The sequence below is a fragment of the Empedobacter sp. UBA7620 genome, from assembly GCF_002484185.1.
Lineage (GTDB): Bacteria > Bacteroidota > Bacteroidia > Flavobacteriales > Weeksellaceae > Empedobacter > Empedobacter falsenii_C.
In genome coordinates, this window is sequence record NZ_DLJI01000066.1 from 1,219 (window position 1) to 51,061 (window position 49,843).

The 49,843-nt window shown below is 32.0% G+C and carries 45 protein-coding genes, 1 tRNA gene and 1 pseudogene; 32 read left to right on the plus strand and 15 right to left on the minus strand.

Annotated elements, in window-relative coordinates; translation table 11 throughout:
• The 15 genes and pseudogenes from tuf to B2217_RS16765 all read left to right on the plus strand — a co-directional run.
• Nucleotides 1–236, plus strand: a pseudogene (tuf, locus tag B2217_RS16695) (elongation factor Tu); the annotation flags it as partial.
• 61 nt (nt 237–297) lie between these two features.
• A tRNA-Trp gene (locus B2217_RS16700) sits at nt 298–368 on the plus strand.
• 15 nt (nt 369–383) lie between these two features.
• On the plus strand, nt 384–572 hold the full coding sequence (gene secE / locus B2217_RS16705) for a preprotein translocase subunit SecE (RefSeq protein WP_038331172.1): 189 nt from the start codon (nt 384–386) through the stop codon (nt 570–572).
• A 32-nt stretch (nt 573–604) separates the two neighbouring features.
• Entirely contained in the window at nt 605–1,153 is a 549-nt protein-coding gene (gene nusG, locus B2217_RS16710) for a transcription termination/antitermination protein NusG (RefSeq protein ID WP_038331068.1), read from the plus strand.
• Between the two features lie 75 nt (nt 1,154–1,228).
• The gene (gene rplK, locus B2217_RS16715; protein WP_038331069.1) at nt 1,229–1,669 is read left to right on the plus strand and encodes a 50S ribosomal protein L11; all 441 of its coding nucleotides are present in this window, start codon (nt 1,229–1,231) and stop codon (nt 1,667–1,669) included.
• A 17-nt stretch (nt 1,670–1,686) separates the two neighbouring features.
• Nucleotides 1,687–2,382: a 50S ribosomal protein L1 gene (rplA, locus tag B2217_RS16720; RefSeq protein WP_038331070.1), complete on the plus strand. Its 696-nt coding sequence runs from the start codon at nt 1,687–1,689 to the stop codon at nt 2,380–2,382.
• Nucleotides 2,383–2,400: 18 nt separating this feature from the next.
• Nucleotides 2,401–2,913: a 50S ribosomal protein L10 gene (gene rplJ / locus B2217_RS16725; protein ID WP_180906777.1), complete on the plus strand. Its 513-nt coding sequence runs from the start codon at nt 2,401–2,403 to the stop codon at nt 2,911–2,913.
• 47 nt (nt 2,914–2,960) lie between these two features.
• Nucleotides 2,961–3,329, plus strand: coding sequence for a 50S ribosomal protein L7/L12 (gene rplL / locus B2217_RS16730; RefSeq protein ID WP_019974307.1), 369 nt, complete (start codon nt 2,961–2,963; stop codon nt 3,327–3,329).
• A gap of 102 nt (nt 3,330–3,431) precedes the next feature.
• Nucleotides 3,432–7,274, plus strand: coding sequence for a DNA-directed RNA polymerase subunit beta (gene rpoB, locus B2217_RS16735; protein WP_125349434.1), 3,843 nt, complete (start codon nt 3,432–3,434; stop codon nt 7,272–7,274).
• 62 nt (nt 7,275–7,336) lie between these two features.
• A complete protein-coding gene (gene rpoC, locus B2217_RS16740) occupies nt 7,337–11,614 on the plus strand; it encodes a DNA-directed RNA polymerase subunit beta' (RefSeq protein ID WP_291123308.1) in 4,278 nt (1,425 codons plus the stop codon).
• Complete coding sequence (locus B2217_RS16745) at nt 11,614–11,907, plus strand: DUF3467 domain-containing protein (RefSeq protein WP_038331074.1); 294 nt, start codon at nt 11,614–11,616, stop codon at nt 11,905–11,907. Before rpoC ends, B2217_RS16745 begins: the two co-directional genes overlap by 1 nt.
• A gap of 235 nt (nt 11,908–12,142) precedes the next feature.
• Entirely contained in the window at nt 12,143–13,462 is a 1,320-nt protein-coding gene (locus B2217_RS16750) for a dihydrolipoamide acetyltransferase family protein (protein WP_291123312.1), read from the plus strand.
• Between the two features lie 95 nt (nt 13,463–13,557).
• Nucleotides 13,558–14,754: a helix-turn-helix domain-containing protein gene (locus tag B2217_RS16755; RefSeq protein WP_291123315.1), complete on the plus strand. Its 1,197-nt coding sequence runs from the start codon at nt 13,558–13,560 to the stop codon at nt 14,752–14,754.
• Nucleotides 14,747–15,841: a hypothetical protein gene (locus tag B2217_RS16760; protein ID WP_180905821.1), complete on the plus strand. Its 1,095-nt coding sequence runs from the start codon at nt 14,747–14,749 to the stop codon at nt 15,839–15,841. The genes B2217_RS16755 and B2217_RS16760 overlap by 8 nt, the downstream gene beginning before the upstream one ends.
• Before the next feature lie 136 nt (nt 15,842–15,977).
• Nucleotides 15,978–17,999, plus strand: a complete 2,022-nt coding sequence (locus B2217_RS16765) for a T9SS type A sorting domain-containing protein (protein ID WP_291123319.1) — start codon at nt 15,978–15,980, stop codon at nt 17,997–17,999.
• 47 nt (nt 18,000–18,046) lie between these two features.
• Here the strand turns inward: B2217_RS16765 and B2217_RS16770 are convergent, their stop codons facing one another.
• Together B2217_RS16770 and B2217_RS16775 are read right to left on the minus strand one after the other, a co-directional pair.
• The gene (locus B2217_RS16770) at nt 18,047–19,252 is read right to left on the minus strand and encodes an IS256 family transposase (RefSeq protein WP_291123322.1); all 1,206 of its coding nucleotides are present in this window, start codon (nt 19,250–19,252) and stop codon (nt 18,047–18,049) included.
• A 150-nt stretch (nt 19,253–19,402) separates the two neighbouring features.
• The gene (locus tag B2217_RS16775; RefSeq protein ID WP_038331077.1) at nt 19,403–19,978 is read right to left on the minus strand and encodes a DUF3575 domain-containing protein; all 576 of its coding nucleotides are present in this window, start codon (nt 19,976–19,978) and stop codon (nt 19,403–19,405) included.
• A 100-nt stretch (nt 19,979–20,078) separates the two neighbouring features.
• Here B2217_RS16775 and B2217_RS16780 point away from each other — a divergent pair, with 100 nt between their 5' ends.
• Nucleotides 20,079–20,594, plus strand: coding sequence for a hypothetical protein (locus tag B2217_RS16780; RefSeq protein ID WP_052217481.1), 516 nt, complete (start codon nt 20,079–20,081; stop codon nt 20,592–20,594).
• Here B2217_RS16780 and B2217_RS16785 read toward each other — a convergent pair.
• Nucleotides 20,566–21,048 carry a hypothetical protein gene (locus B2217_RS16785; protein ID WP_291123325.1) on the minus strand — a complete coding sequence of 161 codons (483 nt, stop codon included), beginning with the start codon at nt 21,046–21,048 and terminating at the stop codon, nt 20,566–20,568. The genes B2217_RS16780 and B2217_RS16785 overlap by 29 nt on opposite strands.
• Nucleotides 21,049–21,679: 631 nt before the next feature.
• A complete protein-coding gene (locus tag B2217_RS16790; protein WP_221853974.1) occupies nt 21,680–23,197 on the minus strand; it encodes a Do family serine endopeptidase in 1,518 nt (505 codons plus the stop codon).
• Nucleotides 23,198–23,358: 161 nt separating this feature from the next.
• On the opposite strand from B2217_RS16790, the gene dapF reads away from it, so the two are divergent.
• Genes dapF through B2217_RS16810 form a run of 4 tightly spaced genes read left to right on the plus strand, consistent with a single transcriptional unit; the run spans nt 23,359 to nt 26,597 of the window.
• Complete coding sequence (gene dapF / locus B2217_RS16795; RefSeq protein ID WP_125349427.1) at nt 23,359–24,135, plus strand: diaminopimelate epimerase; 777 nt, start codon at nt 23,359–23,361, stop codon at nt 24,133–24,135.
• A 9-nt stretch (nt 24,136–24,144) separates the two neighbouring features.
• Nucleotides 24,145–25,167, plus strand: coding sequence for an endolytic transglycosylase MltG (gene mltG, locus B2217_RS16800; protein ID WP_114998867.1), 1,023 nt, complete (start codon nt 24,145–24,147; stop codon nt 25,165–25,167).
• A 29-nt stretch (nt 25,168–25,196) separates the two neighbouring features.
• Nucleotides 25,197–25,493 carry a hypothetical protein gene (locus tag B2217_RS16805; protein ID WP_291123328.1) on the plus strand — a complete coding sequence of 99 codons (297 nt, stop codon included), beginning with the start codon at nt 25,197–25,199 and terminating at the stop codon, nt 25,491–25,493.
• A gap of 24 nt (nt 25,494–25,517) precedes the next feature.
• Nucleotides 25,518–26,597, plus strand: coding sequence for a BBE domain-containing protein (locus B2217_RS16810; RefSeq protein ID WP_291123331.1), 1,080 nt, complete (start codon nt 25,518–25,520; stop codon nt 26,595–26,597).
• 40 nt (nt 26,598–26,637) lie between these two features.
• On the opposite strand, the gene B2217_RS16815 is transcribed toward B2217_RS16810, so the two are convergent.
• The 11 genes from B2217_RS16815 to panB all read right to left on the minus strand — a co-directional run bounded on the left by B2217_RS16815 (nt 26,638) and on the right by panB (nt 38,858).
• Nucleotides 26,638–28,659 carry a hypothetical protein gene (locus B2217_RS16815; RefSeq protein WP_038331085.1) on the minus strand — a complete coding sequence of 674 codons (2,022 nt, stop codon included), beginning with the start codon at nt 28,657–28,659 and terminating at the stop codon, nt 26,638–26,640.
• A gap of 93 nt (nt 28,660–28,752) precedes the next feature.
• Entirely contained in the window at nt 28,753–31,500 is a 2,748-nt protein-coding gene (locus B2217_RS16820; RefSeq protein ID WP_291123334.1) for a TonB-dependent receptor, read from the minus strand.
• A 96-nt stretch (nt 31,501–31,596) separates the two neighbouring features.
• A complete protein-coding gene (locus tag B2217_RS16825; RefSeq protein WP_180905825.1) occupies nt 31,597–32,373 on the minus strand; it encodes a GLPGLI family protein in 777 nt (258 codons plus the stop codon).
• 140 nt (nt 32,374–32,513) lie between these two features.
• Nucleotides 32,514–33,116: a bifunctional nicotinamidase/pyrazinamidase gene (gene pncA / locus B2217_RS16830; protein ID WP_180905826.1), complete on the minus strand. Its 603-nt coding sequence runs from the start codon at nt 33,114–33,116 to the stop codon at nt 32,514–32,516.
• A gap of 98 nt (nt 33,117–33,214) precedes the next feature.
• Nucleotides 33,215–34,000, minus strand: a complete 786-nt coding sequence (locus B2217_RS16835; RefSeq protein ID WP_291123337.1) for a GLPGLI family protein — start codon at nt 33,998–34,000, stop codon at nt 33,215–33,217.
• A gap of 70 nt (nt 34,001–34,070) precedes the next feature.
• Nucleotides 34,071–34,853, minus strand: coding sequence for a GLPGLI family protein (locus B2217_RS16840; RefSeq protein ID WP_291123340.1), 783 nt, complete (start codon nt 34,851–34,853; stop codon nt 34,071–34,073).
• 106 nt (nt 34,854–34,959) lie between these two features.
• The gene (locus B2217_RS16845) at nt 34,960–35,952 is read right to left on the minus strand and encodes a glycosyltransferase family 2 protein (RefSeq protein ID WP_291123343.1); all 993 of its coding nucleotides are present in this window, start codon (nt 35,950–35,952) and stop codon (nt 34,960–34,962) included.
• A 12-nt stretch (nt 35,953–35,964) separates the two neighbouring features.
• Nucleotides 35,965–36,825 (minus strand): lysophospholipid acyltransferase family protein, encoded by an 861-nt coding sequence (locus tag B2217_RS16850; protein ID WP_219033748.1) that lies wholly within the window; start codon nt 36,823–36,825, stop codon nt 35,965–35,967.
• Between the two features lie 24 nt (nt 36,826–36,849).
• A complete protein-coding gene (locus tag B2217_RS16855) occupies nt 36,850–37,533 on the minus strand; it encodes an RluA family pseudouridine synthase (protein ID WP_114998884.1) in 684 nt (227 codons plus the stop codon).
• Nucleotides 37,534–37,586: 53 nt separating this feature from the next.
• Complete coding sequence (locus B2217_RS16860) at nt 37,587–37,949, minus strand: four helix bundle protein (protein ID WP_180905832.1); 363 nt, start codon at nt 37,947–37,949, stop codon at nt 37,587–37,589.
• Between the two features lie 93 nt (nt 37,950–38,042).
• Nucleotides 38,043–38,858, minus strand: coding sequence for a 3-methyl-2-oxobutanoate hydroxymethyltransferase (gene panB, locus B2217_RS16865; protein ID WP_125349417.1), 816 nt, complete (start codon nt 38,856–38,858; stop codon nt 38,043–38,045).
• Nucleotides 38,859–39,105: 247 nt separating this feature from the next.
• On the opposite strand from panB, the gene B2217_RS16870 reads away from it, so the two are divergent.
• Genes B2217_RS16870 through B2217_RS16925 form a run of 12 tightly spaced genes read left to right on the plus strand, consistent with a single transcriptional unit; the run spans nt 39,106 to nt 49,829 of the window.
• Nucleotides 39,106–40,272, plus strand: coding sequence for a nucleotide sugar dehydrogenase (locus tag B2217_RS16870; RefSeq protein ID WP_291123348.1), 1,167 nt, complete (start codon nt 39,106–39,108; stop codon nt 40,270–40,272).
• A gap of 21 nt (nt 40,273–40,293) precedes the next feature.
• A complete protein-coding gene (gene rfbB / locus B2217_RS16875; protein ID WP_221853962.1) occupies nt 40,294–41,340 on the plus strand; it encodes a dTDP-glucose 4,6-dehydratase in 1,047 nt (348 codons plus the stop codon).
• Between the two features lie 60 nt (nt 41,341–41,400).
• Nucleotides 41,401–42,261: an ABC transporter permease gene (locus tag B2217_RS16880; protein WP_280045514.1), complete on the plus strand. Its 861-nt coding sequence runs from the start codon at nt 41,401–41,403 to the stop codon at nt 42,259–42,261.
• Nucleotides 42,262–42,279: 18 nt separating this feature from the next.
• On the plus strand, nt 42,280–43,548 hold the full coding sequence (locus tag B2217_RS16885) for an ABC transporter ATP-binding protein (RefSeq protein WP_291123352.1): 1,269 nt from the start codon (nt 42,280–42,282) through the stop codon (nt 43,546–43,548).
• Complete coding sequence (locus tag B2217_RS16890) at nt 43,545–43,943, plus strand: sugar 3,4-ketoisomerase (protein WP_291123355.1); 399 nt, start codon at nt 43,545–43,547, stop codon at nt 43,941–43,943. Before B2217_RS16885 ends, B2217_RS16890 begins: the two co-directional genes overlap by 4 nt.
• Nucleotides 43,940–44,893, plus strand: coding sequence for an ATP-grasp domain-containing protein (locus tag B2217_RS16895; RefSeq protein ID WP_180905838.1), 954 nt, complete (start codon nt 43,940–43,942; stop codon nt 44,891–44,893). Before B2217_RS16890 ends, B2217_RS16895 begins: the two co-directional genes overlap by 4 nt.
• A complete protein-coding gene (locus tag B2217_RS16900; RefSeq protein WP_180905839.1) occupies nt 44,865–45,482 on the plus strand; it encodes an HAD family hydrolase in 618 nt (205 codons plus the stop codon). The genes B2217_RS16895 and B2217_RS16900 overlap by 29 nt, the downstream gene beginning before the upstream one ends.
• Before the next feature lie 7 nt (nt 45,483–45,489).
• Nucleotides 45,490–46,200, plus strand: coding sequence for a class I SAM-dependent methyltransferase (locus B2217_RS16905; RefSeq protein WP_180905840.1), 711 nt, complete (start codon nt 45,490–45,492; stop codon nt 46,198–46,200).
• 6 nt (nt 46,201–46,206) lie between these two features.
• The gene (locus B2217_RS16910; protein WP_180905841.1) at nt 46,207–46,938 is read left to right on the plus strand and encodes a TylF/MycF/NovP-related O-methyltransferase; all 732 of its coding nucleotides are present in this window, start codon (nt 46,207–46,209) and stop codon (nt 46,936–46,938) included.
• Nucleotides 46,931–48,031, plus strand: coding sequence for a DegT/DnrJ/EryC1/StrS family aminotransferase (locus B2217_RS16915; RefSeq protein ID WP_180905842.1), 1,101 nt, complete (start codon nt 46,931–46,933; stop codon nt 48,029–48,031). Before B2217_RS16910 ends, B2217_RS16915 begins: the two co-directional genes overlap by 8 nt.
• Nucleotides 48,032–48,038: 7 nt before the next feature.
• Entirely contained in the window at nt 48,039–49,565 is a 1,527-nt protein-coding gene (locus B2217_RS16920) for a glycosyltransferase (RefSeq protein ID WP_180905843.1), read from the plus strand.
• Nucleotides 49,566–49,577: 12 nt separating this feature from the next.
• Complete coding sequence (locus tag B2217_RS16925; protein WP_291123364.1) at nt 49,578–49,829, plus strand: acyltransferase family protein; 252 nt, start codon at nt 49,578–49,580, stop codon at nt 49,827–49,829.
• Nucleotides 49,830–49,843: the final 14 nt, after the last annotated feature.

The window sequence follows — 49,843 nt, forward strand, 5'->3', positions numbered from 1 at the left end:
GTGGTCGTCACACTCCATTCCACAACCGTTACCGTCCACAGTTCTACGTACGTACAACTGACGTAACAGGGGAAATCAACTTACCAGAAGGAGTTGAGATGGTTTTACCAGGAGATAACTTAACTATTACAGTTGAATTATTACAACCAATCGCATTAAACGAAGGTTTACGTTTCGCAATCCGCGAAGGTGGACGTACAGTAGGTGCTGGTCAGGTAACTGAAATTTTAGACTAATTAGTCAAAATATAATATAGAAGATGTGGTAATCTTCAATGATTACCACTCTTTTTATTCTACGGGCATAGTTCAATGGTAGAATAGCGGTCTCCAAAACCGTTGATCAGGGTTCGAATCCTTGTGCCCGTGCTAAATGAAAACGATATGAAAGTCGTACAATATTTTAAAGATTCCTTTGTAGAATTTAAAGATCATGTAACATGGCCATCATTCTCAGATCTACAAAGAGACACAATTATTGTTGCAATAGCTACAGTTTTGTTAGCTATATTTTTATATGCGGTAGATACATTATTCACACAAGTGCTTAACTTTATCTACGGCGCTTTTTAGTTTGTAAAATATCCCGTTTAGTAATTAGAATCATGAGTGAAAAGAAATGGTATGTAATCAAGACTGTAGCTGGACAAGAGCTAAAAGTTAAGGATTATATTGAAAGAGAAATTCAGTACCAAAATTTGAATGATTATGTAGGACAAATTGTTGTTCCTATGGAAAAAGTGATTCAAATCCGTAACGGTAAAAAATATCAAAAGGAAAAAGTACACTTTCCTGGTTACATCATGATAGAAGCTGAACTTGTAGGGGAAATTCCTCACATGGTAAAGAATACATCGGGTGTAATTAGCTTTTTGAGTGCAACGAAAGGAGGTGATCCTGTACCAATGAGACAATCGGAAGTTAACCGAATGTTAGGTAAAGTTGACGAATTAGCAGAAAACATCGATACAAATTTAGGAATATCTTACATCGTAGGAGAAACGGTAAAAGTAATCGACGGACCATTCAATGGCTTCAACGGAACAGTTGAGAAAATCATTGAAGATAAACGTAAACTTGAAGTGATGGTTTTAATCTTCGGACGTAAAACACCACTAGAGTTAAGTTTTAACCAAGTTGAAAAGATTGCATAATCAAAATCTATCAACAAATTAAAAGTAGAAATTTAGGCTGCTTCCACATAACGCTTAATTTTAAGAATTAAAAAAATGGCAAAAAAAATTGAAAAAGTTGTAAAACTTCAAGTTAAAGGAGGACAAGCAAATCCTTCGCCACCAGTAGGGCCAGCTTTAGGTGCTGCAGGTGTTAACATCATGGAGTTTTGTAAACAATTTAATGGACGTACACAAGAAAAACAAGGTGCAGTGTTACCAGTTGTTATTACTGTGTATCAAGACAAATCATTCGATTTCGTAATTAAAACTCCACCAGCTGCTATTCAGTTAATGGAAGCTGCGAAATTGAAAAAAGCATCAGGTGTACCAAACCGTCAAAAAGTTGGTACTGTTACTTGGGATCAAGTTAGAGCTATTGCTGAAGACAAATTAGCGGACATGAACTGTTTTACTGTTGAATCTGCTATGAAAATGGTTGCTGGAACTGCACGTTCTATGGGTATAACTGTAAAAGGTGGGCAAGCTCCAGAATAATTAAAACATTTTAGGAAATGGCAAAGTTAACAAAAAGACAAAAAGAGGTATTAGCTAAAGTAGAAAAAAACAAACTTTACTCTATTGATGAAGCATCATCATTGGTAAAGGAAGTTAACTACGCTAAGTTTGATGCTTCTGTAGATATAGCAGTTCGTTTAGGTGTAGATCCTAAGAAAGCTAACCAAATGGTTCGTGGTGTAGTTTCATTACCACACGGAACAGGTAAAGATGTAAAAGTATTAGCATTAGTTACTCCAGATAAAGAAGCAGAAGCTAAAGCAGCAGGTGCAGACTATGTAGGATTAGACGAATACTTACAAAAAATTAAAGAAGGTTGGACAGATGTTGACGTTATCGTTACTATGCCAGCAGTTATGGGTAAATTAGGACCATTAGGACGTGTTTTAGGACCTCGTGGATTAATGCCTAACCCAAAATCAGGTACTGTAACTTTAGAAGTTGGTAAAGCCGTTTCTGAAGTAAAAGCAGGTAAAATCGACTTCAAAGTAGACCGTTACGGAATCATCCACGCTGCAGTTGGTAAAGTATCTTTCGATGCTGATAAAATTAAAGAAAATGCGAATGAACTAATTCAAACTTTAATTAAATTAAAACCAACAGCTGCTAAAGGAACATATGTAAAAAGCATTACGCTTTCTACAACTCAATCTGTAGGTGTATCAGTAGATCCAAAAAGTGTAAACGCTTAAAATTAGTAGATTATGGCAATGACAAAACAAGATAAAGCAAATATGATAGATGAATTGCAAGCTGTATTAGCAGAAGCAAAAATCATCTACTTAGCAGATATCGAAGGATTAAACGCTGTTAATACTACTGAATTAAGAAGAGCTTGCTACAAAAGCAATGTATCTTTACGCGTAGTAAAAAACACTTTATTAAAGAAAGCTATGGAGCAAATCGAAGACAAAAACTTCGAAGAGCTTTACGGATCTTTAAAAGGAAATACAGCATTAATGACTGCTGAAGTTGGTAACGCACCAGCTAAAGTAATCGATACTTTCAGAAAGAAATCTGAAAAACCTATTTTAAAAGGAGCTTGGATTGAAGATAATACATTCGTAGGTGATGACAAATTACCACAATTAGTAGCATTGAAATCTCGCGAAGAATTAATCGCAGACATCATCATGTTACTTCAATCTCCAATCAAAACTGTTGTTTCTCAATTAGAGAACAAAGACGCTGCAAAAGCAGAAGAAGGAGCTTCAGAAGAATAAGACACACTCATATCAAATAAAAGTTTAAAAAAACAAAAAGCATTAAAATGGCAGATTTAAAAAAATTAGCTGAAGAGTTAGTAAACTTAACAGTTTTAGAAGTTAATGAATTATCTACAATCTTAAAAGATGAGTACGGAATCGAACCAGCTGCTGCTGCTGTAGTTGTTGCTGCAGGTGGAGCAGGTGAAGCTGCTGAAGAGCAATCAGAATTCGACGTAATCTTAAAAGAAGCAGGTGCATCTAAATTAGCAGTTGTTAAATTAGTTAAAGAATTAACTGGTAAAGGATTAAAAGAAGCTAAAGATTTAGTAGATTCAACTCCAGCAACAGTTAAAGAAGCAGTTTCTAAAGACGAAGCTGAAGCTTTAAAGAAACAGCTAGAAGAAGCTGGTGCAGTAGTAGAATTGAAGTAATTTTTATTACTCAAAAATATAGGTTTGGACCTAACACAGGACGTGTTAGGTCTAAACCTTTTTACGCATAAAGTCATTATATAAACCAAAATTCATTCGAAATTGGCCACTAAAGCAACATTAAGCAACTCGACTGAGAAAAAAGAAAGATTGAACTTCTCTTCTGCAAAAGCAGTCGCTCAGTTCCCAGATTTCCTTGACATTCAGATCAAATCGTTTGAAGATTTTTTCCAGTTGGAAACAAGACCTGACCAACGAAAAAATGAAGGTCTTTACCGAACATTTGCTGAGAATTTTCCAATTACGGATACTCGCAATCAGTTTGTTTTAGAATTCTTAGATTATTTCGTAGATCCACCACGTTACACAATTGATGAGTGTATCGAAAGAGGATTAACGTACAGCGTACCATTGAAAGCTCGTCTTAAATTGTACTGTACGGACGAAGAACACGAAGATTTCGAAACTGTAGTGCAAGACGTATACTTAGGAACAATTCCTTACATGTCTCCTTCAGGATCATTCATTATTAATGGTGCAGAGCGTGTTATTGTATCTCAATTACACCGTTCTCCTGGGGTATTCTTCGGACAATCTTTCCACGCGAATGGTACAAAATTGTACTCATCTCGTATCATTCCTTTCAAAGGATCTTGGATTGAGTTCGCAACAGACATCAACAGCGTAATGTACGCTTACATCGATCGTAAGAAAAAGTTACCATTAACTACTTTATTACGTGCTATCGGATACGAAAGAGATAAAGATATCTTAGAAATTTTCGACTTAGCTGAAGAAGTAAAAGTTAATAAAGCTAATTTAAAGAAAGTTGTAGGTCGTAAACTTGCTGCGCGTGTATTAAATACATGGCACGAGGATTTCGTAGATGAAGATACAGGAGAAGTTGTATCTATCGAGCGTAATGAAATTATTTTAGACCGTGAAACAATCTTAGAGAAAGATCACATCGATCAAATCGTAGATTCTGGTGTTAAGACGATCTTATTACACAAAGAAGATATCAATTCTGCTGATTATGGAATTATCCATAATACTTTACAAAAAGACCCTACTAACACTGAAAAAGAGGCAGTAGAGTACATCTATAGACAATTACGTAACGCTGAGCCACCAGATGAGGAAACAGCAAGAGGAATTATTGACAAATTATTCTTCTCTGATCAACGTTATTCATTAGGTGAAGTAGGTCGTTACAGATTAAATAAAAAATTAGGCTTAAGCATTAGCGAGGACGTACAAGTATTGACTCGTGAAGATATCATTTCGATTATTAAATACTTAATCGAATTAATCAACTCTAAAGCAGAGGTGGATGATATTGACCACTTATCTAACCGTCGTGTAAGAACGGTAGGTGAGCAAATGGCTAGCCAATTCGGAGTAGGTTTAGCTCGTATGGCTAGAACTATCCGCGAAAGAATGAATGTTCGTGACAACGAGGTGTTTACACCAATCGATTTGATTAATGCTAAAACATTATCATCTGTTATCAACTCATTCTTCGGAACGAACCAGTTATCTCAGTTCATGGACCAAACAAATCCATTATCAGAGATTACACACAAACGTCGTTTATCAGCATTAGGACCTGGAGGTTTATCAAGAGAAAGAGCGGGATTCGAGGTACGTGACGTACACCACACTCATTACGGACGTTTATGTCCAATTGAAACTCCTGAGGGACCAAACATTGGTTTGATTTCGTCATTATGTGTATTCGCTAAAGTTAATAACTTAGGGTTTATCGAAACACCGTACAGAAAAGTAGAAGATGGAAAAGTGGACGTCGAATCAGCACCAATCTATTTAACTGCGGAAGAGGAGGAATCAAAAGTAATTGCTCAAGCCAATATCGACATGACAGACGATGGTACTATTGCTACTGAACGTGTAACTGCTCGTGAAGATGGGGATTTCCCTGTTGTAACACCAGCAGAAGTTGATTTAATCGACGTTGCACCTAACCAGATTGCTTCTATCTCAGCATCATTAATTCCTTTCTTGGAGCATGATGACGCCAACCGTGCGTTAATGGGATCGAACATGATGCGTCAGGCAGTTCCATTATTAAAACCTCAAGCACCAATTGTAGGTACTGGATTAGAAAAACAAGTTGCAAAAGATTCAAGAATCTTAGTAAATGCAGAACGTGAAGGTACAGTAACTTATGTTGATGCTGACATTATAACAATTAAATATGATCGTTCAGAAGACGAAGAATTAGTAAGCTTCGATACTGCTGAGAAAACATATAATTTAACAAAATTCAGAAAAACCAATCAAGGAACTACAATTACGTTGAAACCAATTGTAAAAGTTGGTGATCGTGTAGAGAAAGGACAAGTTTTATCTGAAGGTTATGCAACAGAAGGAGGAGAATTAGCAATTGGTCGTAATATGGTTGTTGCCTTCATGCCTTGGCAGGGGTACAACTTCGAGGATGCCATTGTAATCTCTGAGAAAGCTGTTCGCGAAGACTGGTTTACATCTATCCACATCGATGAGTATTCATTAGATGTACGTGATACAAAATTAGGTATGGAAGAATTAACTTCAGACATTCCTAACGTTTCGGAAGAGGCTACAAAAGACTTAGACGAAAACGGTATGATCCGTATCGGAGCAGAAGTAAAACCTGGTGATATCTTGATTGGTAAGATTACTCCAAAAGGAGAATCTGATCCAACTCCAGAAGAAAAATTATTACGTGCGATCTTTGGTGACAAAGCAGGTGATGTAAAAGATGCTTCTCTTAAAGCTTCTCCGTCATTACGCGGTGTTGTTATCGATAAAAAATTATTCTCACGTAGTATTAAGGATAAACGTAAACGTTCTCAAGACAAAGCTATCATTGATAGTGTAGAAGCTGAGTACGACGTTAAATTCAATGAATTAAGAGAGATTTTATTAGAGAAATTATACGTTTTATTAAACGGAAAAACTTCTCAAGGTATTTACAACGACTTGAACGAAGAAGTGATCAAGAAAGGTGTAAAATACACACAAAAAATCTTATCTAATGTTGAAGATTTCTTAAACTTAACTGGTGCAGAATCTCTTTGGACAACAGACGAGGATAAGAACGAATTAGTAAAAGAATTGTTACATAATTACAAAATTAAGTACAACGATTTACAAGGAGCACTTAACCGCGAAAGATTTACAATCTCTGTTGGAGACGAGTTACCTGCAGGTATCGTTAAATTAGCGAAAATCTACATTGCGAAAAAACGTAAACTAAGAGTAGGGGATAAAATGGCAGGACGTCACGGTAACAAAGGTATTGTTGCACGTATCGTTCGCGACGAAGATATGCCTTTCTTAGAAGACGGAACGCCAGTAAATATCGTACTTAATCCACTTGGGGTACCATCTCGTATGAATATCGGTCAGATTTATGAAACGGTATTAGGATGGGCTGGACTTAAAATGGGTCAAAAATTTGCTACACCTATCTTCGATGGTGCTGAAATCGCTGATATCGATCGCATCACAGAAGAAGCAGGTATTCCAAAACACGGTACAACATATTTATATGACGGTAATACTGGAGAACGTTTTGATCAAAAAGCTACTGTAGGGGTGATTTACATGTTGAAATTAGGACACATGGTTGACGACAAAATGCACGCGCGTTCTATCGGACCATACTCATTAATTACTCAACAACCATTAGGAGGTAAAGCACAATTCGGTGGACAACGTTTCGGAGAGATGGAGGTTTGGGCATTAGAAGCATTCGGTGCATCTAATATCTTACGCGAAATCTTAACAGTTAAGTCGGATGACGTAATTGGACGTGCGAAAACTTACGAAGCAATCGTAAAAGGAGAGCCAATGCCAGAACCTGGTATTCCAGAATCATTTAACGTATTGTTACATGAATTACAAGGTCTTGGATTAGACATAAACTTGGAAGAATAATAGGGCAACCTATTATTCTACCTTTTTCGTTATAATAATATAATTGTTAGATACATTTCTATATGTCAACAAAAAATAAAACAAGTCAATTCTCAAAAATCCGTATCGGGTTAGCTTCTCCAGAATCGATTCTTCAAGAATCTAAAGGTGAAGTTTTAAAACCTGAAACGATTAACTATAGAACGCACAAACCAGAGCGTGACGGGTTATTCTGTGAGCGTATCTTTGGACCTGTAAAAGATTACGAATGTGCCTGCGGAAAATATAAAAGAATCCGTTATAAAGGTATCGTTTGTGACCGTTGTGGGGTTGAAGTTACTGAAAAGAAAGTTCGTCGTGAGCGTATTGGACACATCAATCTTGTTGTGCCAATTGCACATATTTGGTATTTCCGTTCATTACCAAACAAAATTGGTTACATCTTAGGATTACCATCTAAGAAATTAGACATGGTAATTTACTATGAAAGATATGTAGTGATTCAACCAGGTATCGCAAAAGGACCAGAAGGTGAAGAATTAAATAGATTAGATTTCTTATCAGAAGAAGAGTATTTAGATATCTTAGAAACTCTTCCAATCGAGAATCAATATCTAGAAGATACAGATCCTAATAAATTCGTTGCGAAAATGGGTGCTGAAGCATTAGAAGACCTATTATCTCGTATCAATTTAGATGAGTTATCTTACGAATTAAGACACAAAGCACACAACGAAACTTCTAAACAACGTCGTACAGAAGCGTTAAAACGTTTACAAGTTGTTGAGTCGTTACGTGAGTCAAATATGCACCACGTAAACCGTCCAGAATGGATGGTAATGCGCGTTATTCCGGTTATTCCACCAGAATTACGTCCGTTAGTTCCATTAGATGGTGGTCGTTTTGCAACATCAGATTTAAATGATTTATATCGTCGTGTAATTATCCGTAACAATCGTTTGAAACGATTAATGGAAATCAAAGCGCCAGAAGTAATCTTACGTAATGAAAAACGTATGTTACAAGAAGCGGTTGATTCATTATTTGATAACACGCGTAAAGCATCTGCTGTAAAAGCTGATGGTAACCGTCCGTTAAAATCATTATCTGATTCATTAAAAGGTAAACAAGGTCGTTTCCGTCAAAACTTATTAGGTAAACGTGTAGATTATTCTGCTCGTTCTGTAATTGTTGTTGGACCAACACTTAAATTACACGAATGTGGTTTACCAAAAGATATGGCAGCTGAATTATACAAACCATTCGTAGTTCGTAAATTAATCGAGCGTGGAATTGTAAAAACAGTTAAATCGGCTAAGAAAATTATCGATAGAAAAGAGCCAGTTGTTTGGGATATTTTAGAAAATGTAATCAAAGGTCATCCAGTTTTATTAAACCGTGCCCCTACGTTACACCGTTTAGGTATCCAAGCATTCCAACCGAAATTAATCGAAGGTAAAGCAATTCGTTTACACCCATTAGTGTGTACTGCCTTCAATGCCGATTTCGATGGTGACCAGATGGCTGTTCACTTACCATTAGGACCAGAAGCTGTTTTAGAAGCACAATTATTAATGTTGGCTTCTCAAAATATTTTGAATCCTGCAAATGGTTCTCCAATTACTGTACCTTCTCAGGATATGGTTTTAGGTCTTTACTACATGACGAAAATTCGTCGTACAGACCACCAATTTACAGTAAAAGGAGAAGGATTAACTTTCTATTCAGATGAAGAAGTTCAAATTGCATACAACGAAGGAGCTGTTGACTTAAACGCGCCAATTCGTGTAAAAGGAACAATTCGTGTAGGAGAGGAGTTGATAGAAAATCAATTAATCGAAACTTCTGTAGGACGTGTGTTATTCAACCAAATCGTTCCGAAACAAGTAGGTTATATTAATGAAGTATTAACGAAAAAATCGTTACGTACAATTATTAATAAAATTATCAAGATTACAGATTTCCCTACAACGGCTGCTTTCTTAGATGATATGAAACAATTAGGATACCGTAATGCCTTCGAGGGTGGTTTATCATTCTCATTAGGAGATATCTTAATCCCAGAACAAAAGAAAGACCTTATCTCAGGTGCGATCAACCAAGTTGAGAACATTAAGATGAACTATAACATGGGTCTTATTACAAATAACGAACGTTACAACCAAGTTATTGATGTTTGGACAACAACAAACGCGACATTAACAGAAATTGTAATGAAACGTATGACAGAAGATCAACAAGGATTTAACTCTGTATTCATGATGCTTGATTCTGGAGCACGTGGATCTAAAGAGCAAATTCGTCAGTTATCAGGTATGCGTGGATTGATGGCTAAACCTCAAAAAGCTGGTTCTACTGGTGGGGATATCATCGAAAACCCAATTATCTCTAACTTCCGTGAAGGTCTGTCTATCTTAGAGTACTTTATTTCTTCGCACGGTGCGCGTAAAGGTCTTGCCGATACTGCCTTAAAAACTGCCGATGCTGGATACTTGACTCGTCGTTTAGTTGACGTTGCACAAGACGTTATCGTAATGCACGAAGATTGTGGTACATTAAGAGGTTTAGAAGTATCTGCACTTAAGAAAAAAGAGGAAATCATCGAAAGTTTATCTTCTCGTGTATTAGGTCGTACTTCATTAAATGATATTTACAACCCAGATAATGGTGAATTAATCATTTCTGCTGGTAACATTATTACAGAAGATATTGGTGATGCTTTAGAAGCAGCTGGTATTGAAAATGTAGAAGTTCGTTCTCCATTAACATGTGAAGCGAAAACTGGAATTTGTGCTAAATGTTACGGACGTAACTTAGCTACAGGTAAAGGTGTTCAGAAAGGTGAATCAGTTGGTGTAGTTGCTGCACAATCTATTGGTGAGCCTGGTACACAGTTAACATTACGTACTTTCCACGTTGGGGGTACTGCGGGTAACGTTTCTGAGCAAAATACAATTAATGCTAAAGTTGATGGTACAGTTGAGTTTGACGACTTACGTACTGTTGAATCGACAGATGATGCAGGTAACAAAGTAGATACAGTTGTTTCTCGTTCTACAGAGATGAAAGTAATTGATGAATTAGGAAACGTTCGTCAACAAACTAACATCGCTTATGGTACTATCTTATCTGTTAAAAACGGAGCTAAAGTTCAAAAAGGTCAAGAGATTGCAAGTTGGGATCCTTATAATGGGGTTATCATCGCGGAATCTACTGGTAAAATCGAGTACGAACAATTAGAGCAAGGGGTAACTTTCCAAATTGAAATCGATGAGCAAACAGGATTCCAAGAAAAAGTTATTTCTGAATCACGTAATAAAAAATTAGTTCCAGCGTTAAGAGTTATCACGATTGATGGTGAAGAAAAAACATACAACTTACCAGTAGGTGCACACTTAATGGTAAATGATGGAGAAAAAATTAATGCAGGTAAAATCTTAGTTAAGATTCCTCGTAAGTCAGCTAAATCTGGCGATATTACAGGAGGTTTACCTCGTATTACAGAGTTGTTAGAAGCTCGTAATCCATCTAACCCATCAGTTGTTTGTGAAATGGATGGAGTTGTATCTTTCGGTAAAATAAAACGTGGTAACCGTGAAATCATCGTTGAATCTAAAAATGGTGAAATCCGTCGTTACTTAGTTAAATTATCAGCACAAATCTTAGTTCAAGAAAATGACTTTGTACGTGCAGGTGAGCCTTTATCAGATGGAGCAATTACACCAGAAGATATTTTAAGAATCTTAGGACCAACAGCGGTTCAAGAATACTTAGTAAACGAGATTCAAGATGTATACCGTTTACAAGGGGTAAAAATCGATGACAAACACTTCGAAATTATCGTACGTCAAATGTTACGTAAAGTTCGTATTGTAGACTCAGGAGATTCAAGATTCTTAGAAGATAGTTTAGAGCACAAAGATGATTTCATGCAAGAAAATGATCGTTTATTCGGTATGAAAGTCGTAGAAGATGCTGGTGATTCTGATACATTAAGTGCAGGACAAATCATCACAGTTCGCGAATTACGTGACGAAAACTCTAAATTAAAACGTGAAGATAAAAACTTAGTAACAGCTCGTGAAGCTTTACCTGCAACAGCAGAAGCAGTTTTACAAGGGATTACAAGAGCGTCTTTACAAACTAAATCTTTCATGTCTGCGGCATCGTTCCAGGAAACTACAAAAGTTCTTAACGAAGCAGCTGTAGCTGGTAAAGTAGACGGTTTAGTAGGATTAAAAGAAAACGTTATTGTTGGACACTTAATTCCTGCCGGAACTGGATTAAAAGAGTATCAAAACATCATCGTAGGATCTAACCGTGAATACGAGGAATTAATAAACGCAAAACAAGAATTATAATGTCAGAAAATCAACAAAACGAAGGATTAAACATTGAGTTAAACGAATTAGTAGCTCAAGGTGTTTATGCTACAGGAGCAATCATCAACCACTCACCATCTGAGTTCGTTGTAGATTTCGTTCAATTTTTACCAGGTGCTAGACCATCAGTAAAATCAAGAATTATTTTGTCTCCATTACAAGCAAAACAATTATCTCAATCGTTAGCAGAAAACGTAACTAACTTCGAGAAAAGCTTTGGTGAAATCAAAGAACCTCAAGTAAACAACGGTACTGCAACTTACGAAGCTTAAGAATCATTCTTAATATTTCAAAAAGTCCCTCAATCTTAGATTGGGGGATTTTTTTATGCAATCAAAACTATCAAATCATTAAAAATAATCTTATAAATGTTAGATCAATTATTAAATTGATAATTATTTGTGATATTAATACGAATAATTTAAAAATAAAATACATTAATCTTTTTAACAGTATTTTTTTGAATCGAAAAAATGTTTAGATTTGTATTTAGCAAATAACACAAGAATGTCTGACTATAAATTAATTCTACCTTCTATGGGAGAAGGTGTAATGGAAGCTACTGTAACAAATTGGATCAAGAATATTGGTGATTCGATTAGTGAAGATGAATCGGTTGTAGAAATCGCAACTGATAAAGTAGATTCTGATGTTCCTTCGCCAGTGGCGGGAGTTTTAAAAGAAATCTTAGTTCCAGTAGATGGAATTGCAAAAGTAGGTGAGCCTATCGCAATTTTGTCTGTTGATGGAGTTGTAGAACAAGCTGATTCGGCAGAAGAAGTAGATACAAATAGCGATCAAGAAATTGCTGATGCTGCAAAATCTATCGAGGCTGAAGTTGCAACAATCAAAACTGAAACAGTTATTACTTCGTCTGATGATAAATTTTATTCTCCTTTGGTAAAATCTATTGCTAAAGAAGAAGGAGTTTCTCAGGCTGAGTTAGATCAAATTTCAGGTTCTGGAAAAGACGGACGTGTAACGAAAGATGATATTTTAAATTTCGTTAAAAATAGAGGTAATCAACCAGCGAAACCAGTTGCTACGACTTCTATTGCTGCACCAGTCGCTCAAGCTCAAGCACCACAAGTGCAATCTGCGCCAATTTCTGTTGGTGAAGGTGATGAAATCATCGAAATGGATAGAATGCGTAAGATTATTGCGCAAAATATGCTACAAGCAAAACAAATTGCGCCTCACGTAACGTCTTTCGTAGAAGTTGATATGACGAATATTGTGTTGTGGAGAGATAAAAATAAAAATGAGTTTCAGAAGAAACATGGTGAGAAAATTACCTTCATGCCAATTTTTATCGAAGCTGTAGCAAAAGCAATCCAAGATTTCCCAATGATTAATGTTTCGGTTGATGGAGATAAAATTATCAAGAAGAAAAATATTAATATTGGAATGGCGGCTGCTTTACCAAGTGGAAATTTAATTGTTCCTGTAATAAAAAATGCAGATCAATTTAATTTAGCAGGTCTAGCTTCTCAGGTTAATGATTTAGCAAATCGTTCTCGTAACAATAAATTGAAACCAGCAGAAATTCAAGGAGGAACGTATACAATTACAAATATTGGTTCTTTCGGAAATACATTAGGAACGCCAATTATTCCTCAACCACAAGTAGCTATTTTAGCTGTTGGTGCAATTGTGAAAAAACCTGCTGTTATCGAAACTCCACAAGGAGATATGATTGCAATTCGTCATAAAATGTACTTATCTCATGCTTACGATCACCGTGTTGTGGATGGCGCTTTAGGAGGTATGTTTGTAAAACGTGTTGCCGAATATCTTGAGGCTTTCGATATGAATACGCCTGTGTAATATTAGAATCATAAAAAAACGTATATAACATCTTAAAAACTCTGATTAAGTCAGAGTTTTTTTTATTTTTACAATTAGGTTTAGTTGTAATGAAGATGAGATTTATCTATCTACTTGTTTTATTTTTTTCTGTATACTGTTTTTCTCAAGATGTTGAGGAGAATAATGCGTTCTATAAAGAAGCTGTAGAGAAATTAAAAATAGATAATTCTAAAAGTATTAAGATATATGAATACTTGATTAACAATTCTGCAAACACCATTCAAAAATTAAATTATCAACTCGATTTAGTAAAAATAAAAGTATACGTTTCTAAAGATACAGAGGCTTTAGATATTTTTTTCGCGATTGAACCAGAAGTTTTAGCATCAAATAATCAAGAATTGAAAGATCGATACTATCTTATAGGATCAGATTTATTTTATTATTTAGGGTTTAAGGAAGAATCGAAGAAACTGTTAAATAAAGTCAAAACAAAAGATAGTGCTTGGATAAATGATACTAGAAACAAGTTTATTAATCTTAAATATGATTTATCTTTTAGTCCGATTATATCTAAAAAAATAAATAATTTGAACGAAGCAAATGTTACGATTGACAGTTTGCAGATTGCAAATGAAGTTGAACGATTTATTTTGTTAAAAAGAATTCAAAATTATTTTTTATCTACTAATTCTCTTAAAGAATATGCGATTTATACGAGTCAATTAAATGAATTAGCAGAGCGTTTGAATGTTGAAAAGAAAACAACTCAAAATTATTTAGTCAATAAACTTATAGATCAACAAAAATCTCAAAAAGAGATTAAAGAAAAACATTTAAAAAGAGCTTCTGTTGTTTTATCTATTGTATTTATATTAATCATTATAACGTTGATTTTTTATAAGAAAAAGAAGCGAATAGAAGAAAATATAGTTAAAACAAATCTAATTTCTGATAAAGTTGAAAGCGAAATTTTAATGAAATTAGAAAATTTTGAGAAAAATAAAGGTTTTCTAAATCCTACGATCACGATTTCAATTTTAGCCAAAGATTTAGATACAAATATTAAGTATTTATCATCTATTTTAAATAATGTAAAACAGAAAAGTTTTAATAATTACATTAATGAATTGCGCATAGATTACATCGTAAAAATATTAAAAGAAGATAAAAAATTTCGGTTATATAAAATTAGTCATTTAGCTAAAGAAAGCGGCTTTATATCTCAGAGTAGTTTTACCACTTTTTTTAAATTAGTAACAGGTGTTACACCTTCTGTTTTTATAAAAAATTTAAATGAAGATGAATAATATAATTTTAACTTTACTTTTTTTATTCGGAACTTCTTTCAGTTTTGCTCAGAAATCAGATAGTGTGAGAATTGCATACGATTATGTTTATTTTAATCCGCAAAAAGCGATTGAAATGGCAAATCGTATTATAAAAACTTCAGAAAATAAAGACGATCAAATTACTGCTCGATTAATCAAAACAAATGCATATAGTTCTTTAGATGATACTTATAATGCGTTGAAATACGCATTTGAAACATATGATTATGTTAAAAAAGAGAAAGATACTTTTAATGAAGCTAGAATTTTAGGAAGAATAGGTGAGCTTTTTCAATTGTATGGATTTAATACTCAATCTCGCTATTATCTCGAAAAATCTGAAAATTTAATTCTTTCGAAAGAATTTTCGGAAGAAAAAAGACCAATGTATTTAGGGAATATTTACGGGATAAAAGGAAATGGATATAAAGATGATTTAGATTGCGATTTTGCTTTAAAATATTACGATAAATCGATCAAATCTTATAAGAGTAGAGAATTAAATCAAAGTACATTAAACAATTTAGCGTTAGTTTATATTGAGAAATCAAATTGTTTAATTGATAAATCGATCTTAGATTCTGCTACATTGTACTTAGATGAAGCTTTTTTTGTTATTAAAAAGAATAATCTAAAAGAATATGATCAGTCTGCCAAAACGAGCTTGGCAAGGATTTATCAAGCAAAAAAAGATTATACATATTCCAATCAACTTTTGAAAGAAGTTTTAAAAGAAATAAAAGCTTCGGAACCTATTAGTGTAAATTTGTATGTATATAGAATTTTGGCGCAAAATGCTTTTTATCAACAAGATTATATTGCTTACAAAAAATATATAGATTATATCAAAAAAATAAATTTGCAATTGGAAAAAAGTAATCAAGAAGCAAAAGAGAAAAGCCTAAATTTTTTGTTATATAAAGATCAAGGATTCTGGTATAACTTATCTTTTTTTAAACTACCATTAGTCTTATTACTTGTCATTATTTTTCTACTATTTCTAAAAAATAGTAGAAATCAGAATTTTTTAAATTTAAAATCTATTTTCAGAAATAATAAAGGTTAATTTATTTATTATTAATTAATTATATTGTTTTTAGTGTTGATGAATTTAAGTAAAATTCATTTAAATTAGAGCTAATTCAATTTCATATTCAATAATTATTTTTTTCATTTGAAAAAATTAAATAACACATTGAATTATGAAGAAGACTTTTATTCTATTGGCAACAATTTTTGGGTTATGCTCAACTACTTATGCGCAAACAATTTTCGAAAAATCGAATACTACAGTTTTTGAAAGAATAAAGAAGGATAAGAAAGAGACGTTAAAAAGAAATTTTGATTGGACAACTTATAATAGAGGAAAAGATATTAATTCTTTTGGAGAATTTTCTCAAGTTAATAGTTCAGTGAAAAGTAGAGCGACTGAGAAGAATGATATAAAACCTTTTGGAAATATAAATGCGCAACGTTGGGCATATGGAAAAAATGTAGATAATAATGAAACGATTTTGTTTTCTATTGATTCTAAATATGGACCAAATGCAACATTTACATTAAAAACATATACGGATGATTTAAAAGTAGATAAACAATTTACAATTAGTATTCCAGAAACAACAACAAGAGCAGAAGCAATCGCAGATTTTTCAGCAAAAATATTAGACAATAATGATAAATTAATTGTTGGGGTTTATGTGCATTTTACAGATGGAGGACAAGGTCCAGAATCTGTAAAAGATCAAATTTGGTTTGTAAATGAAGCAGGAGAAGTTTTATATAAAGAGGATACTACTTCTGCAGAGTTTTTAACAGATTCGAAAGGAAAACAACAAGCGTATACTTATAAAACGAATGATGATTTTGTAACAATTAAGAAAATTAATTTAACTGATACATCGAAAAATTTAGAATATAAAATTCCATTTAGTCTTGCTAATTTTTATGTAGGAATGCCAATAGTACATAAAAATTTGAATGGAAAAGATTATGTAGTTTTTTCTCATTATACAGAAAAGTTATTAGATAATAGTACATTAGAATTTAATACAAATGCAAAATTTGCTTTGGATTTTATAGATGCTGAAACTTTTAAATTAGAGAAGACATATAATTTACCAGTGATAGGATTTGATGAAGAAAATCCGTACACAATTCCAATGACTACTTTTGGATTGTTTTATAATACAGATAAATATGACATTTCTTCTAATGTTTATAATGCAGATAGTAAGTTAGAGTTTACTTATGGTGCTTTATTTTATGATATGCCTAATGATCGCGAATGGTTTAATTATTATGTTGTAAATGAGGATGGAACAGTTCTTAAAACATTGAATGAAGATATCGCAAATGGAGGTATAGAAACCGGGATTGAATTAACTGAATTAGCAAATCAAAAAGATCAAGTTGTTATGCTGATTGATAACGGTGAAGGAATATCTAACATCAAGGTTTATAATTTGCCTGAACTAGAATTAGCTCAAGATTTTCCAGCAGTTCATAATGATGATTTATTGTCTTTAAATTTTAATAGAATTGCGAATGGTAATACATTCAACTATGTCGTAGGACTTAATTTTGGTGAAGTAGAAGGAGATAAGGCATTTGGTATTGTAAAACATTATGATACGAAAGGTGTAGAAGTAAAAAAAGTAAGATTACCTATAACTTTGGAAACAGAATTGTTCGCCCCTTTCCTTAATGCATTAACTTTGAATCCAACTATTGTTAACGATGACGATAAAATTGAATATGTGTATGCTTATCAAGATAGAGTAAATAATAAGGCTGCAAATACTTATAGTATTGCACAAGATGAGAATAATCTTTTAGCAAGTTTCTCTGGAAGAACTGAAAAAGGAAATATTACAATGTCTGGTTATGGAACAAAAAGAAATGGAGAATATGACCGTTTGTATGTTTATTATGGAAGCGATTATTCTGCTACATCATTTATAACAGATTTCTATAAATTTCCTTTTGAAAGTTTAGCAGTTAATGATATTCAAAAAAATAAACAATCAATAAAATATTTGAGTAATGTAAAAGAAATCCGAGTTGATTATGAATACGCAACATATCAAGTATTTAATATGAACGGTAATTTAATTTCTTCAGGAAATTCTTCTAAAACAATTTTTACAAACGGATGGAATAAAGGAGTTTATATCATCAAAACGTTAGACAAGCAAGGTAAAGCTAATACAGCAAAAATCTGACACTGTCCAAAATTTTGTGTAAATACATTTCAGATGGGTTTAACTTTTTATAGTTGAACCCTTTTTTCAAATATAGTTAAAAATTGATTTAAAATTATTCCCCAATTATGAATTGGTTGTGTCCACTTTTTAGAAATTTGGATCAATGAGAGATATACCGATTTTTTCAGTGCATCATCCGTTGGGAATACCATCTTATTTTTGGTGTATTTACGCACTTTTCCATTCAAATTTTCGATAAGGTTGGTAGTGTAAATAATTTTTCTGATTTCAATAGGAAAGTCAAAAAATACAGTTAATTCGTCCCAATTATTTCTCCAAGATTGTATCGCATAAGGATATTTTTGATTCCATTTTTCTGCAAATCGGTCTAATTCATGAGCTGCCATCTCTCTATTTGTTGCATTATAAATCAATTTCATGTCTGAGGTAAACTCTTTTTTATCTTTCCAAACCACATATCGAGCTGAATTTCGAATTTGGTGAACTACACAAATTTGTGTGTTAGCTTGAGGGAAAATATTGGCGATTGCCCCTGTAAATCCGTTCAAATTATCGGTTACAGTAATCAAAATATCTTCAACGCCTCGAACTTTTAAATCCGTCATCACACCTTGCCAAAAAGCAGCAGATTCGTTCTCTCCAAGCCACATTCCTAGGATTTCCTTATGTCCTTCGCGATTCAAACCAACTGCTAAATAAATCGTTTTATTGATTACTTTTCCTCCTTGACGAACCTTAAACACAATTCCATCCATCCAAACAATGCAATAAATTGATTCTAGAGGACGATTTTGCCAATCCAAAACTTGACTATTCACTTTGTCTGTAATGATGGATATCGCTGATGTAGAGAGTTTATAGCCGTATAATTCGTAAAGTTCAGATTCGATATCCGAAACACTTAGACCTTTAGCATATAACGAAATAACCATATTTTCAACAGAAACTGATTTGGATTGATGTTTTGGGACAATAATTGGATCAAAACTCCCTTCTCGATCTCGAGGAACCTCTATTGTAGATTCCCCATATTCGCTTTTTAAACGTTTTGAAGTTGTGCCATTACGTGCATTGGAATTGTCACTTTTCTCATTTTTTGAGTAACCTAAATGGGCTTCAAGTTCGCCTTGTAGCATGGCTTCTAATAAATCAGAATGCAATTCTTTTAATAATTTACTTAGATCTTCTTGGGTTTTGATCCCTTCTAAATGACCTTGATCTTGGATAAATTTGGCTACAGATTTTTTCATAATAAACGGTGTTTTATAAATTTAATAAAATAAATAAGGTGAGTTACTAAACCCACCTTAATTTATGTTTACACAGTTTTTTGGATACTGCCAAAAATCTTAGTTTTCTAATTCTAATTAACACTAATTATGAAAGAAATCCAACTAATTTTAGTTGGATTTTTTTCGTTTAAATTTATAAGTTAGCATTACACCGCCTTTGTACAGAATCCATTCACCACTTTTGTTAAATGATTTCGCAGAATCATATCTTCCGAAATTAGGAGAGTCTTCTTTATAATAACCTTTGTAATTTCCTTGTGAATGCCCTCCACCAACAAAAACATCTAATCCCCAATGTTCGTTGATCTTAACTTGATAACCAATTGTAGCACCAGTTAAAATTGCTACTCCTCTTTGGTATTTATCAGTGTTCCAATAATTCCATTTTTGAATATCAAAGAAACCGACTCCAATGTTTGGACCTATATAAAATTTACTAAAAGATTTATCAAAGTAATACCTACCTTCACCAAAAGCCATATACATTTGTAAATGATTTCCTGCAAATGATTTCCAAGGAGAGATAAATCCGTCAGCTTGTAAAGTTATTCTATCTGTAAGTGCATGCTCTACACCAAGATTTATCATTGCAAGAGGCATAGTTAAGGCATTTGCTTTGATTTGTGTTTCGCCTTTTTGAGCAAAGATTGTGGCGGGAAATAACAACCAAATTAATTTATTCATTCGTAATTTTTATCAGTTTGCTAGGCTAAGGTAAAAAAAGCAGTTTATTTATATGTTAATTCAAGCTTTTTTATAACTTTACTTAACATTTAAGTACATTATGGCACCAATCATATCAATCCTAATTATATTTTTGATTTTCGGAATTTTTGTTTCGATATTCTTTGTTATTGCCGTATCTGATGCGAAAGTCAGAGAGAAAAATGAACAACATACACTGAAAAGTTTACCAGATCAGGTAGACTTAAAAGCTGTTGTACGTTACAATATTGGACGTCCGCAAGGGAGATTTCTTAAAATGAAATCTTTTCAGGGAAGTGGTGTATTATATGTACAAGGAGATCAATTAATTTTCAAAGATATTTTGGGCAATGAAGATCATATTTTTGATTTGAAAACATGCAAATTATCTTGGGTTGAGAACAAGATTAATGGGATTACAAACGCTTTTAAAGTTGCTGATCACGAAGCAATTATTTTCTTTTATATCGATAAAGGTGTCTTTATTTTTAATGCGATTGAAGAAAATGCGTCGACTTCAGATTTATATATTCGTCTGAAAGAATTGCGTAAAAGTATTAGAAATGCTAAAAAAGCTGAGTCGGCAAGTGAATAGTTAATCCAGCTCGGAAACCGCTCATATCTTTAAAATTCTTATTTTCTCTAAACTCGAAAGAATAACCAGCATTTAACTCTACAATGCTCAAAACTGCAATACCAGCTTTTGGAGTAATTGTCCATGGAGAAACTTCGGCGCGAATAACATAAAAAGCAGAGCTAAAATTTGAACTATAAGGATCACCTGGATTGTTGTGAAAATTGAACATATATCCAGCTCCAACTTCAGGAATTACACGAAATTTATCTTTCATATAACCCAAATTTGCATTGGCGCTAAACGTCAAAATATTGTTGTTATCTTGTACTAAGAACAAATCTGTTCCAACTTTTCCGTAATTTCCGTTCCAATATTCATAACCAAGATTAATTGTAAAATAATCGGATAAATTTTGTTGTGCTTTCGCTTGAAAACTAATGATAAAAACAAAGATTGCGATGAACTTTTTCATGTGATAAAATTAATGAATTATTTAGCTTTCTCCCAAAAAATAAATTTTCATCATCATTAATGATTTTTTATTTCAAATTGAGAGGTATATTTACTCCAATTGAAAATTGAAAACCTTTGATAGGTTTAAAACTATCTTTTTTATTAATCTTAAAACCATATCCAAAACCAAAATCTACAAAAGAAGCTAATGAAATACCAGCTTTTGGAGTAATTGTATAAGGTGTAAATTCACTTTCTACAAATGGAAAAAATATACATCAACTGGCTCGCGGCAACATATCCTGTAATGCCAACTTCAGGAATTACGTGAAAATTATCTCGCATATATCCCATATTAGCATTTGAGTCTAATTTAAAATCAACCATATTATCACCTAAGCCGAAAAGAAAAAATAAACCTGCTTTACCAAAGTTTCCAGATTGATTAGAGTAGCTTAAGGTTGATCCCCATAGAACTTCTTGTTAATAAGAAAAAGAACTAAACAAAAGAAAGAGTGAAAGAATAATTTTTTTAATAAATATGGGATAGTTTTTCGTTAAACAAATTTAATGTAAAGATAAATAGCTACAACTTATCTTGTTGTAGCTATTTATAATGATTTATTAAAATTTAAAATCTACTCAAAATTTTAATCCATCGTGAATCCTTTTGTATAGATTCGTCCGTAATAATCTGCAAATTTAATTGACACGCGACCTTTATAATTTTTTAAGATTTTTTCGATATCGTCTTGTGAACTTACATTTTTATCATTGATAGATAAGATAATAAATTCTTCTTGAACACCTGCTGCTGCTAATTTTCCTGCATTATCTAGATGTTTTACCATGACACCATAATTAATTCCGAAACTATCTTTTTGACGTTCTGTTAATGGCTCAAATTCTGCACCAAGAACTTCAGTTGGCGTTAAGTCAGATTTGCTTCTCACTTTAGTGCTTCCTTTAGCATCTTTCAATGTGATGTTGTATGTTTTCTCAGAGTTTCCACGTCTTACAGTAAGTGCAACATTGTCACCAGGACGTTTGCTACCTACGATGAATGATAACGAAGAGAAAGATGTAATTGGTTTTCCATCTACAGCTGTAATGATGTCTCCTTCTTCGATTCCAGAATCAATTGCTGATCCTTTCGCAACCAATTCAGTTACCATTACTCCATTATCGGTTTTAATGTTCTTTTTGAACTGTTTGTTATATTGTTTTACAGCATCTTCATTCGATAAATCAAAACCTTTGATACCTAAATATCCACGTTGTACAATTCCGTACGATTTGATATCCTCAACAACTTTTTTTACCAAGTTTGCAGGAACAGCAAACCCGTAACCAGAATAAGCTCCTGTTGGCGAAGAAATAGCTGTATTGATACCAATTAAATCTCCATTTGCATTTACCAAAGCACCACCAGAGTTTCCTGGATTAATCGCTGCATCGGTTTGAATAAACGACTCGATTGGTGATTCAGAATTTTTACCTAAAATATTAATGCTACGACCTTTTGCCGAAACAATACCTGCTGTAACAGTAGATGTCAATCCAAATGGATTACCAACTGCTAATACCCAATCTCCAACATTAATCGCATCAGAATCGACAAATTTTGTGAATGGTAAACCTTTTTCACTAATTTTCAATAAGGCAATATCTGTACTTGGATCAGTTCCAACTAATTCAGCAATATAACTTTTTTGATTATTCAAAGTCACTTCAATCTTAGAAGCACCTTGTATCACGTGATTATTTGTAACTATATATCCATCTTGAGAAATAATTACACCAGAACCCATTCCGGATGGTTGATCTTGATCTGGTTGCTGTTGTTGTCTTCTTCTTTGTTGTTGTTCTGGTTGACCAAAAAAGAAATCAAAAGGATCAAACATTTGTTGCTGTTGTTGCTGTCTTTGATTCGAATAATTTTTGATACTCACAACCGTATGTACTGCTTTGTTAGATGCCTGCACAAAGTTTGGCGCATCATAGCCATAATTTCCTTTATAATCTACAAATTCAAAGTCTCCGTTTTTCTGATGACTTGCGTTTGTAATAAATGGATTACTTCCATTTTCGTTCATCAAATAAAAACCTCCCATTGTTGTCATAGAACTCACTAATCCAACTAATAAGTATCCTGTATATTTTTTCATCTTTATTATATAAGTTTTTAATGTTTTAGATTTAATCAAATTTAAGACCAAAATTTTAACATTTCAAACCGTTTAACGCATGTTAACACTATATTATAAATCTTTTATAACATTAGTTAAGAGTGACAAAAATGTCTTTACTTTGTTTAAAATTAAAGAAGTTGAAATTAAAATTTTATAAATATCAAGGAGCTGGGAATGACTTTGTCATGATTGATGATCGAGAAAAAACGTTTCCAATCTCTACAGAATTGATTAATAGGCTATGTGATCGTAATTTTGGGATAGGAGCTGATGGTTTGATTTTGTTACAAAATGATGAAAATTCAGACTTCAGAATGGTGTATTTCAATTCGGATGGAAACGAAAGTACAATGTGCGGAAACGGAGGACGTTGTATTATTCGATTTGCAAATGATTTGGATGTGGCTAATGACAAAATGACATTTAATGCGATTGATGGTTTGCATCATGGTATCGTAGATCAAGAAGTTATTCGTTTACAGATGATTGATGTAAATGAAGTAGAAGATCACGACAAATATTTATTTATGAACACAGGTTCGCCGCATCACGTAGAATTTGTGGAAAATGTAAAAGATGTTAATGTTTATAAAAAAGGAAAAGCGATTCGCAATGGAGCGCCCTATTTTGAGAAAGGTTCTAATGTAAATTTTGTTGAAGTAATGCCAGATAAAAGTCTTACGATACGTACATATGAACGTGGAGTTGAGGACGAAACCTTGGCTTGCGGAACAGGAATTACAGCTGCTGCGATTTCTGCTTATGTTAAAAATTTGGTAGACAAAAAAGATATCAAAGTAAAAGCAATGGGAGGAGATTTATCTGTAAATTTTGAAGAAAATAATCATAACTTTGTCAATGTTTGGTTAAATGGACCAGCAGTAAAAGTTTTTGAAGGTGAAATTGAAATTTAATTCAATCCAATGAAAAAATTAAATTTAGTATTAATATTAATCTGTTCATTCGCATTTGTAGGATGTACATTTATAGACGGTTTCAAAGGAAATGCAACCAAAGATGGTTATATCTATATCTCTCGTGGAGCTAAATTTGAGCAAGTTTTAGATTCTTTAAAACCATTTTTGAAGGATGAAAAATTGTTCAAACAATATGCAGAAGATGCAGATTATCCAGCAACGATAAAATCTGGAAAATATAAAATCTCAAGCTCAGATTCTAACCGCGATATTATTGATCGTTTGCAAGGGGGAGAGCAAGAAGAAGTGAAGCTTCGTATCAAAAATGAGCCAACAATTTATCATTTGGCGGGTTCAGTTTCCAAACAAATTGATATGGACTCTATCGAAGTTTTGACAGCTATTCGCGATTTTGTGAAAGAAAAAAACGATACAACGTTAAACGACGAAACAGTTAAACAATATTTTATTCCAGAAACGTATTTCGTGTATTGGGGATTAACACCAGAAAAGTTTGTGGACAAAATGGTGGCGCAGCACGACAAAGTGTGGAATGCAGATCGTTTGGCAAAAGCAAAAGCGCTCAACATGACACCTTTGCAAGTGACAACTTTGGCGTCTATTGTACAGTTGGAATCATCTGATAATATGGATGAACAACAAAAAGTTGCACGTGCATATATGAATCGTTTGGCGAAAGATATGCGTTTAGAAGCCGATCCAACATCTATTTATGCGTACAAAATGGAAAATGGTTGGGATCAAAAAGTACAACGTGTGTACAAAAAATGGACGTGGTCTTCGAATGCGTACAACACATATCGTAACAAAGGTTTGCCACCAGCACCAATTTGTTTACCAAATTTAGGAGCAATTGATGCGGTTTTATCACCAGCAAATCACGATTTTATTTTCTTTGTTGCAGATCCTAAAAAACCAGGTTACCACATTTATACCAATGATTATCAGGAACATTTGAAAAATGCTGAGAATTATAGAAATTGGTTAAAAGAGAATAATATCAAATAGTTGTATCTTTAGCTAAACCAATTTTAGCTATGTTACAACCAAATTATACAAAAAGAGAATTCCTAAAACTGCTTGGTACAGGTAGTTTAGGAATTTTTTTTATGTCTTTTTATTCGTTTGATGATTTTTTGGATGATAATTTAATAATCTTGACAAAAGATGATGCAAAATATGATCAATACCGAAAATCATTCAACAAAAGAATTGAGAAGTTTCCGAAAATTATAGCAGTTTGTAAATCTGAAACTGGAATAAAAAAAGCAATTGCATTAGCAAACGAAAAGAAACTAAAAATTGCCATTCGAAGTGGAGGACATAGTTTTTAAGGTTTTTCGAATGTTGATAACGGATTGTTGATTCATCTTGGATTGATGAAGAAAATTACGTGGTTGCAAGAGAATAAAGTGAAATTACAACCAGCTTGTTTGTTGCAAGAGATTTATGCGAATTTTTTACCTAAGAAAAGAATTATTCCAGCTGGTTCGTGTGGAACTGTCGCTATTGGTGGTTTGACTTTGGGCGGTGGTTATGGTTTTTTTAGTCGGAAATATGGTTTGACTTGTGATAATCTGCTTCGTGTAAAAATGATCGATTACAAAGGAAATACAATCGACTCTGATAAAGATCCCGATTTACTTTGGGCGTGTAAAGGCGGCGGAAATGGAAATTTTGGCGTTGTAACGGAATTACATTTCAAAACTTATCCAGTCCCACAATCTTTCAGCGGATATCGTATGAAGTTTACAAATCTAACATCAGATAAATTTGTCAAATTAATTCGACTTTGGTTCCAAGCAACGGAAAAATTACCTAAAGAAGCTTTTTCTGCTTTTGTGTTGAATGGAAAGTTTTTGACCATTTTATTTACCAATTTTGCAGTAAATCAAACAGATTTTGAGAAAACATTTTCGAGTTTAATTCCTCTAGCGAATGATTACAAACCGATGAAAAATAGAAATCTGGCTGCTGCACTCAAAAATTATTATGGCGTAACAGAACCAATTTATTTCAAAAATTCTTCGGCTGGTTTGTACACAGGAATTGAAGATATAGAAAAAGGTTTGGAAGATATTTTTGCAAAAGTTGTTGCTTCTAAAGGAATGATTTATCAGATCAATACTTTGGGAGGAAGAATCAATGAAGTCAAAGCTTCAGATTCTGCTTATCCACATCGTGATATTAATTATTTGAGCGAATTACAAGCATATTGGGATTTGCCTTCGCAAGAAGAAAAGTTAACAAAATCATTTGAAGAAGTGCAACAATTATTAAGAAATCTTGGAAATGTAAAACAGTACCGAAATTATCCAGATATCAATTTTCCTGATGCAAATAATGCTTATTTCGGAAATAATTTGGTTCGTTTGCAAAAGTTGAAAAAGAAATATGATCCAAATAATTTGTTTGATTATCCACAAGTGATTAAATAAAAAAACTCCTGAAAATTATTTTTCAGGAGTTTTTGATTGATTATTTGAAAGCTTTTTTCATCTTAAATTTTAGCATATTCATTAATCCTGATTCGATAATATCAATACCTAAACCGTAATTACTATCTGCAATTGTGTAATGATTATTTCGGAATTCCTCGAAATTTTCCATCGTAATTTCATGATTTGTCGAAGGATTGTATTCAATGTAAGCACTTCCTCCACTTGCTGTAATTTTCTTTCTACTTGAGTAGGTGAAATATTTATCATTAATCGTCGATTCTTGAATCGTATACTTTTCTTTTGTATCAATTTTTTGATCGGTTGATAAGTTGATTTCATACTTTTCACTATCGAAATTATGCCAAAAACTTGCGTCTTCGTGAATAAAATCTCTCACATTATTCTTCGGGATATTTCGATCAAAGAACATCAAGAAGCGTTCATTTGTCACTTTATCTTTAAAATATGGATTCTCGATTCGTGCTTTATATTTTATCGTTAATTCGTTCAGCTTTTTATCATCCGAAACAATTTCAATAGAAGTGTCTTTAAAAATTTCTCTCAAATCCATTTCAGGGCGATCTGCACTATAATTTAACGCATAATAAAAGAAACTATTCCAACTATCAATAATTTCTCGCTTGTTGGTATTCTTGAAATATCGGCGCATATTATTTGCACGATTGTAACGATAAATCGATTCAGATTCTAAATAACCTTCGTTTCCTTTTGCCGCTACACTGACTTTTTCATCTATACAAAACTTAGGAAATTTGTAAGGTTCGCGAATTTGTAAGGTCTGATTTGGTTTAATTTCTAAATAATGCGCAAAATAAATAAAGCTTCTATTTTCTAAGTAACCATACTCATTACGCATTGTTGCATCAACGTAATATGTCTCATTATTATGTTTCACTTTTACAATCACATGATTGAAAGCCAACAACGATGGGAGATAATATTTGAAATAGAAATCAGTATTATAATTCAGTAAAATGATTGAAGATTCTAATCCTAGATAATCAAAAATAACTTTCAATAAAATAGATTTTGCCTTGCAATCTCCTTGTTTATTCGCATAAGTTACTTCTGCTTCTTGAGGTTTGTGACCGCTCATTTCATCAGCATTGTAGATATAATAAATATGGTTTTGAACATATTCTATCGCATATTCAATTTTATCTTCGATGTCAGAAAATTCATTTAATTTCTCAATCAGATTTGGTGCGAAACTTTCAAGATTTGCTTTGTTAAGCACTTCTTCGTAATAAGGCGAAATAAAGTTTGAAAGCTTTTCCCAGGTGCTTTTTGTTGCAAAATCGATGTAAGGAAAAATCTCGCGATTTGGATCTGTTGGATTAAGATAATTTACTAACTCAAAAACGAAAGAACCGCCAGAAGGAATTGTTCCTGTTTCTGCTTCGATTACATTTCCATTTTCGTCACGGAAGAAGTTTTTCTTGTAAACAAATTCATCATCACGCTCATTGATTAATTCGAACGTATAATTTCCATATGCCCAATACGAATCAGGGCTAACCCATAAATAACGGCTGTATTCTTTGCGGACAAAATCTTTGTCAGTAAATATTTTTTCTCTTGCATCTTCCAATACAAGAATATCATATAAACGCAAATCTTTGATCGAAATATTAATTTTTTTGCTTTTGTTGATTACGCCAGAACCGCTATCATTTTCGTTATCCAAAACTTTTATAGTGATATCTGCTAATTTATTAATTAATTCTCCATCACGAATCACAGAAATTCTATGAATCAAATAAATTTCGTTTTCTTCGACAATTGTATCGAATGTAGAAGCTTTTTCTAAATTTGCAGGATCAGTTAAGGTGTAAGACATGTTAACATACTCGATATGTTTTTCACGTGTTACATAAAATTTTTTGTCCAAAAAGTAACAATAATCTCGTCCTTCATCTAAAATATTTTTCGAGAAATCAGTTTCTTTAGAAAGTTCAATAATTTGTTCGTCTGTTAAACTCTTTGTCCAATTTTCTGGTTGAATAATTTTATAAATTTCGGTAGTATGGTTTTCCATCTATTTATTTTTAGTTGATTAGATTAAAAGTACAAAAATTATTTATAAAAAAACGCGTCTACTTTGTAGACGCGTTCAGATAAATTTTATGATTTAGAACTTATATCGTAAACTCACGATAAAATATCTTCCCAAAACATTTTTAGTTGTAGTTTCAATATAGTTATTACTAAATCCATTCGAAACAATTACGTTATTTCCTAATAAGTTTCCACCTGTAAGAGTTAAATAAGTTTTCTTCGCAATATTATATCGTGCAGAAGCATTCCATTCTTTTGCTGTGTTTATTTCTACTCCATCGCGGTATTGTAAACGATAAGAGAAATCGGTCTGAACTAATAATTTACTTGTAGCGGACCAAGCAGCTTCTCCATATGGACGCCAGTTCGTAAATTTCTGTTCAGATAATGATTGATATTTACTTAGGTTTAAATTAACCCCAGCCTTCAATTCAAATTTCTTTTTGAATGTAAATGAGTTCTCTAAATTATAAGTTTGATTAAAACTCTTGTTGTTAACATTGTTTAATTTATCATTTGTTACAACACCATTTTTGTATTCAATATTTCGTGTAATGGTATAATAATTAGAAGTAGAAATATTACCTGTTAATCGTGCATTGTACCATTTAGCAAAACGTTTCCCAATCATGAAATATCCTGAATAAGTTTCTTGATTATTACCAGAATTAATTAAGGTATTGAATTGATAGTTATTTACAATTGTATCGTTTCCTGAGATGATAAAATCACGGTTTAAAACAGATTGTGTTTGTATACTTTTTTCTTGTAATGTATAACTCAAATTCGCAAAAATATTAAAAAATGTGAATGAGTTAAAATGACTAAAATTAAGACTTGCTGTATGTGTCAAAGCTTGTCTTAAGTTTCTATTTCCATAGAAAATCGATTGATAACTTTGAATTGTGTAAGAATCATTAAAATCTTTTGTGTACGGATAGCTATAGTTTTGTGTATAACTAGCGCGAACACTTGTTGCATTGTTAAACTTGTATTGCAAATTCAAATGAGGTAAAAATTTTTTTTCCGAACGATTTAATTTTTCACCATCTTGGTATTTAGATTTTTCATTAAAAAATGAAATTCCTGCTCCTGCATCTACTTGAAAGTTTCCTAATTTTTTTGTCAACGTTACATCAGCAAAAGACTCGTTGTAATCTAGATCTGTATTACTGATTAATAAATTATTATTCATTAATTTCTGAAAATCATAGATTTTATTCTCAAAATCTTGTGTACTAAAATTTGTTCCAACTTTTACTTTAAGGTTAGATGTATTTGTCAACAAATGATTATAGATTCCATATAATTGAACAGTATTCAAAACAAAGTTTTGATCTTGATTGATATTATATTGATTATTTACTTGAGATAAATTCTTGAACAAATTAAAAGATGAGAACGGATTTGCTGTTGATAAAACATTGTAATCTGGCGTATCTTTTTGATATTGATGACGGAAATATAAACCAACATTATCATCGCGCCCAACTTTACGGATGTAAGATAAAGTTTGTGATAAAGAATAATTCTTCTGTTCAGAATTTACATTTCTAAAGCTATTTTTTTGATCATTATAATAGCTATCAACCAATTGCTCGTTTTCGCTATCTAAATAATTAAAGTTTAAGCGATATTTAATTTGTCCTTTATCATTCGGATTATAATCTAAACGCAAACGCGACATTCCCATCAAAATATTGCTCTTATTTTGTTCTTGATCGACAGTTGTATAAGGCGTTTCGATGTTGTTGTAATAACGCTCAGATTTAGAATTGTAACGAATATTATTGGTATTAAGTAAACCAAAACCAGAGATTTTTAATTTCTTATTTGGTTCAACACCAAAATGCACAGCACCATTATAGGTATTCATACTCGGCGCATCATTTTTTGTCATTAAGTTTAGATTGTTCGAATTTCCTCTTAATGAATAAATACTTCCTTCAGAATTAAATTCAGAATATCCACCAAAGAAGCTCATATAATCATCTTGATCAAAAACTTGTTTCCCGAATGTATTAAAATCATTGATTAAAGTACCGTCCGTTTTTTCTGAGAAATAGAAAATCTTTGCTTGTGCATCTGTATGTTTATCCGCATCTCCACCTAACGTCACATTACCAAATGCAAGACGTTTCATATCATCTTTTAGTTCGATGTTTAACGAGAATTGTTCGTCATCTTCTTGTAAGGAAGAAGCAAACGGATTTGATTTGAACTTAGTATTTAATTGAATTTTAGAAACTGCATCCGAAGGTAAATTTTTGTTCAATAATTTTTCGTTACCACCCAAAACTTCACGTCCACCAACTGTTACTTGCGACATAGGTTTACCTTTGTACATTACCTTTCCATTTTGAACTTCAATTCCAGGTAATTTTTTAAGGATATCTTCTAATGTTTCCTCATTTCCAACTTTGAAAGAATCTGCATCAAACTCAATTGTATCACCTTTTACTTTGATCGCTTGTTGAGCTTTTACAATTGTTTCTTTTAAAGAAATTTCTTTTCCTTGTTTAAGCTTTATTTTTTTGTTGACATTTTCAGTCAAATCAACATTTTCAACATATGTTTCGTAACCAGATTGCTCAATTTCGATATCATATTTTTGTCCACAAGGTAATTTGAATTCAAATTCACCCATATTACTTGTAAAAACAAAACCTTTTCCTTCGTTTTTACTATCAAAAATAGAGACAGAAGCATCTGTAACAGGAATTCCAGCATCATTTGCAACAGATCCTTTTAATTTACATTCTTGTCCAAATGAGATTTGAGCAGCAGAAGTAAATAAAATTAGATAGAGTAATTTCTTCATATGTATTTTTTAGTTGATGACTCAAAATAGAGTTTTTTGTAAAACACATCTATTTATGTGTTAGAAACAGATGTGTTTTATATTTTGTTTAATGAATTATTGGGTGTCTACACCGCTATTCATCATTTCTTTCATCTTTTTCTGCATATCTTCCATAATTTTCATGAATTGATTATGCGTTACAGTTTCACCTTTTGTAGGAATGTTAACTTTTAATTCTTTATCCGAAAGTTTTAATTCTTTTAATGTGAAAATCATTGTTGTTCCTTGGTAATCAAATTGAGCTTTTACAATTAAACCAGGTAAGCCAGCTAAAGAAGTTGGTCCATCTTTTATTGGAATTTCTGGAGCAAACCAAGCCGTTACAGGAATAGAATCCATCATAACACCTTCTGCTTTTGTTGCTTTATATCCAGCAATATCAGTTTTCTCACGAGAAATTTTCCATTTGTAATCAGGAATTTGATCTTTAATCAAATATTGTTTTGTCCCCATATCAACTTCTTTGTAATACAAATTTGGAGTTACAGTAAAGTCTTTATAAGTTGGTTTATTATCGAAAGTTGCCATTTGTTGGGCAATCATTCCTCCTTGAGATTGAGCATTTCCTACTTTTTGTTCTAATACAAAAGTTGATTGTTTTGAATTACTTTTTAAGAAATAATTCATGAAAACACCCGCATCAATTTCAGCTTTTAACATTGGGCCAACTTGTGAACGATATTGTTGAGGAACTTGTGCCATTGTTTTGTCATAATCCAATTTCATTTCGCAAACATAAGTTGCATCGATATTTTGTGTTTTATTGTCTTGTGCGATAGAAACTGTAGTTGTGATAATTCCTAAGGCAAATGTTAAGATTGCTTTTTTCATAATTGTTGTATTTGTCTAATTAGTCTGCTTTTGTAGATTAATGTTACAGATGTTTTTTGAATTTATTCTAAAAAATAAAATGTCATTCAAAAAGTTAAGGATTTTCAAATGACATTTTTATCTAGCAATTTATTATTTTTTTATAATAAATACGTCGAGACATTTCCACCTTTTTTGATAAAATCTTCTTTCAATTCATCAAAAAGTTCTTGGTTAATAGCCTTTGTTGTTCCTTCTAAAATATATGTTGTATATCCCAATGCTAAAGCATCTTTTGCTGTATAATACACACAATAATCTGCTGCTAAACCGCATATGTATACACTTGTTACATTATGATCTTTCAAAAATCCATTTAGCCCTGTTGGATTCTTTTTATTCACATCAAAAAAAGCACTATACGAATCAACTTCTGGATTCATACCTTTTCGGATGATTGCACTTATTTTATTTTGCTTGATATCTTTGTGTATTTCAGCTCCTTTAGTGCCTTGTACACAATGATCTAGCCATAAAACTTGACGATTTCCACCTAATTCGATTACATCAAAAGGTTGTTTATCTGTGTGTTGAGAAGCAAAACTTTTGTGATTTGCTGGATGCCAATCTTGCGTTGCCACAACAACATCATACTTTTCTTGCAATTTGTTTATGCGTTCGATAATTTTATCTCCATCATTCACAGCCAACGAACCTCCTGGTAAAAAATCGTACTGCATATCTACGATGATTAAAGCTTTCATAGTATTTTATTTCTTAAGATTAATTTAGAATTAAATATAAGTTTTATAATATGAAATTGAACCAATTTTTATGAAAATTAATCGAATTTTAAGAAACCTTAATCTCGTTTATTTACACCAGAATTTCTCATTTCTTCGAAACGTGAGCGTTGTTCTTGCATTAATTTATCAAATTCTGCTTGCGAAATAGCACCTTTATCTTTTGGTTTTTCGATTGTTTTTGTATTTGTTGATGTTTTGATATCTGTCAAAGAAATAATTTTAGAACCTTTAAACATTCCTCTGTTAATCTCTGTTTGTACTTCTGCGATTAAACCTGGTAATCCCCAATAATTTTCTGGACCAGTTTTATATTTCAACGTTGGAATGTACCAAACTGTTGTTTGAACACTATCAATAATAGCAGTTGCTTTTTTGGCTTCGTTGCCTAAAATTGTTTTCGTTTCTCGTGTTAATTTCCAATCAAAATTTTGCAAAGAATCTTTCACAACATAACTTTTCCCCATCATGTTTTGCTCTTTTAAAAGCAAATGATTTGTACTATTTTTATAAATATTATCTCCATTCATCGACATCATTCGCATTCCGCCTCCACGTGGACCTCTTATTCCTTCACTTTGATCGTTTGATATTTTTTCATCCATTTTATATAAAGATTCATTTCCCAAAATAGTCAACTTAGCTTCTTGAGGTTCTTGAATATTTTTCTTGAATTGCTCTTGCATTTCTTTTGACATCGTACGTCCATTGCCACCTCCCGGAGGTTGAAACGTAAAATCGTCTGGCAAAATAATACGCGTTGTGTATGAAATTTCTACTTTTTCTTGTTGCGAAAAGGCTGAAAAACTAACTAGTAAAATAAAAACTGAAATTATTTTTTTCATTTTAAATGTGATTATAGCTCTTAGACAAGAAATAGTATAAAATGTTTAATGAAGGATGAAAATATTTTCTTTAATCCTTACTAACACCTTCAGAACTCATCTGTTTTAGCCTTTCCATTGCTTTTTCACTTAACGCTTTATATTCTTCGTTGGTGATTGTATTTTTATCTTTTGGTTTTTCGATTGGTTTGAGATTTGGCACTTCTTTGACTTCTGTTGCACGAATAGTACTACTTTCGATTCCTTTATTTTTTGAGTTTTTGATTTCTACTTCTAATATCAAACCAGGCAAACCATTATAAATTCCAGGTCCATCTTTTATCGCAATACTTGGAGCATACCATGCGATTACAGTTGTTGTACTATCCACAATAGCTGTTGCTTTTTTGACATCAAAACCAATTAATTTCTTTGTTTCACGCGTCAGTTGCCATTTGTATTCGGTTAATTTATCTTTTATTGTATAAGTTTTGTCAAATGATTTTACACTTTTCAAATAATCTTTTGTAGTTAAATTTTTGAATAAACCATTTCCTGAATCTCCAAAACTCATCGAAACTCTCATTCCATTTCCTCCTTGTTGATTATCTATTTTTTCGACTTTATTATAAGATGATTCGTTTTCATTGATTGTTAAGATAAAATCTTTTGGCTCTTGCATATTCTTAATCATGTCATTGTAAACATCAGTCGGAATTGTACTTTCTTTACCATTTGTAGAAAATTTTACAGAACCTTTAAATTCTTCTGCATTTACTTTTACAATCTCTTGATAATTCACTTCAAGCTTTTGTGCAAAAGAAATAGTGGTAAGTAGAACGAAATAAGTAAATAATGTAACTATTTTTTTCATTGTAGTTTGATTTGTTCTACAATGATAGTAATATTTTTATATTCTACAATAATAGAATTAAAAATTTATAGAAATTTTAAGAAATGATTTAATATTTGAAGACAGATTATTTTAAATCCTTAAAGTACTGACGTTTTTGTATGAAATACTGAAATGGCAATAATTCTTTATCTGAATAATTTTTGATTTGATGTTGTTGACGTTTTTTATACATTTTTATAAAACCAAAATAAAAATGCATATGTGATAAGAAAACAGCCCAAACATGTGGAAGTCCTTGTTTTGGTAAAAAGGCAACAGCAGCAATTCCATCCATAGAAAGACGAGTGAAAAGCATCGGAAAAAGTTTGTTTGTAGGTAGATTTTTAAGCATCATCCACAAACTATTTCGGTAATTTAGATACCATTTTTTTGGATTGGATTTATCCAAAGTTGCACCGCCCAAATGATAAACAGTTGATTCTCCACAATAATAAATTTTTCGCCCAGCATTGTTTAATCGCCAACACAAATCGATTTCTTCCATGTGTGCAAAGAATTCTTCGTCAAAACCATTTTGTTCAAAGAAATCTTTTTTTCGGATGAATAAACTTGCACCCGTAGCCCAAAAAATTTGTGTGGTGTCGTTGTATTGTCCATTGTCTTTTTCTAAAGTTGAAAAAACACGTCCTCGACAAAATGGATAACCAAATTTATCAATAAAACCTCCTCCTGCACCGGCATATTCAAAATACTCTTTGTTTTTGTAGTCTAATATTTTGGGTTGAATTGCGACGATATCAGGATTGTTGTCAAACAATTTTTCAATTGGTTCTATCCAATTTTCAGTTACTTCGACATCCGAATTTAATAAACAGAAATATTCTGCATCAATTTCTTTTAAACCTTCGTTATAGCCTTGTGCAAAGCCATAATTTCCTTTGTTCTGAATGATTTTGACAGAAGGAAATTGAGTTGTTAACAATTCGATTGAGTTGTCAGTCGACGCATTATCAATTACATAAATTGTTGCGTTTTTAGAATTGTTAATAACCGAAGGTAAAAATTGAGGCAATAATTTTTCGCCATTCCAATTTAGGATTGCAATTGCTGTTTTCATGAATATTTAAAATTACAAATCGGCATATTTCCAACGTTTGTGGCTCCAAAGCCAATTATCTGGATGTTGTTGAATGGTTTGTTCTAAATGATGAAAAAATTGATGAACAATTTCATTTTCTTCAAATTTTTCTTGTTGAGGTTGTAGTCGAATAAAAGTTGTGTGATAATGACCGCGTTTTATTTTTTCGGTTTGACAAAAGACAACAGCCATGTCTTTGCGGCGTGCAATTTTATCAAAACCATTAAAAACAGGCGTTCTCTGATTGAGGAAATCAATAAAATAGTGAACAGCCGATTGTTTTGGACTTTGATCTGCGACAAATAAATAGGCTAATTCTCCATCATTTGGAGCTTTCATCATAAAACGCAACACATCTTTCATATCTAACGCTTTTGTTCCGAAACGACCACGCATTGCATTGATTTTATCGTTCCAAAAAGGATTTCTAATTTTATGGTAGACAGCTGCACTTTCTTTTGTTGGTAAATGTTTTACCGTTCCAATAAACCATTCCCAATTGAAAATATGCCCACACATCATCATGACATCTCGTTTTTCATTTTTTATTTCATTAAAAACGTCGAGATTAGAATATGTAAATCGTTTGTCCAATTCTTCTTGAGAAATAGAAAAACTTTTTAAAGTTTCGACTAAATAATCACAAAAATTTGCATAAAATTTCTTGTGAATTACTTTGATTTCTTCCTGAGATTTTTCGGGAAAAGAGTTTTCTAAATTTGTTCTAATGACACGTCTTCTATAACCAATAACTGTGTATAGCAGAAAGAACAGAAAATCCGAGAATTTGTATAAAACCGAAAGAGGTAAACGTGAAATTTGATAAATTATGAAATAAAAAATGCTATTCATTTGACAAACAAATAAGCGACAAATTTACGAATTAAATTTGTTCGTTGCTTGCCAAATTGCATCTTTCGGAACTGGAGCTACAATTGTCATTTCTTCTTTTTTGACAGGATGTTCAAATGTAATGCGATGAGCGTGCAAACAAATGCTTCCGTCAGGATTAGAACGTTTAGCGCCGTATTTCAAATCGCCTTTGATAGGAGAACCAACAGAAGAAAGTTGCGCGCGAATTTGATGTGAACGACCTGTAAATAACTTCACTTCGACACAATGAAAAGAATCTAAAGCGCCTAAATAAGTGTATTCTAAAATTGCTTTTTTTGCATCAGCAGTAGGTTTAGAATAAACTGTTGTTTTATTATTTTTAGGATTTTTCTTTAGATAATGTTCTAAACGTTCAAAATCTTTTGGCGGTTTGCTTTGTACAATAGCACGGTAAACTTTGTCAATATTTCGTTTCTGAAACATTTCGTTCATTCGTGTTAAAGCTTTCGAAGTTTTAGCAAAAATCAACACACCAGAAGTTGGACGATCCAAGCGATGCACCAACCCTAAGAAAACATTTCCAGGTTTGTTATCGCGTTCTTTTATATAGTCCTTTAGACTATCGATAAGTGGAATGTCGCCTGTTTCGTCTCCTTGTGCTAATTCACCCGCTTTTTTGTTGATGATTAACAAATGATTATCTTCGAATAAAATTTCTGGATTCATGTTATTGAGAATAAGGTTTAGACTTAGAGAAAGTCAACCTAATTAATTAGAATTTATTTAATTTTTAATGCTTTTTTGAGTTTATTAATCTCAAAAATTGTAGCATTTAATTCTTCAAGAAGAAGATTTATTGTGTTTTCGTTAAAATATCCAACTTTCTGTCCATAATACAAATGAGATTTTGTTTCGAAAGCCGAACCTTTTGCGATTTCATAATATTTAACTTTATCATTAATACTAGATTTGCCAAAACCTTCAGCAATATTTGCTGAAATACTTTCTGCAGAACGTCTTATTTGTGATGTTAACCCATAATCTTCTGTTCGAGGTAAATTTGAACTTAACTCAAAAACTTGAACAGCGATATTCATTGCTTTTATCCAAATTGGCATTTCTGTGAAATCGTGATAAGGCATGTGGTAAGTTTAAGGTTTAGACTAAGATTAAGTTTAGAAAGAGGTTAAGATTGAGTTTTGTCTTTTCCTCAATCTCAACCTTAACCTTAATTTCTAATATTGTTCATTCGCATTTGGAAAGTCGCCCGATTTTACATCCGCAACATATTGTCCAATTGCTTGGTGAATTTGATCTTCTAAGTTTAAATATTTACGAACAAATTTTGGTTTGAATTCGTTGTTTAATCCCAACATATCATGTACAACTAAAACTTGACCGTCGCAACCTGCACCTGCACCAATTCCAATTGTAGGGATATTAACAGAGGCTGTTACTTTAGCAGCTAAATCAGCTGGAATTTTTTCCATTACTAATGAAAAACATCCTAATTCCTCTAATAATTTAGCATCGCTAATTAATTTTTCTGCTTCCGCATCTTCTTTTGCACGTACTTTATATGAACCAAATTGGTAAATAGATTGTGGTGTAAGACCTAAGTGTCCCATAACAGGAATACCAGCATTTACGATACGACGAATAGATTCTTCAATTTCTTTTCCACCTTCTAATTTGATCGCATGTGCACCAGATTCTTTCATGATTCGAACAGAAGACTCTAAGGCTTTTTGTGGATCAGATTGATAAGTTCCGAAAGGTAAATCAACCACAACCAAAGCACGTTTAGCTCCTCGAACGACACATTGAGCATGGTAAATCATTTGATCCAAAGTAATTGGTAAAGTAGTTTCGTGACCAGCCATTACATTCGCTGCAGAATCACCAACTAAAATAACTTCAGTTCCAGCCGCATCTACAAGCGAAGCGATTGTAAAATCGTAAGCCGTTAACATCGAAATTTTTTCTCCGGTAAATTTCATGTTACGCACAGTTTCGGTAGTGATACGTTTGATTTCTTTATTTACAGACATTACGTTTATATTTTTAACTTTTGTAAAGTTAATTTGAATATTAAGACAGAACTAATTTTGACTGATATTTTTTCCAGTTTGACAGATGAGGAATAAGATAAACGGTTAGTTAAAAATGAAATAACAATTTTCACAATTTTGTAAAAGTAAATATACTTGTCTATTTGCTCATTTTTAGTAAATTGGTGTTCGAATTGAGAGAATTTCACTAAATTTGTTCTCTTAAACTAATTTTAAATAACCATAAATGAAAATAGCAATAGTGGGGACAGGCTACGTTGGTCTGTCTAACGCAATTTTATTAGCTCAGCGTAATGAGGTAGTGGCGTTAGATGTTGTTCCAGAAAAGATTGCAATGCTCAATGCAAAAAAATCTCCAATTGAAGATAAAGAAATTATAGATTTTTTGCAGAATAAGGAGCTTAATTTTCTTGCGACTTTAGACAAAGAAACTGCGTATGCAAATGCAGAATATGTGATTGTTGCAACGCCTACGGACTACGATCCAAAAACAAATTATTTTAATACATCAAGCGTAGAATCGGTTATAAAGGATGTAAAACAATATAATCCGAATGCTGTAGTTATAATAAAATCGACTGTTCCTGTTGGTTTTGTTGAAGATTTAAAATCACGATTAGACTATCAAAATATTATTTTTTCTCCTGAATTTTTGCGAGAAGGAAAAGCTTTATACGACAATTTGTATCCATCAAGAATTATTATCGGTGAGCAAAGCGAAAGAGCAGAAGTTTTTGCGAATTTGTTAAAAGAAGGAGCAATTAAGAAAGATATTCCGACGTTGTTTACACATTCAACCGAAGCAGAAGCAATCAAATTATTTTCGAATACATATTTAGCTTTGCGTGTCGCTTATTTTAATGAGTTAGATAGCTATGCGCAAACATTCAACTTGGATAGTAAACAAATTATCGAAGGAGTTGGTTTAGATCCTCGTATCGGTTCGCATTACAACAATCCATCGTTTGGTTATGGTGGATATTGTTTGCCAAAAGATACGAAGCAATTATTGGCTAATTATGATGCAGTTCCGAATAATATTATTCAAGCAATTGTTGATGCAAACAGAACGCGAAAAGATTTTATTGCAGATTCTATCATTGCAAAAAATCCTAAAAAAGTTGGTGTTTACCGCTTAATTATGAAATCAGGTTCAGATAATTTTAGAGCATCAGCAATTCAAGGAGTAATGAAACGTATCAAAGCAAAAGGAATTGAAGTGGTGGTTTATGAACCAGTTCTGAAAGAAGATTCTTTCTTTGGATCGAAAGTGATGAATGATTTTGAAGCTTTTAAACAAGAATGTGATGTGATTATCTCGAATCGAAATGCACCTGAATTAGCTGACGTGAAAGAGAAAGTTTATACGCGCGATTTGTTTGGAAACGATTAAAAATAACAACTATAAAATACTATGAAAACTATTTTAATTACAGGTGGAGCTGGATTTATCGGTTCTCACGTTGTAAGAGAATTTGTCTTAAAATATCCTGAAACGAAGATTATCAACCTTGATGCATTGACATATGCAGGAAATTTAGAGAATTTGAAAGATATCGAAAGTAAATCAAATTATGAATTCGTAAAAGCTGATATTACTGACGCAAAACATATATTAGAAGTTTTTGAAAGACATCAGCCAGATGGTGTTATTCATTTAGCTGCCGAATCTCACGTGGATCGTTCGATCACAAATCCATTAGACTTTGTGATGACAAATGTGATTGGAACAGTAAACTTATTGAATGCTGCAAAAACAATTTGGAACAATAATTTCGAAGGAAAACGTTTTCATCATGTTTCTACAGATGAGGTTTTTGGCGCTTTGGGTGATGAAGGATTCTTTACGGAAGAAACATCGTATGATCCGCATTCACCATATTCGGCATCAAAAGCATCTTCGGATCATTTTGTAAGAGCTTATCATGATACCTATGGTTTACCAATTGTGATGACAAATTGTTCGAATAATTATGGGCCAAATCATTTTCCAGAAAAATTAATTCCGTTGTGTATTCATAATATTTTGAACGGAAATCCGCTACCTATTTATGGAGATGGAAAATATACACGCGATTGGTTATTTGTAATCGATCATGCAAAAGCGATTGACTTGGTTTTCCACGAGGGAAAAAATGGAGATTCTTACAATGTAGGAGGTTTCAACGAATGGAAAAATATCGATTTGGTAAAAGAATTGTGTAAACAAATGGACGAAAAATTAGGTAAAGAAGCGGGAACTTCAGAACAATTAATCACTTTTGTGAAAGATCGTCCAGGACATGATTTACGTTATGCAATTGATGCGACTAAAATCAACGAAGAATTAGGCTGGAAACCAAGTGTGACGTTTGAGCAAGGTTTGAGCCTAACAATTGATTGGTTTTTATCAAACAAAGAATGGCTGGACAATGTAACATCTGGCGATTATCAAAATTATTACGAAAAACAATATAATTAAATAGTTTTAGGTTCTGGAAAAAGAACCTAAAATTTTAAACAACCTAAATTTATTTATTTTATGAGTTTAAACTCAGAAACAAATCAAAGTTGGTCTAACGTAATTACTTCAAAAAATAGTTTATTTTCTTTAAATTTAAAAGAAGTTTGGCGTTACCGAGATTTGGTTTATATGTTAGTGAAACGTGATTTTATTACGTCTTTCAAACAGACTATATTGGGGCCGATTTGGTTTTTTATCAATCCGATTCTTACAACAGTAATGTTTGTTATTATTTTTGGAAGAGTGGCGGGATTATCAACTGATGGAACTCCAATGTTTGCTTTCTATTTGGCAGGGAATATACTGTGGAATTATTTTTCTTCCTGCTTAACAGGAACAGCTTCTGTTTTTAGAGGAAATGCTTCTATTTTTGGGAAAGTTTACTTTCCTCGTTTGGTCATGCCACTTTCTGTTGTAACGTCTAACTTAATGCGATTCGGTGTTCAGTTCACATTATTTATTATAGTTGTGTTGTATTATTATTTTACTGGTGCATCTATAGAACCAAATATGTGGTTATTAGCAACACCATTTTTGATTATTTTAATGGCTGCATTTGCACTAGGAACAGGAATGATTTTATCATCTTTAACAACGAAATACCAAGACGTAAACATGTTATTGGGATTTGGTGTTTCATTAGCTATGTACGCGACACCGGTCATAATGCCCTTATCATCTTTTCCTGATAAATATAGATGGTTAGTTGAATTAAATCCTTTAACAGGCATTTTTGAATGTTTCAAATATGGATTTTTAGGTAAAGGAGATTTTACAATTGGTTTATTAGGTTACTCAACGTTGGTGATTTTTGTTCTTTTAGTAATTGGAACATTGATTTTCAATAAAGTAGAAAAATCATTTATGGATACTGTTTAACTTTTTAAGAATTTAATTATGTCAAAAAATATAGTTTTAGATGTTGAAAATGTTTCGAAACAGTATCGTTTAGGTGAAGTAGGAACAGGTTCGTTGCAACATGATATGAAGCGTTGGTGGGCGAATGTTACAGGAAAAGAAGATCCTTATCTTAAAATAGGCGAAACTAATGATCGTACGCAAAAAGGAGACTCAGATTATGTTTGGGCGCTAAAAGATATTAACTTTCAAGTGGAACAAGGACAGGCTGTTGGGATTATTGGACGTAATGGAGCTGGTAAATCAACATTGTTGAAATTACTTTCTCGCGTTACTAAACCAACAACTGGTTCTATTAAGTATAAAGGACGTATTGCTTCTTTGTTAGAAGTTGGTACAGGTTTCCATCCTGAAATGACGGGACGTGAAAATATTTATTTGAACGGAGCAATTCTTGGAATGACGCGTAAAGAAATCACACGCAAGTTCGATGAAATTGTAGATTTTGCAGGCGTAGAACGTTATATTGATACACCTGTCAAACGTTATTCTTCGGGGATGTATGTTCGTTTAGCTTTTGCTGTAGCCGCGCACTTAGAATCTGAAATTTTAATTGTAGATGAAGTGTTAGCGGTTGGTGATGCCGAATTCCAAAAGAAATGTCTTGGGAAAATGGGAGATGTTACAAAAGGAGAAGGTCGTACCATTTTGTTTGTGAGCCATAATATGACGGCAGTAAAAGAGTTATGTAATACAGGTATTCTAATGAAATATGGAGAAGTGAGTTACAAAGGTGATATGCTTGAAACTATTTTAGAATACCAAAAAGATTACGAATTATCGAATAGCTATATTGCTCAAAATTTGGATGAAGCTGTAGGGAATACTAATATTAAAATTCTTGAATTTTCGGCGAAACCAATAGAAGGCAAAATAATAGATGTAGAGTCTGGAATTCGTGTTAAACTTCAATTTTATAATGCTCAACCTAATATTAATCTTGACGCAACTTTTGAATTGCGTAATTTTGAAGAGCTTGTTTTATATCATGTAGGGAAATTAGTGACTGAAAATAATGACTCTAAATCAGGAATATATACAATTGAGTTTGATATGCCTGCAGGTATGTTGAATGCTGGAAATTATTATTTCAAGCTAATATTTGGGAAAAATCAATCTGAAGCATTGTTTAATATAGACAACCTAATTGGTTTTGAAGTAGAGAATGTAAAAGTAGGAACAAAAACACATATTTATCCAGGGATTATTCGTCCTAATTTTGATTATAAAGTAGATTTTCAATTATGAAACCACAAATCATAACTTTAGATAAAATAGGTTCATCACAGCTTGGATATATAACTATTGCTGAAGCTCAAAAAAATATTCCCTTTGATATAAAAAGGGTTTATTGGACCTATTATACACCGCAAGATATTGTGCGTGGAGGGCATGCGCATAAAATTTTGGAGCAAGTAATATTTGCTGTTTCTGGAACAATTACATTCAATACAGAGGATCAAAATGGAAATAAAGACACCTTTGTACTAGATCATCCTAATAAAGGACTTTATATACCTAAATTAATTTGGCGTGATATTCATTTTACACATAATGCAGTTTTATTGTGTTTAGCTTCTGAACATTATACAGAAGAAGATTATTTTAGAGATTTTAATGAATTTAAATCTTATTCAAAATGATTAATGTACTGATAACATCTTTTGGTTCTAATACAAGTATTGGCGTTGCAAAATGTCTGAAAGATGATGGATGTTTTATAATAGGAACTGATAGTAACCCTTTTTATGAATGCAACGGTTTCAAGTTTGCGAATATTATAGAGCAATTACCTTATTATAATAATCCTTTGTATGAGGAAAAATTATTAAGAATAGTAAAAGATCATAATATAAATTGTATAATACCAATTCATGATAAAGAGATAGAAGTTATTTCGAAAATGAAAGACGAGGGAAGATTAGAAAATGTAAATGTTTCAGTCAACCAGTTTTCTATTGTAAAATTATGTAATGATAAGGCTCAAATAAATGAGTTATTAAAAGAAATTATTCATGTGCCTAAAGTTTATACTGAACTTTCTGAAGATATAAATTTTCCTATTATCATTAAAGATAACGATGGTGTTAGTAGTAAAGACATTAAAGTAATCTTAAATAAAGATGATTTCAAAGAAAAAGATTTTACAAATAAAATTATTCAGGAATATATTAACGGAGAAGAATATACTGTAGATTGTTTTTCGAGTTATTGTGATGATAATCTTTTTTATTACGCTGTAAGAAAAAGGGTTGAAACTAAATCAGGAATGAGTGTCAAGAGCGTCATTGTAGAGAATTTTACGATTGGAGAATGTTGCAAAAAAATTCACGAAATACTAGGTTATAAAGGTGTTTCTAATATACAATTTATAGTAAAAAATGACATTCCATATTTTATTGAAATTAATCCTCGATTTGCAGGAGGAGGAATTTTAACCTATAAATCAGGGTATAACTTTCCATTGATGACGATTAATGAACTTTGTAATAATAAGATCGATTCTGAGGCTAAATTACAAATTGGGAATAAAATGGTAAGATATTATGAAGAAACCTTTTTTAATGAATCCAACGATTGTATTAGACTTTGATGATACTTTAATTGATACAAAGCAGAGACAGTATCAGGTAATTAAAACATTTTTCAATTCCTACCAAATAGAGATAAGTGATTTTGAGAATTATCTAAAATATCGAATATTAAACAAAGCAAGTAATACAGATTTTGCTAGTCAATATTTGAATAATGAAATACAATTAGAAGATTACAAAAACTATTTCAAAACCAGAATAGAATCTGATGATTTCTTAAAATATGACCAACTAATTGTTGAGGTAGAATTATTAAAAAAGATTTCTTTAAACTATAAATTAGTACTACTATCATTAAGAACACATTATAATCAAGGAGAAAAGCAGCTTAGTCAATTAGGACTAAAAGAATATTTTTCGGAAATTTATTTTTTAAAACATCATGAAATAAATCCTAAAACGGATATTTTAATTAACTTAAAACAAAAGTTTTATCCTGTTACCTTTATTGGTGATACTATTAGTGATTATGAAGCTGCAAATAAAAGTGAAGTAGATTTTTACGGAGTTAATACAGGATTATTTTCTCTGTCTAATAATATAAATACTTTTGAAGATATTAATCAATACTTAATAACTAAACTATAAAATACGGATGACAAAATTTAGCCAAGAAAAATTAGAAAATGTTGCAGAAAACAGCCTTTATACAACGTTTACGAATAAAATGACAATAGAATATTCTTTTGAAGTTTTCAAAAGATTTTTAAAAAAAGGAAGTATTTTGGAGTTGGGGCCAGCTGAAGGTCTAATGACAAACTTTCTTAAAGATTTAGATCAAAACTTAACAGTAATAGAAGGTTCTAAAATTTTTGCAAATCAATTAAAAGATAAGTACCCAAGTATTCATGTAATTAATAGCTTATTCGAAGAAGCTGAACCTAATCAGAAGTTTGATAATATTGTATTGGGACATGTATTAGAGCATGTTGAGGATCCTCATATTTTACTTAATCATATAAAACCATGGTTAAAAGAAGATGGCGTTATATTATGTGCTGTTCCTAACGCACGATCATTACATAGACAAGCAGCTGTTGAAATTGGTTTTATTAGTAGTATTTTCGAGATGAGTGAAAAAGATATTCATCATGGACATATGCGTATTTATACTCCTGAAACATTACAAGAAGATTTTCTTAAGGTAGGTTATAAAGTTGAACATAGAGGTGGCTATTGGTTAAAACCATTAACAGATAGTCAACTAGAAGTTGTTTTAGATGAATCTATGTTGAGAGGATTTATGAAATTAGGGGAATCTTATCCAGATATAGCGGGGGAGATTTATATAGTAGCCAAAGTCTAATTTTATATGAAGGAAATATTTAGAATTGATGATAATATTTTTTATCATTCAAAATGGCAAGATAGATCAGCTTCACAAAAATTCAAACATTCCCTTATTTTACCTATAAACACTTATTCTCCTTGGAATGGTGATAGCGATTTCGTGTCAGCTTATGAAAAAGCAAAAAACAATACTTTGTTAGACATTTATAGATGTTATGAACTTTGGGATCTTGCAAAACAATACTCCAACAAAGATGGAGATATATTAGAGGTGGGCGTTTGGCGAGGAGGATCTAGCTTATTGTTAGCAAGTGCAGATAATGGAAAAGGTCATGTGTTTTTATGTGATACTTTTTCTGGAGTTGTAAAAGCATCAGATAAAGATAGTATTTATAAAGGAGGAGAACATGCTGATACTTCAGAGGAAGAAGTAAAACAACTTTTCGCAACTGCAGGTATTTCCAATTACTCAATTTGTAAAGGGATATTCCCAGACGAATCTGAACAAAATGTAACCTCAGAAAAATTCAAAATTTGCCATATAGATGTAGATGTTTATCAGTCTGCAAAGGATATTTTTGAATGGGTACATCCTAAGTTAATAAAAGGGGGAGCTGTTATTTTTGATGATTATGGATTTGCAGCGTGTGAAGGAATCACAACTTTGGTGCATGACATAATTTCAGAATACCAAAATTACATCAAGATTTATAATATTAATGGGCATGCTATTTTAATAAAAACAGATGATTAAATTCCTAGACTTACAAAAAATAAATCTATTATATCAACAAGAAATTGAACAAAAGCTATTAGATGTTTTTCGTTCGGGTTGGTATCTAATGGGCGAAGAAGTAAAAAACTTCGAGAATAATTTGGCAAATTATATTGGAGCAAAACATGCAATAGGAGTGGCTAATGGTTTAGATGCTTTGCGCCTTATTTTTAGAGCGTATATAGAACTTGGTGTGATGAAAGCTGGCGACGAAGTTATTGTTCCTGCGAATACGTATATTGCTTCAATTCTAGCACTTTCAGACAATGGATTATTTCCCGTTTTGGTAGAGCCAGATGATACGACTTTCAATCTAGATATTACGAAGATAGAAGCTGCCATTACAACTAAGACTAAAGCAATCCTGATCGTTCATTTACAAGGAAGAATTGTTTTTAGTGAAGAATTGAAATCTATCACAGCTAAACATAATCTGAAGATTGTCGAAGATAATGCACAAGCAATTGGGGCTACTTGGCAAGATATTAAATCTGGAAATTTGGGAGATGCAGCAGGATTTAGTTTTTATCCTGGGAAGAATCTTGGTGCGTTAGGAGATGCGGGTGCAGTTACGACAAATGATGACGAACTTGCAAAAACTATTCGTGCAATTGCCAATTATGGATCTAACCAAAAATATGTGAATATCTATAAAGGATTAAATTCTCGCTTAGATGAATTGCAAGCTGCTGTTTTGGATGTGAAACTAAAATACATTGACAACGAAAATGAAGCTCGCAGAATAATTGCAAAACGTTTTCTTTCAGAAATCAACAATCCAAAAATTATTCTTCCTGAAAATCCTAAAGATGAAAACGAACATGTATGGCATGTTTTTGTCGTAAGATCTACAGATCGAGATCAACTACAAAACTATTTGAACGAAAAAGGAATACAAACCATCATACATTACCCTATTCCACCTCATCATCAAGAGGCTTACAAAGAACTAAAAGATTTATCTTTTCCAATAACTGAGGCTATGCATAACGAAGTATTGAGCTTGCCTATTTCTTCAATATTGACGGATGAAGAAGTGAGTGAAATTATTAATGTAGTGAATCAGTTTTAATATAGATATGTCTGTTATTCAGGAAAATAATCGTTACTTAAAAAAGAATATTAAAATTGCAAAATTATTATACCATCAAGGATTATATGAAGATTGTATAAATCAAATAGAAAAAACGGCTCAATTTGCGTGGCATTTTTATTCAGGAATATATAGGAGTAATAAGTTAGAAAACCTTTTAAATGATATAGGTAGCCAATTAGTGTATAATAATTCTAAAAAAATTATAAGAAATAATTTAGGGAAATTTAAAATTATTCATATATGTTCAGAAGTATATGAGACAGGAGGTCATACAAAGTTAATGTATAATTGGATAAATGTTGATAGCGAACATGATCACTCTATTGCAACTACAAGATTAAGTTTAGATCAACTTAAAAATCTGACAAAGTTTTATACGTCCTCTATTAATGAAAGTAATTTATATTCTGTTAAAACAGATTCTAAAATAGAGAGTGCAAAACAATTGACTAATATACTCTCTGAAGGTTATGATTTAATAGTCTTACATACACATCCAGATGATTGTTTGGTGAATTTAGTATTTTCTAATCCTCAATTAGAAATACCCGTTTTTATGGTGAATCATGCCGATCATGTTTTTTGGTTAGGTGCTTCTGTAATAGATGTTTTATTACAGATTAGGGAAACGAATATATCTGCAGACAAATTAAGAAGACAATTGAAAAATCAATTTTTTCTACCAATACCTATTGTTCTTGAAGAAAATAAAACACCAAATGTTTTAAAAGATTATAAAATAATTAATTTGCTATCTACAGGCTCTTACTACAAATATCTACCTGATGGTAAATACAATTTTCTTGAAGAGATGAAACGATTAGTCAATAAGTTTCAGAATGTAGTTGTTCATATAGTAGGTATTGATAAAGATTCAGACTATGCACTACAATATAAGCACGAAAGAATAATTTACCATGGATTAATAAACCAAGAAAAATTAGAAATAATAGAAGATAAAACAGATATATACTTAGAAGGGTTTCCTACTCCATCTTTTATGTCTTTGTTAAAACCAGCATTAAAAAAAATACCTTTTCAGTTACATTATAATCCTTCTTTAGTTTATAAATTATTTAATGATGATTCAGAATATTATATAGATTATCCTAATAATATAGAAGAATGGAGAAAGGCTATAGAAAAATTAATAAATAACGAGGAATATAGATCAATAGTAGCTCAAAAACAATTTGAATATGTTAGCCAATCTTATCAGTTGTCCTCTTGGAAAGAAAAAATAGCTGAATTATATAAAAACTCTAAGATACTCGTTCATCATATAAATAAAGAGAATAAAGATATTTATATTGAGGGCGAAAATGAATCTAAAATAGCTTTATTAGAATATGATGTGAAAATTTCACATTTTCAGTATACCGAAAAACTTAATTTACTAAGTAAGTTGCAAGTATATTACTATAGTAAGCATAAACACAATAAAATACATTATCAATTAAGTTCAGGAATTTATTATTATCTTAAAAATAAAGACACTCGTTTTTTTTAAATTATATATATCATGAGTATTGAAAGAAGCTCTAATAACTTTGATTTTCTACGACTTATCTTTGCAAGTCTTGTAATAGTTTCACATTCATTTCCTCTAACAGGGAAACAAGAATGGTTTGAAGTGCATACAAATGGACAATTTGGATTAGGAAGCCTTTCTGTTAATATATTTTTTGTCCTAAGTGGATATTTAATTTTTATTAGTTTAAAATATAGCAAAACTATAAAAAATTATCTTTGGAAAAGATTATTAAGATTGTAAATCGTCAGCAAAAA

What these genes read in the sequence shown, in the direction of transcription:
- B2217_RS16825 (WP_180905825.1), bottom strand. Translation starts at nt 32,373, where the DNA reads ATGAAAAAAGCAATCTTAACATTTGCCTTAGGAATTATCACAACTACA.
- B2217_RS16770 (WP_291123322.1), bottom strand. Translation starts at nt 19,252, where the DNA reads ATGAAAAAATCTGTAGCCAAATTTATCCAAGATCAAGGTCATTTAGAA.
- secE (WP_038331172.1), top strand. Translation starts at nt 384, where the DNA reads ATGAAAGTCGTACAATATTTTAAAGATTCCTTTGTAGAATTTAAAGAT.
- B2217_RS16780 (WP_052217481.1), top strand. Translation starts at nt 20,079, where the DNA reads ATGGCACCAATCATATCAATCCTAATTATATTTTTGATTTTCGGAATT.
- mltG (WP_114998867.1), top strand. Translation starts at nt 24,145, where the DNA reads ATGAAAAAATTAAATTTAGTATTAATATTAATCTGTTCATTCGCATTT.
- rplJ (WP_180906777.1), top strand. Translation starts at nt 2,401, where the DNA reads ATGACAAAACAAGATAAAGCAAATATGATAGATGAATTGCAAGCTGTA.
- B2217_RS16880 (WP_280045514.1), top strand. Translation starts at nt 41,401, where the DNA reads ATGAGTTTAAACTCAGAAACAAATCAAAGTTGGTCTAACGTAATTACT.
- pncA (WP_180905826.1), bottom strand. Translation starts at nt 33,116, where the DNA reads ATGAAAGCTTTAATCATCGTAGATATGCAGTACGATTTTTTACCAGGA.
- B2217_RS16910 (WP_180905841.1), top strand. Translation starts at nt 46,207, where the DNA reads ATGAAGGAAATATTTAGAATTGATGATAATATTTTTTATCATTCAAAA.
- B2217_RS16920 (WP_180905843.1), top strand. Translation starts at nt 48,039, where the DNA reads ATGTCTGTTATTCAGGAAAATAATCGTTACTTAAAAAAGAATATTAAA.
- B2217_RS16805 (WP_291123328.1), top strand. Translation starts at nt 25,197, where the DNA reads ATGTTACAACCAAATTATACAAAAAGAGAATTCCTAAAACTGCTTGGT.
- B2217_RS16775 (WP_038331077.1), bottom strand. Translation starts at nt 19,978, where the DNA reads ATGAATAAATTAATTTGGTTGTTATTTCCCGCCACAATCTTTGCTCAA.
- B2217_RS16870 (WP_291123348.1), top strand. Translation starts at nt 39,106, where the DNA reads ATGAAAATAGCAATAGTGGGGACAGGCTACGTTGGTCTGTCTAACGCA.
- B2217_RS16885 (WP_291123352.1), top strand. Translation starts at nt 42,280, where the DNA reads ATGTCAAAAAATATAGTTTTAGATGTTGAAAATGTTTCGAAACAGTAT.
- rplL (WP_019974307.1), top strand. Translation starts at nt 2,961, where the DNA reads ATGGCAGATTTAAAAAAATTAGCTGAAGAGTTAGTAAACTTAACAGTT.
- rplK (WP_038331069.1), top strand. Translation starts at nt 1,229, where the DNA reads ATGGCAAAAAAAATTGAAAAAGTTGTAAAACTTCAAGTTAAAGGAGGA.
- B2217_RS16890 (WP_291123355.1), top strand. Translation starts at nt 43,545, where the DNA reads ATGAAACCACAAATCATAACTTTAGATAAAATAGGTTCATCACAGCTT.
- B2217_RS16755 (WP_291123315.1), top strand. Translation starts at nt 13,558, where the DNA reads ATGAGATTTATCTATCTACTTGTTTTATTTTTTTCTGTATACTGTTTT.
- B2217_RS16895 (WP_180905838.1), top strand. Translation starts at nt 43,940, where the DNA reads ATGATTAATGTACTGATAACATCTTTTGGTTCTAATACAAGTATTGGC.
- B2217_RS16900 (WP_180905839.1), top strand. Translation starts at nt 44,865, where the DNA reads ATGAATCCAACGATTGTATTAGACTTTGATGATACTTTAATTGATACA.
- B2217_RS16915 (WP_180905842.1), top strand. Translation starts at nt 46,931, where the DNA reads ATGATTAAATTCCTAGACTTACAAAAAATAAATCTATTATATCAACAA.
- B2217_RS16855 (WP_114998884.1), bottom strand. Translation starts at nt 37,533, where the DNA reads ATGAATCCAGAAATTTTATTCGAAGATAATCATTTGTTAATCATCAAC.
- B2217_RS16845 (WP_291123343.1), bottom strand. Translation starts at nt 35,952, where the DNA reads ATGAAAACAGCAATTGCAATCCTAAATTGGAATGGCGAAAAATTATTG.
- B2217_RS16765 (WP_291123319.1), top strand. Translation starts at nt 15,978, where the DNA reads ATGAAGAAGACTTTTATTCTATTGGCAACAATTTTTGGGTTATGCTCA.
- B2217_RS16750 (WP_291123312.1), top strand. Translation starts at nt 12,143, where the DNA reads ATGTCTGACTATAAATTAATTCTACCTTCTATGGGAGAAGGTGTAATG.
- B2217_RS16835 (WP_291123337.1), bottom strand. Translation starts at nt 34,000, where the DNA reads ATGAAAAAAATAATTTCAGTTTTTATTTTACTAGTTAGTTTTTCAGCC.
- B2217_RS16925 (WP_291123364.1), top strand. Translation starts at nt 49,578, where the DNA reads ATGAGTATTGAAAGAAGCTCTAATAACTTTGATTTTCTACGACTTATC.
- rpoC (WP_291123308.1), top strand. Translation starts at nt 7,337, where the DNA reads ATGTCAACAAAAAATAAAACAAGTCAATTCTCAAAAATCCGTATCGGG.
- nusG (WP_038331068.1), top strand. Translation starts at nt 605, where the DNA reads ATGAGTGAAAAGAAATGGTATGTAATCAAGACTGTAGCTGGACAAGAG.
- B2217_RS16785 (WP_291123325.1), bottom strand. Translation starts at nt 21,048, where the DNA reads ATGAAAAAGTTCATCGCAATCTTTGTTTTTATCATTAGTTTTCAAGCG.
- B2217_RS16745 (WP_038331074.1), top strand. Translation starts at nt 11,614, where the DNA reads ATGTCAGAAAATCAACAAAACGAAGGATTAAACATTGAGTTAAACGAA.
- panB (WP_125349417.1), bottom strand. Translation starts at nt 38,858, where the DNA reads ATGTCTGTAAATAAAGAAATCAAACGTATCACTACCGAAACTGTGCGT.
- B2217_RS16820 (WP_291123334.1), bottom strand. Translation starts at nt 31,500, where the DNA reads ATGAAGAAATTACTCTATCTAATTTTATTTACTTCTGCTGCTCAAATC.
- B2217_RS16790 (WP_221853974.1), bottom strand. Translation starts at nt 23,197, where the DNA reads ATGAAAAAATATACAGGATACTTATTAGTTGGATTAGTGAGTTCTATG.
- B2217_RS16860 (WP_180905832.1), bottom strand. Translation starts at nt 37,949, where the DNA reads ATGCCTTATCACGATTTCACAGAAATGCCAATTTGGATAAAAGCAATG.
- B2217_RS16815 (WP_038331085.1), bottom strand. Translation starts at nt 28,659, where the DNA reads ATGGAAAACCATACTACCGAAATTTATAAAATTATTCAACCAGAAAAT.
- B2217_RS16850 (WP_219033748.1), bottom strand. Translation starts at nt 36,825, where the DNA reads ATGAATAGCATTTTTTATTTCATAATTTATCAAATTTCACGTTTACCT.
- B2217_RS16905 (WP_180905840.1), top strand. Translation starts at nt 45,490, where the DNA reads ATGACAAAATTTAGCCAAGAAAAATTAGAAAATGTTGCAGAAAACAGC.
- rplA (WP_038331070.1), top strand. Translation starts at nt 1,687, where the DNA reads ATGGCAAAGTTAACAAAAAGACAAAAAGAGGTATTAGCTAAAGTAGAA.
- rfbB (WP_221853962.1), top strand. Translation starts at nt 40,294, where the DNA reads ATGAAAACTATTTTAATTACAGGTGGAGCTGGATTTATCGGTTCTCAC.
- B2217_RS16760 (WP_180905821.1), top strand. Translation starts at nt 14,747, where the DNA reads ATGAATAATATAATTTTAACTTTACTTTTTTTATTCGGAACTTCTTTC.
- B2217_RS16840 (WP_291123340.1), bottom strand. Translation starts at nt 34,853, where the DNA reads ATGAAAAAAATAGTTACATTATTTACTTATTTCGTTCTACTTACCACT.